Below are 57,671 nucleotides of genomic sequence, written 5' to 3'. Positions count from 1 at the left end.
CTGGTGACGATTTCATCCATGGTCTTGCCTGCTTCGTCAACGAGTTTGCTACCCTGGTCTACCTTGTCTACAGAATCACTGATGAGCGCTTTGATTTCTTTGGCAGCACTGGCACTACGCTGTGCCAGGTTGCGCACTTCTGCTGCCACGACGGCAAAACCACGCCCCTGCTCACCAGCCCTGGCCGCCTCTACCGCCGCATTCAAGGCCAGGATATTGGTCTGGAAGGCAATGCTATCAATGACGCCTATAATGTCGACTATCTTGCGTGAACTTTCTTTGATCGAACCCATGGTACTGACGACCTGGCCGACCACTGCCCCGCCCTTGACCGCCACACCAGAAGCAGAAACCACCAGTTGATTGGCTTGCCTGGCATTATCAGCATTTTGCCTGACTGTACTGGTCAACTCTTCCATAGAAGAGGCAGTTTCTTCCAGTGAGCTGGCTTGCGATTCTGTACGGCTAGACAAGTCTGCATTACCGCTGGCGATTTCTTGCGAGGCGACTGTGATGGTTTCTGTGCCTGTCTTGATCTGGGAAATCGTGTTCAAGAGATTTTCCTGCATCATCTTCAGTGAATGCAGCAAGTCACCAATTTCATCTGTGCCACTCGCTTCAACTGGTTTGCTCAAATCGCCATTGGCAATCTGGTCTGCAATGATGGCCGAGCGCTTGATGGGCCCGGCGATGGTCCTGGCGATGAGCCAGGCGGCGAGCGAGCCTATGACTATCGTCAACACGCCTATAAGTAACATGCCCAATCTGGCACTTTTATAATTGGTCAGCGATTCATCGTAGGCAGCTTTCATGGCTTTATGCTGTTGCTGTGCCAGTTCCCCCAGGGACAACATCCATTTCTCATTGGGTGCATTAAATTCTGTCTGCAATACCGAGGCTGCATCAAAATAATTACCTTCAGCGACCAGGCCCTTGATCTTGTTGGCAATTGCCAGGACCTGGCGTTTTTGGTCTACCGAATTTTGCAGGGTATCTTTTCCCTCTTTATCATCAATCAGTTTTTTGGCAGATGCCTCTGAAGCATCATAACCTTCAAGAATTTTTGTCAGCTTTTTGGTTTCGCGCTCCGCCTCAGCCATATCGCTGGGCGCAGTCATTTTGCGCAATACCAGAGCCAGTGCACGGCCCTGTTCACGCATATCGGTAGCAGCATCAAGGCTGGCGACCTTGGTATTGAAAATATAGTCAGTCGATGCCTGTAGCTGGCTTAACCTGAACAAACCCAGGACGAGCAAACCGCAAGAAAACAGAATCACCAAACCAAAGCCCACCGCCAGGCGACTGCTAATCTTCAAACGTGATAATTGATTCATAGATTTTCCTGGGTATCCGAAAAAGACAAAAGTTGAAATCAGCGCAAGGAAGACAGATGAAGAAGCCAGGGGCCTATTGTCAAGTCTCCACGCATACTGATTTTTATGTTTTTAATATGAAAAACCTCAGAAAGACCCTGCTGCAAAATGCCATGAATAATGACATTCTGGTTTTGCTTACCAGGAATTATGATGAAATTCCCAGCGCAATAAGAGGTGATGCTTGTCCAAAGTATAGCCTGAAACAGGGGTAGCGCAAATGAAGCCTTGATGACGAAAAGCAACAGCAGCTTGACATCAAGACCAGATTAACCGAGACACTCCTTCGAGCTTAAAACTTGGCACAGTGCGGTGTATCAGCAAATCAACATTTACTCAGCCATGTTCCTGGCAAGCTGAAACGAATCCGTAGACTGCACATGACCATCGTCGAATTGCAAACTACGCTCAGGCCAGCGCAAGGCTGCCAGCTTGTGGTGTGTTGAGACTGAGAGCGGATTCTTTTTTCTCGCCGACCATCGTCCACCCACAGAGAAATCCACGCAAAATACATTGCCATGCTTGCCATGCCATGAACTGGGCTTGGTATCCTCAAACAAATCGGCATCCCCTTTGCCAACCTGGGCACGATCAAATGATGAAAATCGGCGCCAGTAATGTCCTACAATGACCGGCACTTGCGACTCATATTCATTCCACCATGGCACACGGCCGACAAAACGCCATTTACCACCAGAATAAAAAGTGGAATGCCATTCGCGCTCTACACCTGAAGTCAGCACCCGTAGAGAGTTACGCATCTGTATCATCACATCATGCTGCGCGTGGGCAGGCATGAAGGGTGGCTCCTGATGCGGATCTTCCAGGCCCGGCGGATAACTCGCCAGCTCATCCTGCATTGCTGCATTCAATTCTCCAGCCAGCAAATCTGTTTCAGCATTCCAGCGCTCATCATGCTCAATCACGCTACCTATAGATAAATCACGTATCGCCTCTATATGCTCATGCTGCCAGGCTGCATGGACGACGCGCACATCTGCTCGCTCCAGAGCAATGGGCAAAGACAATAAAAATGCAATAGTATCGGCCTTTTTCTCCTCCGCCAGGCGCTGGAATGGCGCATACTTGGGTTCATCCTTGGCTTGTCGCTCATCAAAAAACCAGCCAGAACCATCCTTGGCGCTGCCACGCAAGAGATTCATTTCATGGTTGCCCAATACCGCCATCGCCTTGCCAGCCTTGACCAGACGTTCAACCAGGGCCAGCACAGCCGGGCTATCAGGCCCTCTGTCACAAAAATCCCCGACAAAGACCAGCTTGCGCCCGTCCCTGTGGCTGCCATCATCCTCATAGCCCAGATGCTTAAAGAGATGGATAAGGGCTTCATATTCACCATGCACATCACCAATAATGTCGAGTGGCCCCGACGGCAGTTGTTGTATCAGACTCATGACTATCCTTTGCTTTCATCCAGATGCACAACAATTTGCGCATCAAACACAATCGAATCAATTTGATCTCAAATAAATGATAGCATCAAAATGATTCGATGATAAAATGTTTTTTATCAAAGTATTTTCCCAAGACCATGCAAACCAGCCCGCTCACTGAATTACCTGCCGCCCAGCGTGAACGCCTGGCCTTCATCGAATTTCGCCTGTGGTTTTTAGGTAAAGTGACGCGCAAAGATGTCATGGAGCGATTTGGCATCGCCTCCGCTGCAGGCACCCGCGACCTGGTGCTCTATAAAGAGCTGGCACCAGACAATGCCACCTATGAAGGCAAGATGTATCACTATCGCGACAGTTTCCAGCCCTTGTTCCAGCACCAGGCAGAAAGAGTCTTGTCAGCACTATGCTCAGGATTTGGTGATGGTGAGGGCAGCATAGGCCAGGATTTACTGGCGCACGATCTGCCAGCCCGGTTAAACCAGCCCAAGCTGGCAGACCTGGCAACAGTGACCCGTGCCATCCATGGACAATATCCGCTAAGCCTGAGCTACCACTCCATGAAGACCGGCCTGTCACCAAGGGAAATCGTCCCCCTGGCCCTGGTCGATTCCGGCCTGCGCTGGCATGTGCGCGCCTATGACAGAAACAAGCAAGAATTCCGCGACCTGGTGCTGACACGCATGGAAAATATCAGGCCCATCAAAAATCAGGATGCACGTCACGCCGTACAAGAACATGAACAACTGATAGCCGACGAACAATGGCAGCTCATGGTAAACATAGAACTACGTCCCCACCCTACCCACCCTCACCCCAGCTCCATCATGCGTGACTACGGCATGAAAAACGGTAAACTGGAAGTTAAACTGCGAGCGGCAGTGGCTGGCTATGTGCTGCGTCAATGGCAAGTCGATTGCTCGCCAGAAGGGTATTTGGATACAGCCAGCTACAGATTAAAACTGGCAAACATCAGCGCACTCGACCAGGTAAAAAATGCTGTACTGGCCCCGGCTTATCGACCAACTAAAGATGCATGACACTAAGCATCACCTCTACAGCATGGCCTATTTTCTTGGACAAACACCATTCACCACGACGTTCTGGCCTATAGTGGGCTGCTAAATTTTCACCCCAAATTACCAATTTTGTAGAGAACTACCTTTATCAATCAAAAGCAGCCCTCGCATCAATTTCAAAGGCAATGCCATATTTGTTGCCGTTTGTAATGACACTGTCACGACCCAAATCTTGCGCACTATCTATAAGCAATAAATTTTTCTTGAAATCAGCAATATTTTTTTCATCAAAAAGTATATTTACAAAAAATTCTGCCTGATTGAAAAAAAACCGGGAATCATTCAAGAAAAATGTAAACACCCGATGACGATCAAAACTCACGTCATCCATCAACCAATAACGCACGCCCACAATGATGCTGCATGCATCCCGTATATAGTCAACAAAAACGCCACCAAGCTCCACATTTTTGGTAAGAGCCCAGATATCTTGATCGATTAGATAAGGACCAGTAGATAGAGATTGAAAGTCCTGAGCATTCTTGTCAGGTATTAACAAATGAATCTTTGAGACAGACATTTAAATCTCTCGCAGCTTTTTTATTTATTGAACACTCAAAACTTCACGGGTTACCGATTCATAAATTAATTTACCTTGATCATGAAGGGGAGACAAATATTTTAATACCTCATTATTTATGTTTGCCGTCGATACGCTAACGGCAAGCAAATTTTTTGAAGACCATTCTAATTCGGCACCTATTCTTTTTAAAGAATCCACAATTTCCTCGATATTAGTTTCAAAAGAATCGCCAAACCAAATACGATGCGTTTTATATCCAGATCTTTTTACAACTCTGATAAAAATATGATCTTCATTAGTCTCAACTTCATCACCCAAATCCATTTCATACGAAAAAAAAGGAATGCAGCAAATCTGGAATTTTTTATCTCCGATTTGCTTGCACCATAATTGCTCCCATCTTTTTACATTTACATTTTCATCAATTTTTACAAATATTAAAAAATTTGCATACTCATGCCAAGCTGGTGCTTGGTGCGTCGCATAAAAGTTATTCTCATCTTGTTGCATGTTCTAGCCTCCTGGCATAGAGATCACGATGGCACCGGACAATTATAATAATTTTCAGGATGTTTCTTCTGGTCACAAGGTGACATTATTTCTTGAAAATCTATGTCCCTAGCCAATCAAGAGTATCAAAGACTTTTCAGCCTGGGACACGAATATTTTTCTGCCACGTCCTAGACCAAGCCAGGATGTAATTTGGAGGCAGGCAAATTGAGGATTGCCAATTGCTGAATTGTCCCAACAAGGCATCAGCAACGTAGACCGTTTTTAGTACGGCCAAGAGCTGTAACGCTTTGGGGCGGCTTTGTGTTAGTCCTATTTAATATTTTGGGATGTTCAAATCAGGGAATCCACATTCCTTAATTTTTGCAGGATATGTTAATTTGCACCAATCCATCCATTCGTCTCGATTTTTTTCCCTATCTTGTCTGGTCGAAACGCCATACCCTACTATGACATGCCGCTTAGTTAATTGTGCCAGCACGAGAGAAAGGCCATCATGTACAACTACAGGGCCGTAATGCGCAGTACGCTCAAATGCTCCTGGTGCTTTATTTACCAAGTGCACCTCTGGAACGGCTAAAGGACGCATATCATCAAGATGACCCACAAGATAGGGAATCGCCTCTTCACTCAATTCTTGTAAACCTAAAAAAGCACGCTCTTGCCTGGATGGACTGGTCGTCATCTCATCAATCAATGCAGTGACCTTGGTCTCAACATCTCGATGAATAAATACTTGCTTCCCCATAAAAATCGCGGAAGAAACAACAATTAGCAATCCGATAGTCGAGAAACAAATAATTGGCAGTACAAATTTTTTCATCTAAATTTTTATTAAAAAATCTTCACAGAATTACGGCTCGCAGTAAGGTGATCCTGGAGTTTCTCTTGCATGTTTCTCATCTAATATTTTTTGATATTGCGCCAATCAACTATCAGAGCAGATTTTTAAACTGATACTGCCCCTTTCCTTCCACAGCAGGAGTCTTGGGTTCGCGCTCTCCCCCCAATCATCCAATTACCAGCTTGATTGATGATTTTTTTACGAGTCCCGCAACATCGTCGTCCATATTAATACGCCCATTTGGCATGTTGGTCGACTACTTGACTACCGGAGGGCTAACGGGTGATGGTCGCACTTGTCAACACACCTCCATAGAATGTGTGCTCAAGGAATTCTCAGAGCGACCAGCACGAATGCCGCCCCTCCTTCCGCCTTCACTATGTCAAAGGATGCTTGAAGGTCACTCCACTCCCCGTTTAACGGCAACCACCAATCCAGCCTGCCAATACAACCTGGATAGCGCTCATAAGTTGGTGCAAGGTTCAAGTAGTTGTCCCACAATTCTCCGCTCGCGGTGGAAATCCCGGTAACGGTGTACGAGGGCTCGCCTTCGATGGGGGTTTGGCTACCACGATTGGATATACAGGCCTTCAATTCATTTGGATTACTAACCCATGAACGTCCTGGATACGTTGCAACGAAGTGCAGCATTTCAAATGCAGCTTCATAGTCTTCGCTTACCAGGCTATTGGTCCATGTATGCGCAAACTCGTTGACTTCAGCTTCTGTCGGTGGAAAGGAAATTAAAATCATATTAATTCATAGTAAATTCATCAATGGTTGCTCCTGGTTCTGCTCAATAAAAACGACATTCTAAAACTTCTTTCCATTTAGTTCGAAGTGTTTTTTCTGAGAAAACTTCAATCACTTTTTTTGATTTCAATGAAACTCTAAATCCAAAAAATTGCCCCATATTTTTACAAGATGAATGTGGGGGCACCTCTGCTGCTACTAGAATATCCCCTCGCAACCAAGTAAGCACTCCCCAATTTGCCTCCTCTTCCGGGCTACAACGAAGATATTTTTTTGACGCCTGATCTAAGATAGCTCGTAGATCGACTTCTACAGGAACATCACCTGGGCCAATAGTAAACAGTTTAGGCTCCCACGTTCCGACAAGGCCACCGTCACTCAAATTGATCGCAAAACCTTGTGAATTGTTATTCCAAACAACTTCCATCAGCGCCGGATTCACCAAGACATTCAATGGAAAATCTTGCTCACCATTTTTTTGCATGCTAATGGTTTTCGTAGTTGCCTTTATTGAAAATTGGCCATTTGGAGACCAAATATCCTTAGGGGTTAACTCCCCCTCACTAAATGACTTTTCTGCTTTCGCAGAAAAAATACCTTCACAATGATTTTGCATCGCGTCAGATGCAAATGCTTTTCCAAAATGTATAAAGAATAGAAATGCCAAGGCAGCACTTGCTAGCGATTTTGATTGATGCATTCTTGTTGTCATTTAGGGGGAAGATGGGGTCACGTTTTACATTACGACAATTTTACTCTTAGAAAATGCATAAATGTAAGAGCTCCCGGGCTGGGCGAGATGATCTTGCCAGCGCAGCCCAGGGATATCTGCATACCCCTGGGTCTGAAAACTTATTTGGGTACAATAGGACTCATCAAAGAGGCCATAAAGCTGTCTACCGTCGGGATGATGCTCGTATCATAGCAATTGCAGGTCACCGCAATCGCCACATTCTTGCTCGGAATGAGGTAGGTAGCGGAGTAATAGGTCAGCTCGGTGCCATTGTGGGAGCTGACGTTGCCGAGTTGCGGCACGTTGACTACGCCCCAGCCCAGGCCGTATTCATCAATCGGCGTGTGCAGTGCGGTGAAGCTGGCTTTGCTCAGGTAGCTGCTTTGTCCTTGCAGGCCGCGCAGGTTTTCACGCAAGAAAATACCATAATCAGCCAGGGTCAGGGTCATGCCGCCTGCGGCATTGATGAAATAGGCATAACGTGGGTCATATACCGGCGCGGTAACTTTCCAGCTGCCTGACACCAGGGTGTGGCCAGCATTATTAGGGCTCTTATCTTCAGGAAAGCCCAGATAAGCCTTGATGGCGAGCGGCCCGAACAATTCTTTTTGCATCAGATTTTCATAGCTGTCGCCGCCCACTGTTTCTGCCATCAGGCCAGCCAGGGTATAGCCGATATTGGAATACTGCATCTTGCTATTAGGCGTAAATTCGGGTGCATCCTGTAACATCAGGCCCACCAGTGCGCGCCGGTCGGCCACTGAATTACCGGTCAATAAAGGTATCGCCTTGGCAGCGGTCGCGTCATTGATCTCACGCGGCAAGCCTGAACGGTGGTGCAGTATCTGTTCCAGGGTGACATTTAAAAATTCAGGCCGCATCTGTGCACGCCATTCGGGGAAAATTTCTGCTACGGTACTATCCCAGCGTATCTTTTTTTGCTCGACCAGACGGGCAATCATGGTCGATGTGGCAGCCTTGGTCAGCGAGCCCATCTGGAAATAATCAGTGGCCAGCAAAGTCTTGCTGGTATTGATTTCACGCACACCACTGACGACAGTTTCTATTTTGTCTTGGTTGACTATCGTCACCGACACGCCAGGATAACCACTGTCTTTACGAAATCTATCGACTTCTGCCTGCAAGGCCGCTCCGGTCAATATCGCCGGTGTCTGCACAACTACCGCAGGCGTGGTCGTGGTAGCGCTACTGGAATTATTACTACTGCCGCCACCGCAAGCAGCCAGCAACATCGCAGCGCTGGCCAGGGTGATCAGGGTCTTAAAATGCATAGTCATTTTTTTCATCCATGTTTGCATATATTGAATGCCACGCTCGGCAACTCTGCGCAGCAAGCCGGTTGTTGTGTGCCACCACCGCTCAATTAATAAGCAGACCGCAGCGCACGCAGTATCGCTATTTCTTTTCAAATAAACCATGGATGGATGAGAGGTACAGCTTTGTTGAACTTGCGGTATTGTCGGGGGAGACCTGAGTGAGTCTGCGACTATCTTTGTACATTGCAAACGATAGCGGGCTTAGTGTCGGCGGTCAAAAACGCTTGCCAATGTTCACGGCGATACCCATCCAACCGTCACTCCCGCATTTTTATCGAGAATCCAGCGCAAGCCCTTAAAGCAAAAAAGAAGGGGTTGAAACCGAATCCGGCAGCCATAGATCTGCCCATCGCTTGGACGCAACGCAGTACTGAGATGCTTCTGGAGTAGCGGTGCTAATGGGCGAAATCCAGCTTTATGTTTCGCTAGATACACACGGGTGAAGCTGCGATTCATGCGACCACACGTTGAAGCAAAAGGCACGACGGCATTTTGAAACAAACGTGTGGTGGCGTAATCAATCTGATCGCGGCGTGTTGCGAATATGTTGTTCGACTGCTTGACTACGAGGGCTAATGAGTGACCCCATTTTTGCATTAACCTAGCGGCTATTGGGTGTCTTCGATACTTTGCCATAAAAATTATATTGATTGTTTCTTCGGCGCGATTTTCGGCGGGGCCGATTACTACGCTTACATTACGACAATTCTATTCTTAGAAAATGTATGAATGTAAGACCTACTCCCTTCTTTGTAAGCCGCCGAAAATCACGGTGGATCAACTCGCTTCAGCCCTTGCGGAGTTGATTTCCACGATTAATCGATATGAGAAATGAGGGGAAGCGTCAGAACCTGCCCCCCCTTTCTTTTTCTTCGTTGAAGACGTTACTTCTTTTAACCTGGGTTTAGTCAAAAGAGGCAGATACTTCATTTCTCCTCTTGACAAGCTAAATTCAGATAGAGACTAAACTACCCCGCTACCTTGGGAACTCTCAGTGCATCACTAACTTCATCATCAATAGCTCCAAGTCCACTTAATCCGAAGATGCCAACAGGTTCGATTGAATGAGGTAATTCATTTGCATATTCATCGTAAAATCTCCCATTTAATGGGCGGTAAAAACAATGTGAAACTAATCTATCCTTTGAAAAAATTTCGCGATTTTCAATAAACTCAAAATACCCCATAGTCCAGGGTTTTTTATTTGTCCCAATTGGCGGAACCAACAAATCGGATGTCAATAATTCTGGAATTACTGTTTTCTCTGATGAGGGTGTTTTGTACAGATAAATCAATATGACGTCAGGACAGTTTCCCAGTTCTGCATCTGTCGCAATTACTCTCCCAAAGTAAAATTTATCTGGCACTGGCCCAAGTTGATATGCAAAGATATCACCAATTTTCGGCTGTCTTCTTGTTCTTTTGAGTACAAGCATATTTGTAGACATTGCACACATATTTTACTTATCACTTTTCAGTTCGTTTGTTATTTAAAAAGAAAAGATCAGTTCTTACATTACGACAATTCTATTCTTGGAATTGTCGTAATGTAAGAACTGATAATCATCTAGCCGCCTCCCTCCACTGGCGTAATCCAAAGGAGTAAAGTTAAGTTGCGAACGAAACTTTAACGAGGAGGACAGTATGTTATTTTGCGGCATAGACCTACATTCGAACAATAGCGTTGTGGTTATTTCAGACGAATCCGACAAGGTGTTGTACTCGAGGCGGTTGGCTAATGACCTGGAGGCGATTTATGCTGCGTTTGCCCCCTATCAATTTCAGCTTACTGGTGTCGTTGTGGAGTCGACTTTTAATTGGTACTGGCTGGTGGATGGACTGCAAGAGCATGGTTATCAGGTTCATTTGGCCAATACCACAGCAATCAAACAATATGATGGATTTAAAACATCGTGGTGATTAATCAGACGCCAGGCATCTGGCGCATGTCTTGCGTCTTGGCTTGCTGCCTACAGGTTATATCATGCCAAAAGAATTAAGAGGTGTCCGTGACCTGGCGCGCAAGCGCATGCAATTGGTACAGCAACGTTCGGTGCAAATTCTCTCGATAGAAACACAAATGGACCAGCAGCATGGTGCGCATTTGGCAGCTAATCTGTTCAAGAAACTCACTTGTGATGAGATAGACACAATGGGCTTGGGTGAGATGGAGGCCATGGCGCTTAAGGCAAATCTATCGGTGATGCCTGCACTCAACGCGCAAGTCGTTCAGATCGAAAAAACACTGGCAAAGGTGTGCACTACCTATCCCGGGTTTTCACTACTCAAAAGTGTCGCTGGTATCGGTGACGCCTTGGCGACAGTGATCTTGCTGGAAACCGGCTCTATCGAACGGTTTAAAGATGTGGGTAACTATGTTTCCTATTGCCGCTGCGTAGGTAGTGTGCATACCTCGAATGGTAAAAAGAAGGGAGAAGGCAATACTAAAAATGGCAATCGCTTTCTGGCTTGGGCCTATGTGGAAGCTGCCAATTTCGCGATTCGCTATTCAGAGGTGGCAAAGAAATTCTATCAACGCAAGAAAGCCAAGCGTAATGGCATTATTGCCATCAAGGCGGTAGCACATAAGCTGGCAAGAGCTTGTTTTCATATGTTGAAGACTGGGGAAAGTTTTTCGGTGGAACGCTGTTTCACCTGAGAGTTGGCAGCACTGCGTGAGCCAGCAAGTGGGGTTGGATCACAAGCCATCAGACCTGATTGGACACGCAGTTTCTGCCATCGCAATCGTTGTTTCACAATGAGTCGTCTGCAATGAGAGCCACAAGGGGGTGGAACCGAATCCGGTAGCCACAGATCTGCCCATCACTTGGACGCAACGCTGTACTGAGATGCTTCTGGAGTAGCTGTGCTACTTGGACGAATCCCGTTTTATGTTTCGCTAGTTACACATGGGTGAAGCTGCGATTCACGCAACCACACGTTGAAGCAAAAGGCACGACGGCGTTTTGAAACAATCATGTGGTGGCGTAATCAATTTGATCGAGGTGTGTTGCGAGTCTCTTATTCGACTACTTGACTACCGGGGGCTAATGGGTGACCCCTTCTTTGTCTTTGAGCAGTATCTTTGTCAGTATGCCCAACTCCCTCCCATCAATGGCTGATGTCGGAATAGAAGAGACATCCTTCATTGTAGAGCGTTAAAAATGCCAAGAATCAAATCAAATTCATTTACTCTCCACGAATTGCCGTCGCAATCTCACGTAAGCGTCTCAGGAAGAAATACCAAATGGCGGGGATAATACCGAGTACCAATAGAATCAAAGCTATAGCATATGACTCGTAAATGTTTTTTCTGTTTCTATCTGCATAATTTGCTTTGTTCGCTTGCAATAGTTCGTCTTGCGTCGGAGTTGTCTTTGATTTATTTACAGAACGCGCATTGCTAGATAGATTTTCCACGTTGCACCATGAATCTGCCACCAAAAAAGGGCGGACTACAGATATTGTTGTGCTCCGGCTAGAGCCTGCTGCTCCTTCCAGCAAAAAAGTGCGCCCATTCACGTCAAATATTTCATAGGTCGCCTTTAATTCCCCTTGTCTGCGAAGCAAACTAAATGCAATAGCCTTTTCCTCAGCACTGATTGTCGTACTCATAGGGGCGAATTTCCAATTAGCATTAGGCAATTGAATATATGCTGGGGAGCCTTCATTAAGAAGAAGGCTATTGCGGATTGCTGACCAAATCTCATCAAGATGCATGTCTATTGGAAAAGCAAATTTCCCTACTCCTGGTGCGACGATAGTCTGAGTAATTTTTCCTGATTTACTAACAAGCTCAAGTGAGGCGATATTTTGTGCACTCTCTTGATGGCAAGCAATGACAGCAGCAGAAAATTTATCTTTTAGATTGCGAGATTCTATATACCCCCTTGCCGCAGTTATAAAGGCCAGTCCACAGAACAACAGAAAGACTCGGTTGGAGAATGGCATAGGTGACTTGATTTTATTTACTGATACAAGTTCTGTCGCTGGCAAATTGATTTGCTTCTCTGGTGCAAATTCTATTTTTTCAGGGTTGTGCTCTTGAATCAAGCCATAGCAAAAGAAGATTCCGAGGCCACTTGTGCAAATCAATGGCCCCCACACCCAAATTATTTGACTTTTGCCTAACTGTTTGACGATTATTGACAATTTAATAAAAACCATCAAGTAAGCGATTATGGCTATTAGCAGAATCCAATGAAAAATTGACAAACTTGTCCCTGTTGTCAAACTTGTCCCTGATATCTTCCGACTAACAATGGACTGGAATTGCATGGTTAGAACAAGTAAAATAAAAAAAATCGCAACAGACCAGCACATAACCTGAAACCATCTCTTCATTTTTCTAAAATGGTTTTTCAATGCTTGCTCGTCTGCCACTCCCTGAGCTTCATTCTTTCTTTTGAGTTCCGCCTCTCTGATATTTCTCAATTTACCTTTCTCAGTAAATGAGCCATCCAATAAATTTCCGACCACATACAGAACGACTAAAGAAAAGACGAAGGAAGCTAGTCCTATAATCAGCCCTACGGTATCTGGCAAGTCATCCCCGATGATGAGATTGGCTATTTTTAAAAGAAGCCACATACTGCAAAACAATGAAAGCAGGTGCGAAGCTATCAAGATGAGAAACTTTATGGCACTCATATTTTCACCTCTCAATCATTTACAAACAAATACTCAAGGTAGAAATTGAGTTTCAAAAGACAAAGTGGACAAATCAGCCTCAATTTAATTATACGACTAAAGAAAGTTGGCTTTACTGAACTAGCAGCAATTACCATTCGGAACACGGAACCTAGAAATATGATTTCTCAAATCGGGTTACATGGCGTCAAAAACGAAAAAGCCCGGAATATTCATCCGGGCTAAGTCTTGGTATCTGTTGGCCTGTCCAGCACGAATCGAACGTGCGACCCCGAGCTTAGAAGGCTCGTGCTCTATCCAACTGAGCTATGGACAGTCTTGTTTATGGCTGGCAAAACTGATGTTTGGCAGCCCAAAAACTGAAGGCTGAATAGTACATGGTATCGCCGCCAGATTCAAGAATGAAACGCATCTGGCAGCGAATTTACTTAGATTGCCGCCGGAATACAATCTGCCAGGCGGCGTGCGCTGGTGGAGGCGAGTTCTGCATCTTCTGCTTCGACCATGACGCGCACCAATGGTTCGGTGCCGGAAGCGCGTATCAGCACCCTGCCCTTGTCGATGAGTTCTGCTTCTACCTTTTGTTTTTCAGCGACCAGTTTTTCATTTTTTTGCCAGTCAAAACCTGCAGGCACTTTGACGTTGAGCAAAGTTTGCGGGAACAAATGCAATTGGTCGAAGCAGGCATCCAGGCTCTTGCCGTTGCGTCTCAGGGCAGACAAGACTTGCAGGGCCGAGACTATGCCATCGCCGGTTGTGTGCTTGTCCAGGCACAGCAAATGGCCTGAGCCTTCACCACCGAGCAGCCAGCCGCGCTCATACATTTGTTCCAGCACGTAACGATCACCGACTTTGGCACGGGCAAAGCCTACACCGAGTTTTTTGAATGCCAGCTCGACTGCCATATTGGTCATGAGTGTGCCTACCACACCGTCGACCTTGCCTATGGCCATGCGGTCAAGCACCATCAGGTACAGTAATTGATCGCCGTTATAGACCTTGCCATGTTTGTCTACCATGAGCAGACGGTCTGCATCGCCATCCAGGGCTATGCCCAGGTCAGCATGATTGGCACGCACCGCCAGGGCCAGTGCGTCTGGTGCTGTGGCACCGACTTTGTCATTGATATTCAAACCATTGGGCTGATTGCCTATGGAGATGACATCTGCCCCAAGTTCATGGAAAACATGGGGGGCGATATCGTAAGCGGCACCATGGGCGCAGTCGACGACGATTTTGAGGCCACGCAAATCCAGCTCTGCCGGGAAAGTGCTTTTGCAAAATTCTATATAGCGGCCATTGGCATCACTGAGGCGTCGCGCCTTGCCCAGGCGTTCTGAGCTCACGCATTGCATGGGGCGTTCAAGTTCTGCCTCGATTGCCAGCTCTACTTCATCTGGCAGTTTATTGCCATTCGCCGAGAAAAATTTGATGCCATTGTCATCATAGGGATTATGCGAGGCGGAGATCACGACGCCAGCGGACAGGCGCAAAGCGCGTGTCAGGTAAGCCACGGCTGGTGTTGGTGCCGGACCGGACAGCATGACATCAACACCGGCGGCGGCAAAGCCCGCCTCCAGTGAAGCTTCCAGCATATAGCCGGAAATGCGGGTGTCTTTACCGATCAACACGGTAGGTCGTGCATCGCCAACGACATTGGCTTGTGCCAGCACCTTGCCTGCGGCAAAGCCCAGGCGCATGACAAAATCAGGCGTGATCGGTGCGACACCAACTTTGCCACGTATACCATCTGTACCAAAATATTTTCTGCTCATATTCTTCCTGCGTATCAACGGGACAATGTATCCCAGACTTTGTATGCATCGACAGTTTCTGCAACGTCGTGCACACGAATTATGTTTGCGCCCATTTGCTTGGCCAGCAGGGCTGCAGCGATGCTGCCTGCCATGCGTTGTGGCGCGGCTTTGCCAGTGATAGCACCTATCATGGATTTGCGTGAGACGCCTACCAGCACAGGCAAGCCCAGCTCTTGCTGCAACTCTGGCAAATGCCTGAACATGGCGATATTATGCGCCTGAGTTTTACCAAAACCAAAACCTGGGTCCAGGCAAATACGTTCAGCTTCTATACCTGCCTGTGCAAAGGCGGCAAGACGTTCACGCAAAAATGCTGTTACCTCTTGATTAACATCGGCATATTCAGGGCTGACTTGCATGTCCACTGGTGTATTTTGCATGTGCATAGCGCATAGGGCAGCGTCGGAGTTTTGTACTGCAGCGACAGCCTCTGGTGAGCGAAAGCCCTGGATATCATTAATCATGTCGACGCCTGCCAACAAAGCTTCACGCATGACTTGCGGCTTGTAGGTATCGATGGATAAAGGTATGCCGCAATCACGCAGGGCGTAGATGACGGGCATGACGCGACCCAACTCTTCATCCAGCGACAAAGGCGCAGAGCCAGGGCGACTGGATTCACCACCGATATCGATGATGTCGACACCATCTTCTATCATCTGTTCAGCGCGGGCGATGGCGCTTTCCAGATGCAGGTATTTACCACCGTCAGAAAAAGAATCAGGTGTGATGTTCAGAACACCCATCACCAGGGTTCTGGATTGCGCTCCGCTTAAAGGAAAGCGATAGCGGCCACATTGGAAATATTTCATTTTTTAAAAAGACGAAGGGTGAGGAATAACCCCCACCCTTGTACAAGAAATTCAAGAATTAATTGTGTGTTTTTTGTACAGCGAATCAGGCTGGTGCAGTTGCACTAGGTGAGACACCGCCAGAAGAATTATCAGACGAAGGACGAATTGTTGCCTGACTTTGCTTTGGTGGACGTGGATCTACACCATTCATGATGTCATTGACCTGGTCTGCATCAATTGTCTCCCAATCCAGCAAGGCCTTGGTCATGGCTTCTACCTTGTCACGGTTTTCTTCGAGCAGCTTGCGTGCCAGAGCATATTGGCTATCCAGGATACTGCGGATTTCGGCATCCACTTTTTGCTGAGTTGCCTCAGAGATGGTTTTAGATGGTCCGCCAAAATAACCTTCACTCTGACTGTCTTCATAGACCATAACACCCATGCTATCGGACATACCATAGCGCGTTACCATAGCGCGCGCCAGCTTGGTTGCACGCGAAAAGTCATTTGATGCCCCGGTAGACATTTGCCCGACGAAAATTTCCTCTGCAATACGGCCACCAAATAAGATTGAGATCTCTTCCAGCATCTTATCTTTATAGCCACTTAGATTATCATGCTCAGGCAATTGCCAGGTCAACCCCAGTGCAAAACCACGTGGCATGATCGTAACCTTATGAACAGGGTCAGCCTTGGGCATAAGTTTGGCGATCACAGCATGACCAGACTCATGGTAAGCAGTGTTCCTGCGCTCATCTTCACGCATAACCATGGAACGACGCTCAGGACCCATGTAGATTTTGTCTTTGGCATCTTCAAAGTCCATCATCTCTACCAGACGCTTATTGCGTCTTGCGGCAAACAAAGCAGCTTCATTAACCAGATTAGCGAGATCAGCACCAGAGAATCCTGGTGTACCACGGGCCAGGATATCCGCCTTGACGTCCGCAGAAATTGGTACTTTGCGCATGTGGACGTTAAGGATTTGTTCACGGCCGCGAATGTCTGGCAAACCAACAGAAACCTGACGATCGAAACGACCTGGACGCAGCAAGGCTTTATCGAGTACGTCTGCACGGTTAGTCGCTGCGATGACGATGACGCCAGAATTGGCTTCAAAACCATCCATCTCCACCAGCATCTGGTTCAGCGTTTGCTCACGCTCATCATTACCACCACCCATACCAGCACCGCGATGACGGCCAACAGCATCAATCTCATCAATAAAGATGATACAGGGAGAGTGTTTTTTTGCATTCTCAAACATGTCGCGGACACGGGAAGCACCCACGCCTACGAACATTTCAACGAAATCAGAACCCGAAATCGTGAAGAAAGGTACTTTTGCTTCGCCAGCAATAGCGCGAGCCAACAAAGTCTTACCAGTACCTGGAGGGCCAACCATCAAGACGCCGCGAGGGATACGGCCACCAAGTTTTTGGAACTTGGTAGGGTCGCGTAGAAAATCAACGATTTCGCTGACTTCTTCTTTGGCTTCATCGCAACCAGCGACATCAGCAAAGGTGACATTGTTATTGGTGTCGTCCAGCATTCTGGCTTTGGATTTACCAAAGGAGAATGCCCCACCCTTGCCACCGCCCTGCATCTGGCGCATGAAGAATACCCAGACACCTATCAGCAATAGCATAGGGAACCAGGAAATGAAAACTTGCGACAGGAAGGATTGTTCTTCAGGTTGTTTGACATCAAACTTGACGCCACTGTCCACCAGATCGCGAATCAGGCCCTTGTCGAGCACGGTAATCTGGGATTTGACTTTAACCCCCTCAGAATTGGTCGCCAGGATGGTGCGATTGGCCTCATCGATGGTCGCATCCTTGATGTGCTTGGATTTAACCTCATCCAAGAATTCAGAATAAGGGATGGACTTGACACCAGCGCCTATGCTTTTTCCATCAAACTGCTTAAAAAGTGTAAAAAGCACCAGGGCAACCACCACCCATATAGCAGCTTTTGAAAACATATTATTCACGAGAACTCCTTGAAGGCAGGATGCGCCATTTGATACTGTAAACGTTCATTCTACCCCCATTGGGTAGAGCTTGCTAGCCAGCATATGTTGGCGATATTGATGATTATCAAGAGGTAAATGCAATTATTCGAGGTTTTTCAAGCCTCTGCCAAGCAAAAATATCTCGGAAGACTTGTCTTTACTGGCTTTTGGCTTCTTGTTGAGCACCGTTTTAAACTCATCTTTAAATAATGTAAAGATGTTGTTATAGCTGGGGCCATGGAAGCATTTCACCAATAAAGCACCTCCTGGCTTGAGATGGGCCTTGGAAAAAGTGACTGCCAATTCGATAATATATTCGACACGGGCAGAGTCTACGGTCGAGTTACCTGACAGATTTGGGGCCATATCAGATAAAACCAAGTCAACTTTGCGCCCTAACAATTTAGATTCCAGCTGATCGAGCACTTCATCTTCGCGGAAGTCGCCTTGTATGAATTGCACATCGGCGATAGGGTCCATAGGTAAAAGATCAAGAGCAAAAATCTCGCCCATGATGCCGCCACCCTCTTTACCTGCCAGCTTATTCCTTACATACTGCGACCAGCTGCCTGGCGTTGCACCCAAATCAACAATAATTTGCCCTGGGCGTATCAATTTTTCTGATTCATCTATTTCTTTTAGCTTGTAAACGGCGCGCGCACGATAGCCTTCCTTTTGTGCAAGTTTCACATAAGGATCATTAATATGGTCGTGAACCCAATTTTGATTGAATTTATTCTTTGCCATTCGCGTAAAATACTGCTTTTAAAGGAATTACTATGTTAAAACTTACGCCCGCTGAAAGAAGCGAACTCCGCTCCGAAGCACATGCACTGAAACCTATCGTATTAATCGGTGAAGCTGGCTTGACTCCAGCCGTTATCAAAGAAATTGATGCTGGCCTGAATGCCCATGGCTTGATCAAGGTACGCGTATTTGGCGATGATAGAGAAGCACGTATAGGCATGTACGATACCATCTGCGCCGAGCTGAATGCAGCTCCAGTACAACATATTGGAAAACTTTTGGTGGTCTACCGCCCAAAACTGGAAGGTACGAAAGAAACCAAACTGGTTAAAAAAGGTAAAGGCATGCGCGAAGTCACTATCGTCAAGCCTAGCCCTAGTGGCACGAAAAAACCGACTGTATCCAAAGTCATGGTCAAAGGTAATGAACGCGTTACCCAAGGTGGCAACATCAAACGCGCCAAACCACGTCAAAGCAGTGCAAAAAAATCATCACTTGCCAACAGCTAAGCCTGAATACCTCTGATATCTGATCAGTACTCAACCCGGCCAAACCAGGCCGGGTAATTATTTCCAGCTGAGAAAACATCTTCTCAGTCACTCCACTCTACATCGACTTACTTCTCATCAGTGATCTATTTATATCCATAGACTGGATATGACTGATTAAACGTACAATACATCCAGCACTTCATACTCACGCACACCTGCTGGTGCCTGCACGCCCACCACATCGCCAGCATACTTGCCGATCAAGGCACGTGCGATAGGAGAAGTGATGGAGACTTTACTTAATTTCAAGTCCGCCTCATCTTCGCCAACGATCTGGTAGCTGACTTTTTGCGAGGTTTCCAGGTCTTCCAGATGCACGGTAGAACCAAACACAACACGGCCCTCTGCATCCAGCTCACTAGGGTCAATGATTTGCGCAGAACCCAGCTTGCCTTCCAGATCAGCAATACGACCTTCGATAAATGCCTGACGCTCTTTGGCAGCGTCATACTCGGCATTTTCAGACAAATCGCCTTGCGCACGCGCTTCTGCGATTGCATTGATGACGTCCGGGCGTTCTTTGGTCTTTAAAAGATGCAATTCTTTTTTAAGCAATTCTGCGCCAAATTTGGTGACAGGTACTGTACTCATATCATTCACACTCATAAAAGTAAAAATACAGAGGCCACAACAGACACCAGCATTACCGATGCCATTTGTGAACTCTGTATCGAAGTTCAAGCACCCCTGACTTTGCAGCCAAAGGCACTGTTATTTCTCTCAGTTTAAGGTCTTATGCAGCCCTTGTAAATCATAAACATGCAATTCATTCAAATGATGCATACCTTCAACCGCTGCTTCCGCACCAGCGATGGTAGTGAACGTTGTTGCACGAGCAATCAAAGCCGAGGTACGAATAGCGCGCGAATCGGTGATGGCATTGCGCTTTTCTTCAACGGTATTGATGACCATGGCAATTTCATTGTTTTTGATCATATCAACAACGTGTGGTCTGCCTTCAACCACTTTATTGACGACAGAAACCGGGATGCCTTCAGCAGCAATTGCCGCTGCCGTGCCGCGTGTCGCCACTACCGAGAAGCCCAAAGCCACCAGGTCTTTCGCCACTTTGACACCACGTGGTTTATCGCTGTTCTTGATGCTCAGGAATACCTTGCCGGACGTTGGCAATTTCACGCCAGCACCCAGTTGAGATTTCACGAAAGCTTCGCCAAAGGTTTTACCTACACCCATGACTTCACCGGTCGATTTCATCTCTGGGCCGAGGATGGTATCAACACCAGGGAACTTCACGAATGGGAATACGGCTTCCTTGACGCTGAAGTAAGGTGGTACAACTTCTGCACCTATGCCTTGTGAATCGAGAGACTGACCAACCATGCAGCGAGCAGCAATTTTCGCCAGTTGCAAGCCCGTGGCTTTGGACACATAAGGCACGGTACGTGAGGCACGTGGATTCACTTCCAGCACGAACACGACATCTTTGCCCTCTTGCTGTTGAATCGCAAACTGCACGTTCATCAGGCCGACGACATTCAAACCCTTGGCCATCAAGGCAGTCTGGCGCTTGAGTTCAGCAATGGTTTCTTGCGACAAGGAATATGGTGGCAAAGAACATGCAGAGTCACCAGAGTGCACGCCAGCCTGCTCAATATGTTCCATCACGCCACCGATAAAGGTGCGCTCGCCATCAGACAGGCAATCGACGTCGACTTCAATCGCATCATTGAGGAAGCGGTCCAGCAAGACTGGGGAATCATGCGACACCTTGACGGCTTCACGCATGTAACGTTCAAGATCACGTTGCTCATGCACGATTTCCATCGCACGGCCACCGAGCACATAAGATGGACGCACCACCAGTGGGTAACCGATTTCTTGCGCCAACGCCAAAGCATCGGCCTCAGTACGTGCAGTGCGGTTAGGTGGCTGACGCAAGCCCAGGTCTTGCAACATTTTCTGGAAGCGTTCGCGATCTTCTGCGGCATCAATCATGTCTGGTGAAGTACCAACGATAGGCACGCCATTGGCTTCGAGATCCAGTGCCAGCTTCAAAGGCGTCTGGCCACCGTATTGTACGATCACGCCAACTGGCTTTTCTTTGTCGACGATTTCCAGTACATCTTCCAGCGTCAGCGGCTCAAAATACAGACGGTCAGATGTATCGTAGTCGGTAGAAACAGTTTCAGGATTGCAGTTGACCATGATGGTTTCATAACCATCTTCGCGCATTGCGAATGCCGCGTGCACGCAGCAATAATCAAACTCAATACCCTGGCCGATACGGTTAGGGCCACCGCCCAATACCATTATTTTCTTCTTGTCGGTCGGGTTCGATTCGCACTCTTCTTCATAGGTCGAATACATGTAAGCTGTATTCGTGGCGAATTCACCGGCGCAAGTATCCACGCGCTTGTAGACTGGGCGCACGTTCAAAGCTTTACGCTTTTCACGGATAGCTGTGTCGGTAGTCTTCAACAATTTTGCCAGGCGACGGTCAGAGAAGCCTTTTTGCTTCAGTTGCAGCATCAGGGCTTTATCGACGCTGTCGAGCGACTGTTCATCCAGCCACAATTCGATATCCACGATGTCCTTGATCTGGACCAGAAACCATGGGTCGATATGCGTCAGTTGATGCACTTCTTCCAGCGTAAAACCTTGAGCAAAAGCATCGCCCACATACCAGATGCGGTCAGGGCCAGGCTCACCGAGTTCTTTTTCCAGGGTCTCACGGTCCTGGGTTTTTTCATTCATGCCATCGACACCAACTTCAAGACCACGCAGGGCTTTCTGGAAAGACTCCTGGAAGGTACGGCCTATCGCCATCACTTCACCAACAGATTTCATCTGCGTCGTCAGGCGGTTATCTGCCTGCGGGAATTTTTCAAATGCAAAACGCGGTATCTTGGTAACGACGTAATCTATCGAAGGCTCGAAAGAAGCTGGCGTAGCACCGCCAGTAATTTCATTACGCAATTCATCGAGCGTGAAACCAACTGCCAGCTTGGCAGCGATTTTGGCGATAGGGAAACCCGTCGCTTTTGATGCCAAAGCAGATGAACGCGATACACGCGGATTCATCTCGATAACGATCATGCGGCCATCAGCAGGGTTAATGGAAAACTGTACGTTGGAGCCACCGGTATCCACACCAATTTCACGCAGTACTGCCAAAGAGGCATTACGCATGATCTGGTATTCTTTATCGGTCAGTGTCTGCGCTGGTGCAACTGTGATCGAGTCACCGGTATGCACGCCCATAGGGTCCAGGTTTTCGATGGAGCAGACGATGATGCAGTTGTCGGCCTTATCGCGCACGACTTCCATCTCATATTCTTTCCAGCCTATCAGCGATTCTTCGATCAGCAATTCATTGGTAGGCGATGCTTCCAGACCGCGCTTGCAAATCGTCTCGAATTCTTCCGGGTTGTAGGCAATACCACCACCTGTACCACCCATGGTGAACGATGGACGGATGATGACGGGGAAGCCAACATCCTTTTGCACTACCCATGCTTCGTCCATGGAATGAGCAACGCCGGAACGTGCAGAACCCAGACCAATCTTGGTCATGGCGTTCTTGAATTTCAAACGATCTTCAGCCTTGTCGATGGCTTCTGGTGAAGCACCGATGAGTTCGCAATTGTATTTGGTCAGTACGCCATGACGATGCAGATCCAGTGCGCAATTCAATGCAGTCTGGCCACCCATGGTTGGCAGAATTGCATCCGGCTTCTCTTTATCGATGATGCGTTCAACAACTTGCCAGGTGATAGGTTCGATGTAAGTCACATCGGCCATTTCTGGATCAGTCATGATGGTCGCCGGATTGCTGTTAACCAGAATCACGCGATAACCTTCTTCACGCAAGGCCTTGCAAGCCTGTGCGCCGGAATAATCGAATTCGCAAGCCTGACCAATAATGATGGGGCCAGCGCCGATAATCAAAATACTTTTTATGTCGTTACGTTTTGGCATTCTCTTATTCTCCTGTCTTTGCCTTGGCCATCATCGCAGTGAAGCGGTCAAACAGGTAGGCGATATCATGCGGACCTGGTGAGGCTTCAGGGTGACCCTGGAAGCAGAAAGCTGGTTTATCAGTACGGGCAAACCCTTGCAACGAGCCATCAAACAAAGACACGTGGGTAACACGGCAGTTGGCTGGCAAAGTTGCAGCATCCACTGCGAAACCGTGGTTTTGGGATGTAATCAATACCTGCTTGGTATCCAGATCCTGCACAGGATGGTTGGCACCGTGGTGACCAAATTTCATCTTTAATGTTTTTGCACCGGATGCCAGCGCCATGATTTGATGACCCAGGCAAATACCAAAAGTAGGAATGCCCTTCTTTATCAATTCTTTAGCAGCCGCAATCGCGTAGTCGCAAGGCTCTGGGTCGCCAGGACCATTCGATAAAAACACGCCATCAGGATTCAGCGCCAGCACATCGGCAGCACTGGATTGCGCAGGCAATACCGTGACCTTGCAACCGCGCTCTGCCAGCATGCGCAGGATATTGCGCTTGACGCCAAAGTCGAAAGCGACGACATGGAATTTTGGGTTTTGCAACTGACCATAACCCTGGCCCAATACCCACTCAGCCTCAGTCCAGTTGTAAGCCTGTTTGACAGAAACAACCTTTGCCAGATCCATGCCAGACAGGCCAGGGAAAGACTTGGCCAGTGCGATGGCTTTTTCAGCATCAGCGCCCACCAGGATAGCACCGCCCTGCGCACCTTTTTCACGCAAAATACGTGTCAGCTTGCGGGTATCAATACCAGCAATAGCAACAATGTTTTGGGATTTAAGGTAATCAGAGAGGGTTTGTTCAGAGCGGAAATTCGATACCAGCAAAGGCAGGTCTTTAATAATCAAACCAGCTGCATGGATTTTGTCAGACTCTACGTCTTCAGCATTGACGCCAGTATTACCAATATGCGGATATGTCAGGGTAACGATTTGGGAACTATAACTGGGGTCAGTCAAAATTTCCTGATAACCGGTCATTGAGGTATTGAAGACAACTTCACCTATGGTTTGACCGGCAGCGCCAATCGAATAGCCAGTGAAAATGCTTCCATCGGCGAGAGCAAGTATAGCGGTGTCCTGGCCGGAACGAAGAAGGGACTGCGGAATGGGCAGCAAGGGCAACTCCTGTATTGTTACCGCCGCTGCGACGCCCCAAGCTGTCGTTTCCCTGGCCGCGCAAGAATTGCCGCGTGGCCTGGAAAGATGATGGAGCGATGTGAATTTGGGTAGGCGCTACGGCGAGATTTCGGATTAGTTAAACCCTCGAATTATAGCGCGAAACGGCCTATCAGGCAAATACGAAATGCCTGATAGGCCGTCTATTCCAGCAAATTAACAAGTAGCACGAGCGTTCGCCTGCCATGTTTTCAATTTCGTCTTCAAAAACACGCCTACAAATACGCCACTGACAACAATTACAAGCCCAGTGCCGCTATACCTGCTTTTGCGATTTGTGCATCTTCAGACGATTTAACACCTGAAACGCCAACAGCACCAACGCACTGTCCATCAACAATAATAGGTACACCACCTTCAAGCATACCCTCAATGAAAGGTGCACTCAGGAAGGAATAACGACCGTTATTGATAATATCTTCATAGATCTTGGATTCGCGCTTGCCCAGAGCCGCAGTAGTTGCTTTGGCTGGTGCGATATGTGCAGAAATAGGCGCAACACCGTCCAGGCGCTGCAACCACAGCAAATGACCGCCATCATCAACAACAGCAATCACGACAGGCCAGTTATTGGCTTTGGCTTCTGCCTCGGCAGCGGCAGCGATTTTTTTGACATCATCCAATGTCAACACAGGTTTTGTTTGCATAAATGCCTCTCCTTAAAAGTCAGCGGATTGTACGCCAAGCAATTGCGCTTAGGTATACAAACAGTTTTAACCAATTTAAGTATTTAAGCAGCAGGCTTGGCAGCAGCTAGAAATTATAATTTATACAAAATTGCACTTGCGATACTGCCAACTCTCTCACGCTCTCGCTGAAACTTATTGTTACTTAGAAATATTCCCTAATGGTTTACATTTTTTCAGAGTTCGCTTACAGTGGACCGGTTTTTCCAACCAGGTGCAAAGATGCTAATAACCGTTTCCAGACTCTCAAGGAAAGCCAAGTTAGTGCTTATCTCGACTATGCTGCTCGCAGCAGCGGCCAATCCAGCCTGGAGCGCAGACAACCCCTTCCCCGAATCATCGACGGCTTATACCAAACTCCAGGAAATCAAACAGCGCGCGTCTGACCTCACCGTCAAAGCCATGGATTTAATGGGTATACGATATAAACGCGGTGGCAATTCTCCGGAAAATGGTCTCGATTGCAGTGGTTTTGTGCGATATGTATTCAAGGATGTGGTCGGCGCCAATTTGCCACGCACTTCAGCAGAAATCAGTAAAGTCGGCGAACACGTAGAACAAAAAGACTTACAACCCGGTGATCTGGTGTTTTATAACACCCTCAAACGCGGTTTTTCTCATGTCGGCATTTATCTGGGCGACAACAAATTCATACACTCCCCTTCTGCAGGCGGCCAGGTTCGCGTAGAAAGCATGGATATTTCTTACTGGAAAAAACGCTTCAATGGCGCTCGCCGCATCAATGATGACGAAGTAAAATAAAAAATTCCAGGCATCCACAAAAAAATCTAAAAAAGGCTAAATTATTTAGCCTTGACATCAAAACAAGTTCCAGTGAACCACAAAAAATAAAGGCAGAGCACTTCGCTCTGCCTTTAGATCATATTCAGCTCAATCAGAGATCAACGCTCTTGCATGGCCTTAATCTTTTGTTTGATTTCTGGCATCATCGCCATCGCTGCTTTTTCACCTGCCAAAATAGCCAGATTTCTACCCGCGAAATCATTGCCCTTCATGCCAGGCAATTCTGGGCGGATGACAATTTCAGCTTGCTTCAATTCAAACTGATTAATGCTTTGCCCCATGATAGCTACGGTTTGCAGCAAAATATCCAGAGTCGCATTTGAAACCAGTGGCTCTGGTGGCGAAGAAATATTGACAGCAATCACCACGTCCGCCCCCATTTCGCGGGCAAAACGTACCGGCACTGGTGACACCAGGCCACCATCGACATACAGGCGCTCATTGATTTTTACAGGCTGGAATACGCCAGGCACAGCAGATGATGCACGCACTGCAGCACCCGTATTACCACGCTGGAACAGTACAGCATGACCTGTTGCCAGATCAGTTGCAACAGCGCCAAAAGGCTTGCGCAGTTTTTCTATCGGCGCCTGTGCTACCAGGCGGTTTACATAGGCTTGCAGGGCATCCCCCTTCAATACCCCACTGGATTTGGAAAACAAGGGCACTGACCAGTCTGAAATCGTCACTTCATCCATGTCCAGAGCCATTTTTTGCAGGGCGAAACCATTGTTACCCGCAGCATACATGGCACCGACCACACTGCCAGCACTGGTGCCGACCACGATATCTGGTGAAATCCCCTGCGACTCGAGTGCCTTGATGACACCAATATGGGCAAAGCCACGCGCTGCGCCACCACCCAGTGCCAGGCCAATACGAATTGGTTTCAAAGTTTTAGCCACTGGTATGGCCGGAGTGGCCGTGGTAGTCACTTGCTGGGGAGCTGTGTTACACCCCCCGATTACAGCCAGCAAGCAAGCTGATGCCAATAATTGAAATGCGTTGCGCCTGGGCTTATTGACGGCACTAAAAACAGGGAAATGGAGTTGCGGCATGTATTTGATGAGTAAGTTAAGTAGTGTTGCAAGGCAATGTCAGCTAGGAAAACAGCATTGCGAATCAGGTGCGAGATTATATTTCCAAAAGCTGCACAGCGCCGAAAACATAACAGGAAATTAATTGCTGACAAATTTCCGAGGTGGCTTTTCTTGATCAAGCAGCATCAACAAAACAAATAAGCAATATCATCAATTAATGATACCCAACATTCCATTACTTATATGTCATGCCAAGGAAATAATTCATACTGATAATCGCGCACTTGTCGATCTTTGACCGACAGGATTTTGCCTGAATGCGCAAAGCTAACACTCAGCAAATCAACGATTTGACATTGATGATTCCTTAGAGAGAGTTTATGAAAAAGATTTTTTGGCTGCCATCCCTTGCAGCAATTGCACTAGCTGGTTGCGGCACTAGCGATCCGGTGGTCAGCACACCTGTCACTGTCACGCCAGCAGTTGACGTCAATGCAGTTCCAGAGGGCACGACTTTGAAAATCGCCCTGCTTGAAACCACAGACATACATCAAAACATACTCAGCTATGACTACTACGGCTTGAAAGCGGATACCAGCCTGGGTCTGGAAAGAACCGCCACCCTGATCAAAGACGCCCGCACTGAAAACCCCAACAATATCCTGCTGGATGATGGCGACGTCATTCAGGGCACATTGCTTGGTGATTACCAGGCACTGGCCGCCCCTGTCACTTGCAGCGGCACCCTGGCCGTCTATAAAGTCATGAACGCCTTGAAATACGATGCGGCTGGCCTGGGCAACCATGAATTCAATTATGGCCTGGGTTTCCTCAGTCAAATCACCAATACCGATTTTGGCTTACCTGATGTCAGCAAATCTGGCAGTTGTGGTGCCCCGAACTTCCCGTTGGTCTTGTCGAATGTCGTCGGTGCCAGCAGCCAAAAACCGATCTTCAATCCTACTTCCCTCATCAGCAAACAATTCACGGCCACCAAACCAGATGGCTCGAGCATGAGTGTCAAACTGAATGTAGGCGTCATGGGTTTTGTACCACCACAAATCATGGACTGGGATCAAAAATCCCTGGCAGGTAAAGTGGTCGTCAATGGCGTACAAGAGTCAGCGAATAAATATGTACCTGAACTGCGCTCCAAAGGTGCTGACCTGGTAGTCGCCTTATCCCATGGTGGCCTGGATGCATCGCCCTACAGCCCGAAAATGGAAAACGGCAGCTTGCACCTGAGCACGACTGGTATAGACGCACTGATGCTGGGCCATGCTCATTTGATTTTCCCTGCACCTAAAGAAACTGGCGCACCTCCCATTGACGCATCCCTGGCCGCCCTGCCCGCAGCAATTGTCGATACCAAAAAAGGTCTGGTGAATGGCGTGCCTGCCGTCATGGCGCAAAGCTGGGGCCGTCGCCTGGGCATCATACAGATGACCTTGAAATACCAAAGTGGCAAATGGGTAGTCCAAAAAGACCTGACCAATGTAGAAGCTCGCGGCTTCAAATACAAAGATGGCACCACCATCGTTGATGCAGACGCCTCCATTGCACCTCTGGTGGATACTGAACACAAAGCCACTATTAATTATGCGACCCAGGCTTTGGGTACCACAACCGACTTTGAAATGTCAGCTTACTTCGCTTTAGTAGGTGATGTCTCAGCCATACAAATCGTCAATCAGGCGCAAATCGATTATGTAAAAAGCTTTATCGCCAATTCCAACGATACGACGATAGCCAGCTACAAATCCATCCCTGTGATTTCTTGCAGCGCACCCTTCAAGGCTGGCCGCAATGGCCCTACTGACTTCACCGATGTTGCCCCTGGTGCCAGCCCAAGCGCTCCATTTGGTTTGCAGGTACGCAACCCTGGCGATCTTTACTTGTATGGCAATAACAATTTGCAAGCAGTCAAAATCAAGGGTTCTGATTTGAAAAATTGGCTGGAAACTGCTGCAAAACAATTTGGCCAGATAGATCCGACACTGACGACTGAGCAAGACCTGGTGCCATCCTACTCAACCATTTATAACTACGATGTGTTCTATGCAGATAACAATGCGCTGCAATACCAGATCGATGTCACCCAGGCAGCAGGCAAGCGCATCAGTAACCTGACATATGCAGGCAAGGCAGTAGGCGACAATGATGACTTTATCGTTGCCACCAATGACTATCGTGCGGGTGGTGGCGGTAACTTCCCTGGCATAGATGGCAGCAAAACCATCATCAAATCACCAGATGCAAACCAGGCTGTCGTCAGCAATTTCGTCAAAAAACAGGGCAAAATCACCAGCACCGCCAATGGCACAGGCCAAAGCTGGAGCTTTGTCAAAGTCGCGACCAAAGGACCGGTCATTTTGCGCTCTGCCCCTGGCAAAATAGCCGTCGCACAAGCCTTGGGATTGAGCCGCGTTAAAGCCGAAGGCGCACTCGATGCCAGTGGCTTCGCCAAATATGCGATAGATTTGAGTAAATAACATCGCTGGCAATAAGTAATAATGATAGTCCGTGCGTTGCAGACAGCAGCGCACGGCATCTTTCTTGATGATGACATGTTGAACAAATTCAAAATCTTTGCAGGTATTTTTTTCGCATGCAGTATCAGCGCCTGCGCCCCTGCACCAACAACAGCAGAGATAGAATCTGCCGGCATACAAGCTTTGCATGCTCAATTGCCATCTGCCATCGCCACATTGCAAAAATGGGCAGATGCAGGTAACGCCACAGCCCAGCGCGAATTGGGTTTGGCCTATGCCATCAAACCTGAACAGGCCAGCCTGGCCCTGCACTGGCTGGAAAAAGCCGCCAGCAATCAAGGCGATGATGCAGAAGCCCAGTTTCAACTGGCGGAAGCCCATTACAAGGCGCGTCTGGGATTAGCAAAGAATGAACAACTCGCCTGGAAATGGTATGAAGCCGCTGCCAATAATAACCATGCCAAAGCCAGCTTCATGCTGGCGCGCATGGCCAAATACGGCCAGGGTACGCCACAAAACCTGAACACCTCCATCAAATGGCTGGAAAAATCCAGCCAGCAAGGCAATCCGCAAGCGATGTTTCTGCTATCGAATGCCTATGCAGCAGGCGAAGGCGTACAACAAGATCAGGCGCTGGCCAGAAAGTGGCTGGAAGAGTCTGCCGAACTGGAATACCCGGTTGCCATACAGGCACTAGCCATGGAGCTGGAAAGCGGCAGCAAACATGTAGAAAAAGATCCACAAAAGGCCAGGCATTTGATCAAGGAAGCGTCAGATGAACGTTTGATGCGCTGGAACCGGTATCAATAGCCGGACTTCATAAGGATGTCAGCAGGCTAATTGGGTACAGCGACCTGAGGCGACCATTCACCTGTCACGTTCACATCAATTAATTGGCAAATCATTGCGCCAAGATCGAGCGACAGTATCTCCTTGGCCGCTTTTGCACCGCCATCCTGCTTGTTTGCTGCATGGATGAAACGTAGAAATTCTTGCAGCTGATGTGCCAGATTTTCCACCAGAATATGCGCTAGTTCATACGATAATTTCGTACCTTCATCATTGCGATGAAAGGATGTGCCACTCCAAAATTCCTGTATCTGCCATTCATCCCAAAAATTGCGCAAATCATCGAGCAATTCTTCAGCATTGAGTTTGCGGGTCAGATATCTACTATGCAAGCGCCGCTCCAGTGTGACCGCCAAACCTTCGTTGAGCCACAAGGGAATATCCAGCCATGCCAGGGCGCTATGGGTTAATTCGTGGGTGATGATGGGCTCCACCAGCAGCAAGTCATCCTGCTTGGTGATGAAGTGCGGGCAGCAATCCTGGGCGATGAACATGCCACTACTTTGCACCCGCCCCTCGTTGGTATGGGAAAAAATGCTGGAATAGCGTTGATAGCCTGCCTCGTCGTCAAAGACTAACAAAATGCTTTTAAATTTATCAGGAAAGCAGGCCACGTCAGGCAAGATACGGGCAATATTTTTGCGTGTTTTGACAATAAATTGCGCGCTGGCGACAATCACATTCGGCTCCAGCGTGGCAAGCACAAATGCTTGCTCGCTTTCATACAAATAACAATGCGGGCCGATTGTTTGCTTGAGTGCAAACAACCAGGCGCGTTGCGCAAACAAAATAGCCTCTTGCCTGACGTGCAAATCATCAACGCCATTCAGCCAAAGCTGGAAGTGCTGCCAATCCAGAATTGGCAAGCCATTGCGATATTTAAAATTATCCCTGATCGAATATGGCTTGCTGCCTGCGAACACAATTTCAGAGTAGGCATCCACTGGCAGGTTTTTTTCGCTAATGAAGCCTGATGGTAATTTTTCAGGCGTTTGCCATAAGGGTGTGCGCGGGCGCCTTGGCAGCTCGGCTAAAGCAAAAGATGCACCAAGTAAGGGAATCACCCAGATACCGATGCAAGTGAGAGTGCGCCCAAAACCAATTGGTAGTTTTCTAATAACAAAATAGTGTACCCAGCAATTCAAGCCTAGTTGCAACACCAGATAAATAAGAAATGGCACCATAATTACAATCTGCTATTTGTAGACGGGAAGAAATGCCGCGATCTTAGCATTGCCTATACTTAATTACTAACAAGTTTTTGTTGGCTTGCCAGCAACTCAACAGACACTAAATAGTGTGCGAGGATGCCTCACATAATGTGGCGCAAGGTGATTCAAGTGCAGGATTAAGACAATGCAGCGATCGAATACCAAACTGAGTCTTATCATCAAGCCGGACACTCTTTCTCATCTCAACTTTGAAGGTGTCCCGCCTGCGATAGTGCACGCCCCGCGCCATACCGTTGAAAAATATAAAACCTATCAATCAACACTAAGCCTAACCTTCTGAATCCTTTCTAGCCGTGTTTGTCCGCCTTCGCCTCCTCTCCGGAAACGGACACCGGGTAAAGTTCTTGCCGTCGAGGTGAAGTATTTCACCACCTTAAAGATTGCGTTGGGGTGCTTCGACCTCATCGTGACAAACATGAACTTTGCCCGCTGCATGTTGATATGAGGTTTCAGTGACCCGTAGCAACAGGTGATGCGCCGCCATTAAGTTGTCGCTGCATCAGATCTTTGGCCGCAGCAAGTGCATCGTCCACCTTTGCCGCAACATCCGGGATGACGCCCACACCCTCCCAGTTTGTATGGGTGATTGGGCTGATTGAGCGTCTGCTTGGTATAAAGGCAGCAAAATACTCGCTGAGACGATATGGGCGCGAAGCGTTAGCGCCGCCCCAAGTGCGTTCGCCGATCACCGTGGCACGTTTCAATGCCTGCATTTGGTACGCGAATGATTCGGCGGCGGACTTCGTGTTGGGGCCCGCCAGGATGAGGACCGGCTTCTTGCCACCATAGCGTTTGCCGTCAAGCTTATCCTGCGTCCAATACTGCGCGGTGATGCCGGTCGCACGTTCCCAGGTGTCGTTGAGGCGGGTGCGCTCGTCAACCAGATAGCTGATCAGTAGCGCCACTGAGTCTCCGCCGCCACCGCCGTTGTTGCGCAGATCAATGATGAGGCCATCGGTGTCAGCGAGTTCATTCATCATTGCGGCGAACTTGTCGGATACGAGGAAAACTGGCCCGAAAGAAGAAATTTGCAGGTAGCCAATATTGGAGCTAAGGTGATCAGCCTTTTCCACGCCAAGGTTTGATGCGAGAATCTTTTCAAGAGCGGCAGGCGGCACCTGTTTTTCCCACTCCGACCGCGTCTGGGGTGGCGGCGGCATTGCATCATCGGGCGGCACCGGGCGGGTGCTGACATATACCGCCATATGCTTGTCGTGGACAACGCCCTCAATATCATCCGACAGCTGTTTGGCCAGCTGTTTACCGTCCGTGATCCCATCGTACTTACCTTCGCGCTGGTGCTGACGCAAGACGACCTCAGCTTGTTGGGCTTTGTCTGGAAAAACGTAGTGGGCATTCAGCTTGGCAATCAGCGTATCGATGACCTCCAACCGGGTCGCACTATCAACCTCCCCTGTCGACGGCGACGCGGGCGTGCGAGCGATTGCCCCTGTCACGGTCAGCAATAACAAAGACAGTGTGACCATCCATTTCTTTTTCATTATCTTCCTTTCAGATCAATATGTGGAAACGATTAATTGGGAACTGAACCAAAAAACGCGTCGTCGGCGCGAGAGCGGCCGTTCAGCAGACGGTGTTCAACAGCTGTGCTACATCTGGCGGAATTGCTTGGCAAACCCCTCACTAACGGTCAAACGCTCGGTCCGGCCTTTCAGGATGACCTCCAGCCCGCCGCCGCCGCGCGCCCCGTATTCACTGCGTTCGATCCGGTCAATGGCCTGAAGATTGACGATGGCGCTGCGATGGATTTGCGCGAACAGCTGCGGGTCCAGTTGCTCGAGCAGGGACTTGAGAGGCAAGCGAATCAGCGCATCGCCATCCACCGTCACCACCCGCGTGTACTTTTCGTTCGACTGGAAGTACAGCACTTCGCTCACCATCACCAGCCGCACCGAATTGCCGCTCGAAGCCTTAATCCACTTGAGGTACACCGGTGCGCGCTCTTGTTCAAAAAGCTGTTCCCACACGGTCGGTGGCGGGCTTGCTGTCGTGCGCGACTTCAGCCGGCGGATCGTCTGCAGCAGGCGTGCGGTCGTCAAAGGCTTGACCAGATAGTCGGACGCGCCGGCATCGAAAGCGGCCAAGGCATACTCCGAATGCGCCGTAACGAACACGACCTGGCACGACTCGGGAATATGGCGTGCTACCTCCATGCCGTTGAGGCCGGGCATCTGTATGTCCAGGAATACGATGTCCGGTTTCAGTGCATCGATGCTTGCCACCGCTTCGATACCGTTTTCGACTTGGCCGGCGATTTGTAGTTCGGGCCACAAGACATGCAGCTGGTCCATCAGCTCTGCCCGCAGCAGAGGCTCGTCTTCGACGATCAGGGCGCGTGGCATCATGCGTGCCTCCCAACAATAGGCACGGTTAACAATGCGTGTACTCCTTGTCCGTCGCCCGGCTCAACGAAAAGGCTGGCCTTGCGCCCGTAGAGCAGCAGCAAGCGTTCTGCGATATTCGCCAGCCCCGTGCCTTGCCCGGCTTGTTCGGTCAAGCCGACGCCGTCGTCGACCACAGACACGCTCAGCAGCTCGTCCTTCCCGTCGCTCTCATGCCTTGCGCTGATGGTGATCAGGCCCGGTCGGCTGGCCCGCTCCAAACCGTGTTTGACGGCGTTTTCCACAAGCGAGATCAGCATCGCCGGCGGGAACGGCAGGCTGCGCAATTCCTCGGCCGCTTCGACTGCGAAGCGTAGGCGCGCGCCCATGCGGATGCGCATCACCGCCAGGTAGTCGTTAACCAGATCCATTTCTCGCCCCAGGGTCGAGGACACTGAGCGCATATCCGGCATCGCGTTCTGCAGGTAGCCGACCAGGTGGTCGAGCATGTCCTGCGCGGCCTGCTGGTCGGTGCGGATCAGGTACTTTAGATTTGCCAGGGTATTGAACAGGAAGTGCGGCTCGACTTGTGCCTGCAAGGCTGAGAGGCGCGCCTGCAGCGAGGTACGTTCCAGCTCGCGCTCACGCCGAGCCGCGTCCAGTGCGTTTGCATGGCGCGTGAGATGCTGGCGCAGTTGAGCAGACACTATCTCGGCGGTCTTCAGCGACTCACCCTGCTGAATCGCGAACCAGGCCAGGCCCGGGCGGCAGCGCAGCTCGATGCGGCAGCTGGGGCCCAAATCGGACGACACCCTCACCTCGACATGGCGCCCCAGCGCCATCGGGCGCCAGCGGCCCAGCGCGATCCGGCCCTTGAAAGGGTCGTGGACGAACGCCGGCGGGCCGGAGTAGCCGAGTGCAGTGCCGAGCGCCAGCCCCGACAAGGACTCGGTGCACAGGTCGAAGGTAGTATAGGTATTGAACGGCGCATCGATGCGACGCGTCACCGAAGAAGCAATCGCCTCCGTACACAGCGCCTTGCCCTCCTCGCCCAGCCGGACAAGAAAGTTGCGGGCGATCCCGCTCGAAATCAGCGCGAGCCAGGCCATCACCGCCAGCGCAACGCCACCGACAATGTACAGAGTCAGCTTGTGGTGCCCTACTTCGCCCGGCGCATCCGGACCGAAGTTCAGCCAGAGCGGCAGCAACGCGATCGCCAGCGACAGGAACAACAGCGAACCGGCGTTGAAGCGCAACGCCGACTGCAGCAGGTAGCTGCGCACCAAGCTGCGGTCGTGCTCGACTTCTGGTACGGGAGGCTCGTTGAATGGCAGAAATGGGGGAGAACTCATTAAATTCCTCATGTAGAACTTGCCCGCTATTCTAACGGCTTGGGTGCACGTGTTTTCGCCCATGCGACGAATGCCTGCAAATTGGGGAGGAAACCGGCACCGACGAGATGAATGCCGCCTACACAATCGCTGCCCGGGCCTGGCGATCCAGACGGATATCAGCGTGTGCCAAATTTGGCAGGATAGGCTCGACAGGCACACGCATGGGGCAAGCGCACTCAATACATGTGACTCGCCAGGATGGCGCTATTGACCAGGCCATGTCAGCCTGGCAATGGAAGTCGCATACCTTCGAAGGCATATTTGTAGAGCCTGAACCAGAATAATGAGGCCAGCTTAGGTGGTTGAAGTGGTACCTGAAGATCTGAAAATGGCCGATCTCGGCCTAAGGCAACAGGATACCAGCTTGCCGAAATGAAAATATCACACATTTCCACAATTTGACGTGGAGGGTCGCCCTCTGCATCTTGCTACGTGAGGGTGTCCGGATAGAAGAATCTCTGTCCGGCTTGCGATGCAATCTATTGGCAGATTCGACAGGCTATTTGCTGTCTGATTGAATAAGAATATTCACTTATGACAGGGTATGGCTTTGAATCAATAGGTTTCATATTGAATGTGGGCGATCCAGACCATGTAAAAATCATAACGGCACCGGATACATCGCCAACTATTTGGGGATCTGGTTTTTAATCTACCTGCAAGCATTCGCTCAAGATCAAAGTCTATTCGCGGCAAGTTTAGTTGATCCAGACAAATCGATTGTCTGGATATGTCAGACTAAAATGTCAACAGCATGGCGATCACCGCGAGTCCCATCATCGCAGTGGCAAGCCAGCCCAGCACTTTCAGCCTTGCAGTGACCACAAATTTACCCATGATATCTGCACGACTGGCCATCAGCATCATAACGACCATAATGGGCACAGAAATAACACCATTAATGACCGCACTCCAATACAGTGCCTTGATGGGATCGATAGAGGTAAATCCCAGGCCTATCCCTATGAGCGTCGACAGTGCGATGATGGCGTAGAACTGCTTGGCTTGCATGGGCGTATTTTCCAGGCTATTTTTCCATTTGAAAGCCCCTGCCATTGCATATGCCGACGAACCGGCCAGCACAGGAATCGCCAGCAAACCCGTACCTATGATACCCGCACTAAACAACATGAAAGCAAAGTCACCTGCAATCGGGCGCAAAGCCATCGCTGCCTGCGCTGAGGTCTGTATCTCAGTCACACCATGCAAATTCAAGGTGACGGCTGTCGTCAACATGATGAAAAAAGCGACCAGATTGGAAAACCCCATACCTATATAAGTATCAAGCTTTATGCGCTTCAAGTTCGCTGGCGCCTGTTCAGGTGCCTGGCCTAACGGGCGCGCCCGCGGATCGCCACGCATCTCCTCAACCTCTTGAGAAGCTTGCCAGAAAAACAGATAGGGACTAATGGTGGTACCAAACAATGCCACCACGGTCGTCACATATTCTTTTTTCCAGGACAATTGCGGCATGACTGCGCTCATCAAGACTTTGGACCAGGGTGTGTGCACGACAAAAATGGTGGCAACATAGGCCAGCAAAGCCAGCGTCAACCACTTTAAAAATCGCACATAACGCTGATAAGGAATGAACACCTGCAACAGCAAAGACAAGACGCCAAAGCCTATGGCATACAGATGCGCCTTGCCACCTATCAGCAACTTCAATGCCTCACCCATGGCTGAAATATCAGCAGCAATATTGATGGTATTGGCGACTAACAAAAGGCCGACCACGGCATACAAGAGCCAGGCGGGATAATGGCGACGGATGTTGGTGGCGAGCCCATGACCACTGACCCGGCCTATACGGGCACTGACAATTTGTATGCCTACCATCAAGGGGTAGGTAAACAATACCGTCCACAACATGTTAAAACCGAATTGCGCACCCGCTTGCGAATAAGTGGCAATGCCACTGGGGTCATCGTCAGCAGCCCCGGTGATCAGGCCCGGCCCCAGTTTTTGTAAAAGACTGGGTTCTTTGGATAGGTTTTGTTCGTCTGAAGTCGGTTTATTCATAGCTCAATATTGGTAATTTTAAGTATAGATAATGACTTTTGATTTCATGCTCGTCTATGGGTTACGTCCATGCCCACCCCGCGGTATCCGGCAAACCTGCTGGCAGAATCAAAGAAAGGCTCACCACTGACTTGCAGATATTGTATCGTGCCATCTTGCTTGACGCGCCGGTAAATAAAGTCCAAAAATGGCCGGCGATTGGCAATATTGTCGTCTAGCTGTTCGCGTTCATCGACATCCCAACCGTCCATGCCGCCCTTGGGTACATTACCCAGCATATCTTCTGCCTGTATGCCCAGCATTTCAAATACCGGCCCGGATATACTAGTGAAATTACCAAACTGATCTTGCTCCCAATACCAGTCAGATGAGAGCTGGGTAAAACTTTTAAAGCGTGCCTCGCTGACAAGCAACTCTGCCGTACGCTCCTGCACGGTCTGCTCCAGGCGTTTATTGTAAGTATCCAGTTGCTGATATAACAAACGCACTTCAAGCATATTGTGGATGCGCGTTTGCACTTCCTGCAAATCAAACGGCTTACTGACAAAATCCTTGGCACCCGCTTGCAATGCACGCAGCTTGTGCCCTGGCTGAGCAGTAATCACCAATACCGGCAAATAGGCATCTGCAGCGATGTTTTTCAACTCTTCCATCACTTCAAAACCATCCATGCCTGGCATTTGCAGATCCAGCAATATCAGGTCATAGTTATGCTCTATGTGCAAGGCAGCAACTGTACGCGCGTCCATGGTTGTGGTGATGGAGGTATAGCCAATATTACGCAGCATTTGCTCCAACAGCATTACATTCGCTTTTTGATCGTCAACGATCAGGATACTGGCCTTGAGAATTTCGACTGCTTCAAGCATTTTTTTCTTTCAAAATCGATTCAACCTCAACACAACACTTTAGTTAAGCTCAACTTCGTTTTTTTGGCGATTACGATCGATGTCACCCTTCCTGGCACCCAAGCCATGTTCTTTGGCATGATGCAAAGCCAGGTCCAGTGCATCCATGAATTCATTGACCTTGATAGGCTTGGTCAGATAACGGAAAAAGCCCGCATCCAGACCTTTTGCTATATCACGCGGCATGGCATTTGCAGATAGCGCCATAACCGGTATATGCGACGTCAGCGGATCATTTGCCAATATCTTGAGCGCACCAAAACCACTGAGGCCAGGCAAATTAATATCCATCAAAATCACATCTGGCTTGCACATCTGCGCTGTTGCAATACCCAGATGCGCATCAACGGCGGTCAAGAGCTTGAGGTCACTGCGGCGGGCAATCAATTGCTCAACCAACGCCAGGTTAGCCGGGTTATCTTCAACATATAATAAACTGCGTTGCGATGATCCATGAACTGCTGCCATCCCATCAGATGATTCAAGCACAAACTCATCGCCTGCCTCACCATGCAAAGCTGGCGCCGAGGACAAGGCAAGCTCTATCCAAAATACGCTGCCAATACCCACATGACTTTCAACACCAATCACACCGCCCATGAGTTCGACCAATTGCTTGGTGACGACCAGGCCTATTCCAGTGCCCTCCTCATTACCTGCATCCTGTCCAAGACGATTGAAGGGTTGAAACAATTGCCCTACCTGTTCCGGCGACAAGCCCTTACCCGCGTCCTTGACACTGATACGTATGCGACCCTCGCTACGCACAAGATATTCAACAGTTACTGAGCCTTCGTCCTGATTGTATTTAATCGCATTTGACAACAAATTCACCATGACTTGTTTAAGTCTGGTACGGTCGGCTAACACATACAAGGGTACATCTATGACTGGGAAAATCATATCGATGCCACGGGTCTGTGCTTGTGGCTCTATCATGGATTGACAATCCAGCAAAACATCGGCCAGCAAAATGGATTCTTTGGATATACTGACTTTACCCGACTCTATCATCGCCAAATCGAGGATTTCGTTGATCAAACGCAGCAAATACCAACCGGCCTGCAAGATCTGGTCTATCGACAATTTCTGGTTATCAGAGGGCGGCGGATGGTCGGATGCCATTAATTGGGCAAAACCCAGCACCGCATTCAATGGCGTACGCAACTCATGACTCATACTGGATAAAAATTCTGACTTGGCCAGATTCGCTTTTTCGGCAACAGCTTTTGCCAACTCCAGTTCTATATTGCTATTCTGGAGTTTTTGTTCAAAGAGTTTATATTCAGTGACATCACGGGCGGACGCAAATACACCTTGCAATCTGCGCTCACGGTCATAGATGGTGCTGGCATTGTAGGAAATTTCAGTTTCCTTACCGTCTTTTGCTATCGCTGTCAGTTCGCAATTGCTGACCTTGCCCGTTTGCAGTGCGCGCTTCATTGCCAACTCCGCCACCGCAGGTTCGGTAAAATAATTTTTGAATGGCGCACCGATCAATTCATCACGCGTACACCCGGTGATCGCTTCCATCTGATGGTTGACGTCGCTAATGACGCCATTCAAGTCAGTGGTAATCAGGGCATCAATATTAGCTTCAATTAAAGAGCGCGTATAAAATTGCTGGTCACGCAAACGCTGATCCAGCAAGGCCTGTTCGGCCTCAACCTGCTTGCGTGCAGTATTATCGGTGCCTATCAAAAGACTACCGATGACTACACCCTGATCGTCTCGCAATGCAGTAACTGAAACAATGGCCTGCAAGCGACTGCCATCACGACGAATATAGGTGAGTTCGTGTATATCTTCCAGACTGCGCATGGCCTTGAAAGTCAAGGCATCAAAACCCAATGCCACAGGCGTATTGAATTCTGTACTCAACGCAGCTGCCCTGGCAGCAAGCTCGTCAGCATCAGAAATATCGGCAGGGCTGATGAGGTTGACGACATCAACAGCATCATAGCCCAGCATGTGCTCCGCCCCTACATTGAAAATCTGTATCAAACCCTGTGCATCGGTGGCAATAATGGAAAAATTCGGGCTATTAAAAATAGCATCCTGCAAGGCCCCCATCTTGAGCAAAACTTCACGCACTTTGAGCGATGTTTGCTCACCCGCCATACGACCTAGCGTGGCACGGCGTATCTGCAAAGCCCACAGCAATAGAAATACCAGCAAAAAACCCACGCTGCCGACCACCAGTTTGATGCGAAATGCCGCTTTTAATTTACGCTCATCGAGCAAGACTTGCTCATCAACGATGGCTTCAGTCAGAATATTTTGTACCTTGGTCGAAGCCTGCAAGCCTGTATTGAACAAGGCCCGGGCAGCACTAAAACCCAAAGCATCAAATTGTTTTTGGCTCGCATGCATGATGGTCACTCTCTCATCAATGGCCATTTGCAATTGCTGCATACGTGCTTGTTGCGGCACATTATCCAACGTCAAATCATGCAAGTGCTGAATAACAAGAGTCACGTCATCGAAGCGAGTATTGCGCTGCCTGATGAAACTTTCTTCCTTCGTCAGGAAATAGGCTTTTTGCGCGTTCTCCGCCTCTGACAATTTGACACTCAGTTCGTTGAGGTCATCTATTATTTTACGCGTATGTTCTATCGATTTAACTGCATCAAAAGGTACCGCAATATTCCAGGCAATTCCACCTATCATCAATAATGCAAGCAAAGTGATGCCAAAACCAATTAAGGTCAAACGCTCTACCGATACTGCCTTCATATATTGTCATTCACAGCAAACCCTCAAAAAAATATCCAAATCGTAAGGCAGGTTCATATACTTATATGGCCTGGCACAAACCCTGTTTTACGAACAATGGTGGCAGGCAGCTCGGGATTGACTTTACCCTGACGTTGCAAGACATCAGACAGCAAGCGGGCAAATTCTTTTTTGACCACGTCATAACACTCACAGACACGCTCTTCAAGTCCAGCCCTGTTAATCACGGTGATATGACCACGTCGATAACTGATAAAGCCATAATTTTGCAATTTACCTGCAGCCTCCGTTACACCCTCACGCCGCACCCCCAACATATTGGCTATCAATTCTTGCGTGATGGTCAAATCGTTGCCTGCCATTCGGTCCATGGTTAACAAGAGCCACCGACACAGTTGCTGCTCCACAGAGTGATGTCTATTACAAACTGCTGTTTGTGACATTTGAGTAATCAGGGCCTGGGTATAACGCAGCAATAAGCGCAACACTGGACCTGCGCGATTAAATTCTTCCAGCAAAATATGCGCCTTCAGTCGATAACCATAGCCGCCAGTTTGTACTATCGCCCTGCTTGGCGTAGTATCCCCGCCCATGAACAGGGAAATGCCCACCAGCCCTTCATTGCCGACGCCGGCAATTTCTGAAGAACCACCATTTTCCAGCAAATAGTGCAGCGAAACTATCGCCGTCACTGGGAAATACACATATTGCAGCTTGCCACCAGACTCATATAAAACATCACCTAGCAGCATGGGCACCGGCTCCAGATACGGGGCCAGGCGATCAAATTCGGTATCCAGCAAGGCAGCAAGCAGATGATTTTGATTCGGGTCTATCAAACTATCCATATCGAATTCCTGCGTAATTTAGAGTGAAAGACAAGGCAGGAAATGTACAAAAGTAAAGTTCGGCACGCCCCGCGCCTCAACTCTATTGCACTAATGAATATAGTGTCTGTTCGATATCACACATAGGGAGAAAATAATGCAAAGAAAGCTCAGCAACTTCTAGACTGCCAAGTTTAAGCAACAGTAACTGCAATTTCATTTTTTTGAATCGCAGTTGAAACACCACTATGACAGCTCTGCAATGATACGTACGTACGCTAGCGTACATACGATCAAGAATCTGACTTTAGTTTGACGATAACGCTATAAATACTTGTTCAAGAGGCAGTTGCACAATTGACTTAGCGCGCGAGCGCGCCTTAATCTTGGCGCGTATAACGGACTGTGCCATTGAATTTAAGCGTCTTTCAAACCTGCACCAATTTGTGCAGGCATAGCGCGTAGCGTAAAGGCGCGGCGATCTGATTGCCCCAATACCTGCAGAGGATCTCCCTGAGGGATGTCTGCTAACAAACGATCGAATTCCAGTTTAACCACGGCATAGCATTCACACACGACCTTCTCCAGGCCAGGACGATCTATCACGTCGATGCGCCCACGGCTGTAGCGTATCAAACCCAGTCTTTGTATATTACCGGCAGCTGCAGTCACCCCTTCGCGCCTGACACCCAGCATATTGGCGATTAGCTCCTGAGTCATGGAGACGGAATCAGAAGGCAGGCGATCAAGACTTAACAATAACCAGCGGCAGAGTTGCTGCTCTATGGAATGATGGCGATTGCATACTGCAGTTTGTGTCATTTGCGTAATCAGCGCCTGGGTATAGCGCAGTAACAAACGCAAAAAGGGACCGGCGCGATTAAATTCTTCTTTTAGAAATTGTGCCTGGAGGCGATAGCCGTAGCCAGCACACTGCACTACCGCGCGGCTGGGTGTCGTTTCACCACCCATGAATAAAGAAATACCCAGTATGCCTTCATTACCAACGATGGCTATTTCAGCAGAGGCGCCGTTTTCCAGTACATACAGCAAGGAAACGATGGAGGTAGTCGGGAAATAAACATAATTCAAGGTACCACCAGCCTCATACAATGCCAGTCCCAATGGCAGCTCAACTAATTCAAGATGCAGGGCCAGGCGAGCAAACTCTGCTTGCGGTAGAGCTGCCAGCAAATGATTTTGCAAGGGGTTATGCGAAATGGTCATGAAGAGAACTCTGAACAGCCAACTCCGTCTGGAGCGGCATGGATTGTATAGACCGGATTATCTATCCACAGAGTAGCAGGTATGAGGCTGGCGTATGTGCGCTATCGCTCATATAAAGCTGATTTAATTCAACTGATTGATCATGCGCAGCTTCTTGCAAAACACGCGAAAATCGGATCTCCCCAGATTGCAGCATGAGCCGACTTCAACAAGCCTTACTGGAAGGGAACGGAGGAAAGCAGCCTGGTAAATTCTTTTTGTATGACGAAATAACACTCGCAGACTACTTTTTCCAGGCCAGGCCGGTCCAGCACGATAATCGCACCGCGGCTATAGCAAATCAAACCCGCACGCTGCAAATTACCTGCCGCCTCAGTGACTCGCTCACGACGCACCCCCAGTGCGTTGGCTATGCGCTGCTGAGTGATATTCACGGCATCAGAAGACAATCTATCCAGGCTCAACAGCAGCCAGCGACACAACTGTTGCTCCACCGTATGATGTAGATTACAAATCGCAGTTTGCGTCATTTGCGTGATCAGTGCCTGGGTATAACGCAGCAACACACGCAATAACGGGCCAGCGCGGTCAAACTCTATTTTCAGTAATTGCCCTTTAAGGCGATAGGCCAAACCAGCGCTTTGCACAACTGCACGGTTGGGCGTGGTATCCCCGCCCATAAAAAGAGAAATACCGACTACACCTTCATGTCCAACAGCCGCAATTTCAGCAGAAACACCATCCTCCAGCACATACAGTAAAGAAACGATAGCCGAGGTAGGAAAATACACATACTGCTGACGCACACCCGCCTCATACAGCACGTCACCAACTGTCATCGTGATGAGCTCTAGCCCGTTGGAGAGGGATGCAAATTCCGCGGCTGGCAAGACAGCAAGCAGATAATTTTGCATGGGACTAGGGGAGGTATGCATTAACGTTTTTGGCCTTAAAATTTCACCTCAAACTTTGCATTACATAAACAAAATTGGGAAGCTGAGCATAGCCTATCACGCCAACTAAAAATTCTATGCGCTCTTGCGCACACAAGGGCGGTCACATAGGTGTTTTCAAGAAATAAATTTTGGCTCTGCATCACCTATTGCGCCGATCACAGAATAGCGCGCCAATATAGGACGTATGAGCAAATCAAACATGATCTCGTGGACAGCCGCCATTCTTCAGAATAGCGGGCGGACTCATATCGTAGCGATGCTAAGTCGCAGGTAAAAACCGAAACTGCAAGAAAACAAAAAGCCCGCTAGAAGCGGGCTTTTTGTTTGAATTTCTGGGGTGACCGATGGGGTTCGAACCCACGACAACAGGAATCACAATCCTGGACTCTACCAACTGAGCTACGGCCACCACTGCTTTTCTCTTGCGAATATTGCAGTGCAAGAGAGCTACGCATTATACGAGGAATTTGGCTTGCTGGCAATAGGCTTCTGCAATGACGAGGTATTTGCGGCCTTACTACTGTTAATTAACAAGAAGAACATCATCTTAATTACAGCATCTCACCCGTCAGAATTTGTTTTCGCCATTCCCACCACCACCCCGCTGCCGTCCCATGCCAGCCTTGCGCTGCGGTGCATCGGTACTATCCTGGCGCCTGGCCTTACCCACCTCTGCCGTGGCGCGCAAGTAACTTGCCATCAACATTTGCATGGATTGGCGCTGCTTGTCATCCAGCGCATCGTTGAGAATGAGCACAAGCTCCCGCATTTGCTTGTTTTCTTGCACCGTGCTTTGATCTTCCTGCTCGATTTGAGGACTCAGGTCACGCAACTCAATATTGTTTTGCTCCAGCCGCAACTCCAACTCAGCCTGTAGACGCTCCCTGCGCTTTTCACGTTGATGCTGGATGGCGTTTAATTTATTTTCAGTCTGTTGCCATAGTAATTGCTGATTGGCATTTAGATTCAAATCTTTTTTCAACTCTCCTGCTTTTGCCAGCATGGTATCAAGGCGTAACTCCATGATGGGAGTAGCATGCGCTAAAGACGAGAATATGAGGAAACAGCTGGAAAAAATGACTTTACGCAAGGTGGAAGTATACATAATAACTCCTGCCGATTGAGCGGACATAAAAAAGCCTACGCTTTAAAGGCGTAGGCGAAATCTCACTGAGGTAGTGAGTTGAAGGAGCGTGCAATGAAACATAAGCAATATATTCCTGCACAGATGCAACTCCACCATGTATTACAAATTCTTACGAATACTCGGACTTCATTTACAAATTTCCTCATGTATCAGTCTCAAGTATCAGTCTCAAATATCAGACTTTAATTTCGCCTGCATGAGCTAACCCATGATGACTAGGCCGCAGCATCCACCTGAGCTTCCTGACTTCTATCGAATGCCATCACGCTCTGCATGGCTTGCGCCGCTTCCAGCAATAACTCTGGATTGCCAGAGGCAAGTTTTTTACTGTCTGACAATATCTGCCGAAAAACCCGTGCACCAACCAGGCCCATCATGAGACCCAACATATGACGCACAACGGTATTGAGGCGCAATCCCTTGCCACCATTACCATACAAAGCCAACTGATGATGAATATAGGGGATCATGTGCTGCAGAATCTCTTCCCTGCTCTTGACCGGGGTAGCATCGCCATAATAGCGCTCGTCAAAGCTGGCCATGAAATAGGGGTTGTGATAAGCCTCGCGCCCTATCATGACGCCATCGACATGTTGCAGGTGCAAATCCATGTCTTCGAGGGTTTTGATGCCACCGTTGAGGATGATTTCCAGATCAGGGAATTCTTTTTTCAGGCGATAGGCATAGTCATATTTAAGCGGCGGGATTTCACGGTTTTCTCTTGGCGACAAGCCCTTGAGAATCGCGTTGCGCGCATGAACGATAAAAGTCTGGCAACCAGCATCAGCAACCGTACCAACAAAGTCGCGCATGAATTCATAAGAATCCACATCATTGATGCCTATGCGATGCTTGACTGTGACGTCAATAGACACCACATCTTTCATCGCCTTGACACTGTCAGCAACCAGTTTCGGCTCTGCCATAAGACAGGCACCAAACGCACCTTTTTGCACGCGTTCAGACGGGCAGCCACAATTCAGGTTGATTTCATCATAGCCCCATTGCTCACCCAGCTTGGCTGCGTGCGCCAGATCCGCCAGTTCGCTACCGCCCAGTTGCAGAGCAACGGGATGTTCACCAGGATTAAACTCAAGATGGCGCTGCACATCACCATGCAAGAGTGAACCAGTTGTCACCATCTCGGTGTACAACCAGGTATTGCGGGTGATATGGCGGTGGAACTGGCGGCAGTGTCTGTCAGTCCAATCCAGCATGGGGGCTACACTAACGGTTCTAGGAGGTTTTACGGGGGCTTTCCCTATGGAGTGCGTCATTTCTTACTGCTTCAATCTTATTTAAACTTAATCAATATCGACTATTTTACAGGCCATTACGGAAAACTAACGGATTATGCAAGGCCTATATGTCAATACGATTAGGGAATGGGCATATGTTGCGAATATTAACCACAAAACCCGTAAGTCTATCAGCAAATCATCAAGGGCAATATTTTGATACACTGAGCAAAACAGCGAGCTGAGATCATTCTCATTCAAAACAAAAGCCCACAAATCGTGGCTTTTTAGTTAACAGGGTTAATTTTGATATGAATGAATTACAAATCAAGATAAGCGAAATACAAGCAAAAGACTATTTCCCAATCAAATCCAGCAACTTGCGCTGGCTCGACAATCCAGCCCCGCACACTAAAGCCAAAACTATTTCTTTGTAGCCGTGGGGGCATTTAGTTTGTCAATATAATATTGAGCATTAGGGTTTCCCTGTACCGCAGACTTACGATATAAAGCAATTGCCTCAGTTTTGTTCTGTGGCACACCTTCGCCATTTTCATACATCAAACCCAACCCGAGCTGTGCTACTGGGTGCCCCTGATCGGCCGCCTTCCCATACCAAGTCAATGCATCAGCAAAATTTTGAGGCACTCCATATCCATGGTAGTACATGTATCCCATATTGTATTGCGAACTCGCATTCCCCTGCTCCGCTGCCTTGCGAAACCACTTCACTGCCACCTCATAGTCTTGCTGCACGCCACGACCAAGGGCATACATGGTTCCTAGAGTTTTCTGTGCAGCGGGATTACCCTGATCAGCTGCCATAAGGTACCACTTCAACGCTTCTGTATAGCTTTGTGACACACCACGGCCCTGCGCAAACATATATCCCAAATTATTCTGCGCGATGGAATTATCTTGTTCCGCGGCCTTAAGGTACCAGCTAACCGCCTCGGTGTAGTTCTGCGGCACCCCATACCCTTCCTCGTACATGTATCCCAGATTGTTCTGCGCGCCTGAGTGCTCCTGATCCGCTGCCTTGCGATACCAAGCCACTGCTTCCGCATAGTTTTGCAGCACTCCACGTCCGTGCGCAAGCATGTAACCCAGATTATTTTGCGCAATGGAATTATCTTGTTTCGCAGCCTTGCGGTACCAGGTCACCGCCTCAACATCATTTTTCGGCACCCCACGCCCATGTTCATACATGCCTCCCAAATTGTCCTGCGCATAGGAGTTCCCTTGACTTGCCGCCCTTCGGTACCAAGTCGCTGCCTCGACATAGTTTTGCGGCACTCCACGGCCATGTTCGTAAATCTGACCCAAGTTGTTCTGTGCTTTGGAGTTCCCTCGAATTGCAGCCTTGCGATACCAGATCATTGCCTCGCTGTAGTTTTGTGGCACTCCATTACCATGCTCGTACTTAGCCCCAAGTTCGTATTGCGCCTCAATATTTCCCTGATCTGCAGCCTTGCGGTACCAAACCATCGCCTCGTCGTGGTTGGGCGACACGCCCAACCCAATGTCATACTTAAATCCAAGATGGTATTGCGCAGTGGAGCTCCCTAGATCTGCAGCCTTCTTATACCAGGCCAAAGCCTCGACATGATTTTGCGGCACACCAAGTCCGCGATCGCACATGTATCCCAAGCTCGATTGCGCAAAGGAGTTTCCCTTCCTCGCCTTTTCTCTCAAGGTAAAAATAGCTTGTACGTCACCAGTTTTGGCCTTTTCGTACAAAGCTTTGACATGATCTGCACTCACTTGAGCAGCAGCAAACGGGCTTACCATGAACAAAAGGACAGAGATAAACAGGCAGAGGACTCTTGATTCCAACAGCGTGCCCAAGGATATCAGTCTGGGAAGTAGTGTTTTTATCTTCAAAATAAAACGGAATAACAATTTACAATGCCGTATTTTAAACTGCCCCAGAAAAATCACGTATAAATGAAGCGATCGCAGGCAATAAGATCAAAAACGAAGAAATCAATCTTCACACAGGCTTATGCTGCGTCCCTTCGCCACGCGTCACAAATAACATACGACTTTCTGCAAACACTTTAGCCGTATGCCAGCGTCCCTTGGGCACCAATACCGCCTCACCTGCTTTCATATGTATATGTTCAACGGTATCGTCTAGCTCGATGAGAAAATCCGCACGACCGGATAACAAATACACGAATTCATCTGCCTGCGGATGCATTTCCCAGCTGGGCCAGTCTGATTCGCAAGCAAATTCACTGATCAGCCAGTGTTTGCCGTAGGCCTCGATTTCTGCTTCGGGCAAACTCCAGAATGGAGGGCCTTGTTCTAGCACAGTGGCCATGCCATCAATCGCCAGCGCCACATAGGTGTTTTGAGCTTAAATTTTCATGCCTGGTCTCCCTGGAAATACGGATCATCTGCAAAAAACTACCTATATGGATGAAAATCCCATATTACCAATTGGACAATGTTAATTCAATAAGTTCAATGACCAGCAGATAAACATGACAAGTGCCATGCAATTGAAGATAACGGTGACAGCGAATGCCAGCCGGAAAGAAGTCTTGATGGTTTTATGACGGAACCATTGTTGTGCCAGCATGGCGCCTGGCCAACCGCAGGCCAGACCACACAATAATAAAGTCCGTTCAGAAATTCTTGCATCACGTCTTTTTGATGCAGCCTTATCCAGGGCATACATGATGAGTGTGACGACGCTCATGCAGACATAGATAAGGGTGATGCCCAGCATTTGCAGCTTCTGTTCGTTGCGCACCAGGGAAAGTATCTCTGCAACTTGATCAAAAAAATCCATGCCTGAGCGGTGGGAGTGAAAAAACTGGATTATTGCAGACCAAACATAGCGAGTCCATTCTTATAGGCAATGCGCTCTGCCACATCTATTGGCAATTCACTCAACATGCGGCGATAAAAAGCCATCAACTGCGGCACTTCATCCCAACGAGAAGTGACCCAGGTATCTGTGCCAAGCACGAATCTGTCCGGGTAGCGCAGGAACAGGCGCCTCCATTGTGGATTCAGGCCGCCGTTTTGTTCAAGATCAGAGCGGAAAGATAGTTCTCCAACTAGGCTGGGGTATAGGGCGAACATGGCCTCGACTTTATCGAGAGAAGTGCTCATGCCAGTGTGCGCCCAGATCAGTTTTACGCCGGGCGCGTGGTACAAAATACGCTCTATTGCATCTTCATCAGAATGGGCATGCAGCCACAAATCACGCGCCTTGGCCAGCCTGGCAATTTTCGCCATATAGGGAGCATCCGCATCCTTGCCAAAGATATGGAATTCACCTATGCCACGGTAGATGCCACGTTGCAATTCTTTTTCAACGAAACGCTCTATCTCGGGATTGGCAAACCAGTCATGTCTGTCAGGTCGCCCCCTATAGGGACGCAGGAAAGGCACTATCTTGATGTCCGGTGCATTTTGCGCAAGCAAATCCAGCGTACCATCATTCGGACGACTGGTCGCCAACACGGCACGTATGCCAAGCTGACGCCACAGGGCCATGACGCGTTGTGGCGACCAGGTGCTGCGCGCTTCGATATTGTAATGCATGTGGGCATCGAATATAGGCAAAGGCTCTGCCGCTGCCGCACTAAGCGACATCACGAGCAAAGAGCAGGTCAATAAGAAACTCTGTAGTTGTCTTTTCATCGCCACACCCCTTTGCCAAATCTAATACCCCTATCGAATCAAGAATACACGCTATGAAGGAAGCGTCAACTCCTTGATTACAACATCCTGGCTATCAAGGCTTTTTCATGTCTGGCATCCAGCGGAATACGCACCTTATGCCCCGCCCCGCCTATGATGTTCAGGGCTTGATTATCGGCACTACGCATCTCAGCCAGCCTGATCATTTCATTGCCATTCGGTGAAATGATTTCTATCTCATCGCCAACAGCAAAGCGGTTTTTGACTTCGATTTCTGCCCAGCCGTCTGTCACTTGCAAGACTTGCCCGACATACTGGCTGCGGTGCGCCTTTGATACACCCTCCATATAATTTTGGTGTTCTTGCGTATGGTGGCGCTGATAAAAACCATCGGTATAGCCGCGATTGGCGAGACCATTCAACTGCCCCAGCAAGTCAGTATTAAACGGACGACCAGCGACTGCATCATCAATTGCGCGCCTGTAGGTTTGGGCAGTGCGGGCGACATAGTACAAGGACTTGGTACGGCCTTCGACCTTCAGTGAATCAATACCAATTTTTGCTAGACGCTCTACATGTTCAACAGCGCGCAAATCCTTGGAATTCATGATGTAGGTGCCGTGCTCATCTTCGAGTATGGGCATGAACTGGCCGGGCTTGCCGCCCTCTTCTATTAGATATGGGCGATCAGCCAGGGGATGGCGTGGCATATCACCCATGGCAGAAAAAGATTGATTGGCGCTCTCCAACGCCTGCTGGTAATTGAGCTGGATACGCTCGACCGGGATGCGTGCGAGGTCACCGGTTTCATTTTCTGCCGCATTTTCGACTTTGTAATCCCAGCGACAGGAATTGGTGCATGTGCCCTGATTGGGGTCGCGATGATTGAAATAGCCGGACAGCAGACAGCGACCGGAGTAGGCGATGCACAAGGCGCCATGCACGAAAACTTCCAGCTCCATATCCGGGCATTGCTGGCGTATCTCTTCTATTTCATCGAGTGACAATTCGCGCGAGAGGATGACGCGGGTCAGGTCCATTTTTTTCCAGAATTTGACATCAGCCCAATTCACTGCATTGGCTTGCACCGACAGATGCACGGGCACTTCTGGCCATTTTTCACGCACCATCATGATGAGGCCGGGGTCAGCCATGATGAGTGCATCCGGCTTCATATTGATGACCGGCTCCATGTCGCGCAGATAGGTTTTTAGCTTGCTATTGTGCGGGAAGATATTGCTAGCGACGAAGAACAATTTGCCGCGCGCATGCGCACCATCTATGCCCTGCTGCAATACATCGAGGGTAGAGAATTCATTATTGCGGGCGCGCAGACTATAGCGTGGCTGGCCTGCATACACCGCATCGGCACCGAAGTCGAAAGCGGTATGCATTTTTTCCAGCGAACCGGCGGGCAAGAGAAGTTCTGGTGCTTTTATTGCAGTTTTTTCTGAGGCTGTAGTCATGGCAAGGCAATCCGAAAAGAAAAATGTTCGCGATCATAATTCCCTGCCCTGCAAATTCAAAATTTACCTTTACAGAATTTGATGCAGATCAATCACTGCGCATATCTGTCAATTCATTGTAGACCAATGCGGTCAGTACGATCGCTCCACCTACTATACTGGACTGCGCAGGCACTTCGCCAGCACCCAGCCATGCCCAGATTGGAGCCAATAAAACTTCCAGCAAAGATAGCAAAGCGATCTCTGGTGCAGACAAACTATTGGATGCCTTGACCATCATCATGCATGGCAAGCCCAACTGGAAAAAACCCAAAATCGCCAAGATGGCAATATCATGCAATGAAGTGTGAAATGGCCAGGCAAATGGCAACATGATCAGTGCAGACAAACTACCACCAACAAACACAGCAGGCACAAGATCAACAGCATGACCACCTTTCTTCAAGATGATGACATTCACTGACGATGCCAATGGAATACCCAGCGCTATCAGCATGCCTGCCAGGCCACGACTATCCACTTCAGTCAAACTACCAGCAAACATCCAGCACATACCCACGCCAGCCGCAGCAATTGCCCACCAGGTACGTGCAGGAATATGCTGACGCAATACCATCCAGGCTAAAAAAGCCGTGAACAAAGGCGTCAGACTTTCCATAATGGAGGTATTGGCGACTGTCGTCATGGTCAAGGCGATCATGAAGCAGCTATACATGGTGGCCCACATGCAGCCGGACATGAAACCAATCTTGCCCAACAATTTCAAGCGTGGAATAAAAGCCCATTTATATTGCCTGAGCATGACACCTGCAATAAATACCGCAGCAAAAAAACTGCGCCAGAAAGTGACTTCAAAATTACGCGCCACTTCAAGATGACGGGTAAATACGCCAGCGATACTCCACAAGATCGCCGCACAGATCATCAGCATTACCGCCTTGCGGCGAGTCATTTTATGTTGCATATTCATCCAAATAAAAAACCCGTTTGACCCTCACTTAGTGCGAGAGCAAAACGGGTTGATCTTCATGCGGCATGACTGGCAGCCGCATTAGACAGAAGCAATCAGCTTATTCGCGTGATGCCTTTTTACGCTCGTGTTCTTTCAAGAAACGCTTGCGCAAACGGATACTCTTAGGAGTAACTTCAACCAGTTCATCATCATCAATAAACTCAACCGCGTATTCCAGGTTCAACTGGATAGGTGGTACCAGGCGTACCGCTTCATCTGTACCGGAAGAGCGAACGTTGGTCAATTGCTTGCCCTTGATCGGGTTCACAACCAGGTCATTGTCACGGGAATGGATACCGATGATCATGCCTTCATACACTGGGTCATTGTGGCTGACGAACATACGGCCACGGTCTTGCAGTTTCCAGATAGCGTAGGCAACTGCTGCGCCATCATCTTGCGAGATCAGCACGCCATTGCGACGGCCACCGAGTTCGCCTTTGGAATTATCAACTGGTGCGTATTCATCAAACACGTGGCTCATCAAGCCTGTACCGCGTGTCAATGTCATGAATTCGCCCTGGAAGCCGATCAGGCCACGTGCAGGAATACGGTATTCCAGACGTACACGACCTTTGCCGTCCGGTTCCATGTTTTGCAGATCACCACGACGACGACCCAGCTCTTCCATGACACCACCCTGGTTGACTTCTTCTACGTCTACAGTCAGGTTTTCATATGGTTCGTGACGCACGTCGCCTACCATTTTGAAAACAACACGTGGACGGGATACTGCCAGCTCAAAACCTTCACGACGCATGTTTTCGATCAGGATAGTCAGATGCAACTCACCACGGCCAGAAACTTCATACGTGGAATCATCACCCTCAGCCTGCACAACGCGCAAAGCCATGTTGGATTTCAATTCACGTTCCAGACGGTCACGGATTTGACGTGTTGTGACGAACTTACCTTCGCGGCCAGCCAGTGGAGAGCTGTTAACCATGAAGTTCATGGTCAAAGTTGGTTCATCAATCTTCAACATCGGCAAGCCTTCAGGCGTGTCCGGTGCGCAGATGGTGGAGCCGATACCGATTTCTTCGATACCGTTGATCAGGACGATGTCACCGGCCAATGCTTCATCAACCAGAACGCGGTCCAGGCCTTTGAAAGTCAATACTTGATTAATACGTGCCTTGGTTGGCTTGTCTTCAGGACCATTCATCCAGACGACGTCTTGCAATGCCTTGACGCGACCACGCAGGATACGGCCAACGCCGATTTTACCAACGTAGGAAGAGTATTCCAGGGAAGTGATTTGCAATTGCAGAGGACCATCTGGGTCATCTTCACGCGCAGGAACGTGTTCCAGAATAGCGTCAAACAAGGGCTCCATATTGCCATCACGCACGGAGTCTTCCAGACCTGCATAGCCTTTGAAACCGGATGCATACACGATAGGGAAATCGAGTTGCTCGTCAGTTGCGCCGAGTTTGTCGAACAATTCAAAAGTCGCATTGACGGCTTTTTGAGGATCGGCATTTTCACGGTCGATCTTGTTGACGACAACGATAGGTTTCAAACCCAGCGCCAGTGCTTTACGCGTTACAAAACGCGTTTGTGGCATTGGGCCTTCTTGTGCATCTACCAGCAACAAAACGCTGTCCACCATGGACAAAACACGCTCTACTTCACCACCAAAGTCGGCATGGCCTGGGGTATCAACGATGTTGATGTGTGTGCCTTTGTATTCAACAGCACAGTTCTTGGACAAAATAGTGATACCGCGCTCTTTTTCGATATCATTCGAATCCATAACACGGGCATCAACCTGCTGGTTGTCGCGGAAAGTACCGGACTGACGCAATAACTGGTCAACCAGAGTGGTTTTGCCGTGATCGACGTGAGCGATAATGGCGATGTTACGAATAGCGCGTTTTGAAGTAGACATGATAGCGTTCTTATTGGGTAAATCTATGAGGTAAATCGGATAACCAGCGATTATAACATGTTGCAGCGCAAAAGTAGAAAAACTCCTATTATTTCAAGGAGTTGCTACGGCGCGATGACACAATTAATGTTCAGTGGCAATCAGGCGCTCGGGCGCGAGTATGCCGTATTCCTGTAACTGAGCTGAACCGAGTAACTGCCCGTCCGATTCACGATAGACGCGAACGCGGCCAGTTTCAATGGGTAAAAAGACTTCTTCTTTATTTAATGGCAGACGCTGGCCATGCAGGAAGCGGCGTGACAGCTCGTCTGTGAGGTAAACCGGGTTAAAGCTGGACAATAAGGCATCAACTGGATCCAGCAATGCCAGACGTTCTGGCTCTGGCAAGCTTTCGAGATACTCCAGGGTAATGGATTTCTCCAGCACCAGATGACCGACGCCTATGCGTCGCAATTCTTTCAAATGAGCACCACAACCCAGCATTGCACCTATATCCCCACCCAGCACACGTACATAAGTACCTTTACTGCATTTGACTTTCAGGCTTAAAAAAGGTGCTTCATAAGCAAGTAATTCCAGCTCATGAATAATGACGCTACGCGCTTCGCGTTCCAGCGTGATACCTGCCCGCGCATATTCATACAAAGGCTTGCCATCACGCTTGAGTGCCGAATACATGGGAGGTACTTGCTGTATGGGCCCAGTAAATTGCTGTAAAGCATGCTGAATTTGCTCAATACTGACCGCTACCGGCTTTTCTTCCAGCACTTCACCTTCGGTATCTCCGGTTGTCGTGGTAACGCCAAGGTGCACCACCGTGATATAGGTTTTATCAGCTTCCAGCAAATCCTGGGAAAACTTGGTGGCTTCTCCAAAGCACAGTGGCAGCAAGCCAGTAGCAAATGGGTCTAGCGTGCCAGTATGTCCAGCTTTGGCGGCATTCAAAAAACGCTTGGCCTTGATCAGGGCATCATTACTGGAAAAACCTACTGGCTTGTCCAATAGCAATACACCGTGCACAGGCACGCGCTTTCTTTTTATCTGCGGAGTCGTCATGTTGTCAGCAGCCTGTTGCCAGGCTGCGCAATGTATCGTTCAGGATTTACTCTTCGCCGTCGTCTTTGGCGCGGGTGGCATTGGCTTCATCTATCAGTTTCGACATGGCAATACCACGGATGGTAGATGTGTCATGCACGAAATGCAATTGCGGCAGAGTATGGATATGCAGACGCAAACCCAGTTGATTGCGCAGGAAGCCAGACGCTTTAACTAAAGCTTCTATGGTGTTTTTGACGCCGACCGGGTCATCCACCAAAGTAGTGAAATACACTTTTGCATGGGCATAATCAGGGGTCAACTGTACTTCAGTCAAAGTGATCATACCTACGCGCGGGTCTTTTAATTCAGACCAGATGATTTCTGCCAGGTCTTTTTGAATCTGGTCTGCTACACGCAGGCCACGACCGGGGATATTTTTGCTATGTTTTGCCATAATTTTCTTACATCTCCATAAACCACAACCCCGGAACTAGTCCGGGGTTATCTTGAGTTACAGAGTACGTGCTATCTCTTGTACTTCAAATATTTCAAGCTGATCGCCAACCTGAATCTCGTTGTAGCCTTTCAGTGAAAGACCGCATTCCAAACCGGCTTTGACTTCTTTGGCATCGTCTTTGTAACGCTTGAGCGAATCTAGCTCGCCTGTCCAGGTCACCACATTGTTGCGCAACAAACGGACAGAAGAAGTACGCTTGACCACACCGTCGGTAACCAGACAGCCGGCAATTGCGCCAACTTTGCTGACCACGAAGACTTGACGAATCTCGACCATACCAATGATCTGTTCGCGCTTCTCTGGTGCCAACATACCGGACAAAGCTGCTTTGACTTCATCTACTGCATCGTAAATGATGTTGTAGTAGCGGATATCAACGCCGTTAGACTCTGCCAATTTACGGGCAGACGCATCAGCACGGGTGTTAAAGCCGATGATGACCGCTTTGGAAGCGACCGCCAGATTGACGTCGGATTCGGAAATACCACCCACTGCCGCATGCACAACTTGCACACGCACTTCGCTGGTCGACAATTTGACCAGAGATTGCACCAGCGCTTCTTGCGAACCTTGTACGTCGGTCTTGACGATGATAGGCAAGTTTTTGACTTCGCCTTCCCCCATGTTTTCGAACATGTTTTCCAGCTTGGCTGCCTGCTGCTTCGCCAGTTTGACGTCACGGAATTTACCTTGACGGAACAGGGCGATTTCACGTGCTTTGCGTTCGTCAGCCATGACCATGACTTCTTCACCAGCGGACGGCACTTCTGTCAGACCTTGAATCTCTACCGGGATGGACGGGCCAGCCTCGGAGATATTCACGCCATTCTCATCCAGCATCGCACGGACACGACCATAGGCTGAGCCAGCCAGGACCACGTCACCACGTTTCAAGGTACCAGACTGCACCAGGATAGTGGCAACAGTACCGCGACCTTTATCCAGACGCGCTTCAACAACCAGACCTTTGGCTGGCGCATCTTTCGGTGCCTTCAGTTCCAGCACTTCGGCTTGCAACAAGACGTTTTCCAGCAGGGAATCTATACCCAGGCCAGTTTTTGCAGATACCTGTACGAATGGTGAATCACCACCGTATTCTTCAGGCACAACGCTTTCAGCGATCAACTCTTGTGTCACGCGGTCTGCATTGGCACCTGGTTTATCAATTTTATTGATAGCAACGACCAGAGGCACGCCAGCAGCTTTTGCATGGGCAATCGCTTCTTTCGTTTGCGGCATGACGCCATCATCTGCAGCTACGACCAGAATAACAATATCCGTCGCCTTGGCACCACGGGCACGCATCGCAGTAAACGCTTCATGGCCTGGTGTATCAAGGAAGGTGATCATGCCACGTGGTGTTTCTACGTGATAAGCACCGATATGCTGCGTAATGCCACCGGCTTCACCAGACGCGACTTTGGCGCGACGGATGTAATCCAGCAAGGATGTTTTACCATGATCAACGTGACCCATGACAGTCACTACAGGTGCACGTGGGAAGGATTCATACTCACCATGCTCCGTGGTATCCGTCAGCATGGCTTCAGGATCATCCAGTTTTGCAGCAAAGGCTTTATGACCCATCTCTTCAACCAGGATCATTGCTGTTTCCTGATCAAGTACCTGATTGATCGTGCACATCTGACCCAGTTTCATCAAATGCTTGATGACTTCGGATGCCTTGACGGACATTTTGTGCGCCAACTCAGCAACGGTCAGGGTTTCAGGTACAAACACATCTTTAACGATGGCTTCAACCGGCGCCTGGAAATTGCTTTCACGGTCATCATGATGACTATTGCGACGACCTTTAGGACCGCCCTTCCAGCCATCACGGCCACCAGAAGTATCACCACGGGTTTTCAGACCGCCGCCACGTTTCT

Annotated in this window: 47 protein-coding genes, 2 tRNA genes and 2 pseudogenes (2 of these 51 running past the window's edge); 7 read left to right on the top strand and 44 right to left on the bottom strand. The window is 48.8% G+C overall.

The window, feature by feature from the left end; translation table 11 throughout:
- Together ACO0LF_RS02845 and ACO0LF_RS02840 are read right to left on the bottom strand one after the other, a co-directional pair.
- Positions 1-1,334 carry the 5' portion of a methyl-accepting chemotaxis protein gene (locus ACO0LF_RS02845; protein WP_423011691.1) on the bottom strand. It extends 289 nt beyond the left edge of the window, so only the first 1,334 of its 1,623 coding nucleotides appear in the window; it begins with the start codon at positions 1,332-1,334; its stop codon lies beyond the left edge, outside the window.
- A gap of 371 nt (positions 1,335-1,705) precedes the next feature.
- A complete protein-coding gene (locus ACO0LF_RS02840; RefSeq protein WP_423011689.1) occupies positions 1,706-2,785 on the bottom strand; it encodes a metallophosphoesterase in 1,080 nt (359 codons plus the stop codon).
- A 98-nt stretch (positions 2,786-2,883) separates the two neighbouring features.
- On the opposite strand from ACO0LF_RS02840, the gene ACO0LF_RS02835 reads away from it, so the two are divergent.
- Complete coding sequence (locus ACO0LF_RS02835) at positions 2,884-3,822, top strand: helix-turn-helix transcriptional regulator (protein ID WP_423011687.1); 939 nt, start codon at positions 2,884-2,886, stop codon at positions 3,820-3,822.
- 127 nt (positions 3,823-3,949) lie between these two features.
- Here ACO0LF_RS02835 and ACO0LF_RS02830 read toward each other — a convergent pair whose 3' ends face one another.
- The 7 genes from ACO0LF_RS02830 to ACO0LF_RS02800 all read right to left on the bottom strand — a co-directional run bounded on the left by ACO0LF_RS02830 (position 3,950) and on the right by ACO0LF_RS02800 (position 10,009).
- The gene (locus ACO0LF_RS02830; protein ID WP_423011685.1) at positions 3,950-4,381 is read right to left on the bottom strand and encodes a hypothetical protein; all 432 of its coding nucleotides are present in this window, start codon (positions 4,379-4,381) and stop codon (positions 3,950-3,952) included.
- Positions 4,382-4,405: 24 nt separating this feature from the next.
- Positions 4,406-4,894, bottom strand: a complete 489-nt coding sequence (locus ACO0LF_RS02825; RefSeq protein ID WP_423011683.1) for a DUF4265 domain-containing protein — start codon at positions 4,892-4,894, stop codon at positions 4,406-4,408.
- 316 nt (positions 4,895-5,210) lie between these two features.
- On the bottom strand, positions 5,211-5,717 hold the full coding sequence (locus tag ACO0LF_RS02820) for a hypothetical protein (protein ID WP_423011681.1): 507 nt from the start codon (positions 5,715-5,717) through the stop codon (positions 5,211-5,213).
- A gap of 345 nt (positions 5,718-6,062) precedes the next feature.
- Positions 6,063-6,491, bottom strand: a complete 429-nt coding sequence (locus ACO0LF_RS02815; protein ID WP_423011679.1) for a hypothetical protein — start codon at positions 6,489-6,491, stop codon at positions 6,063-6,065.
- Between the two features lie 43 nt (positions 6,492-6,534).
- The gene (locus ACO0LF_RS02810; protein ID WP_423011677.1) at positions 6,535-7,191 is read right to left on the bottom strand and encodes a hypothetical protein; all 657 of its coding nucleotides are present in this window, start codon (positions 7,189-7,191) and stop codon (positions 6,535-6,537) included.
- Between the two features lie 152 nt (positions 7,192-7,343).
- A complete protein-coding gene (locus ACO0LF_RS02805) occupies positions 7,344-8,522 on the bottom strand; it encodes a serine hydrolase domain-containing protein (RefSeq protein ID WP_423011675.1) in 1,179 nt (392 codons plus the stop codon).
- Positions 8,523-9,529: 1,007 nt separating this feature from the next.
- Positions 9,530-10,009: an Imm26 family immunity protein gene (locus tag ACO0LF_RS02800; RefSeq protein ID WP_423011673.1), complete on the bottom strand. Its 480-nt coding sequence runs from the start codon at positions 10,007-10,009 to the stop codon at positions 9,530-9,532.
- Positions 10,010-10,205: 196 nt separating this feature from the next.
- Between ACO0LF_RS02800 and ACO0LF_RS02795 the strand changes: the two are divergent.
- A pseudogene (locus tag ACO0LF_RS02795) lies at positions 10,206-11,220 on the top strand (IS110 family transposase).
- Positions 11,221-11,750: 530 nt separating this feature from the next.
- Here the strand turns inward: ACO0LF_RS02795 and ACO0LF_RS02790 are convergent.
- From ACO0LF_RS02790 to ACO0LF_RS02765, 6 genes are all read right to left on the bottom strand, one after another.
- On the bottom strand, positions 11,751-13,211 hold the full coding sequence (locus tag ACO0LF_RS02790; protein ID WP_423011671.1) for a hypothetical protein: 1,461 nt from the start codon (positions 13,209-13,211) through the stop codon (positions 11,751-11,753).
- A 239-nt stretch (positions 13,212-13,450) separates the two neighbouring features.
- Positions 13,451-13,527: transfer RNA gene (locus ACO0LF_RS02785), tRNA-Arg, on the bottom strand.
- 112 nt (positions 13,528-13,639) lie between these two features.
- A complete protein-coding gene (gene glmM / locus ACO0LF_RS02780; RefSeq protein ID WP_423011669.1) occupies positions 13,640-14,986 on the bottom strand; it encodes a phosphoglucosamine mutase in 1,347 nt (448 codons plus the stop codon).
- A gap of 14 nt (positions 14,987-15,000) precedes the next feature.
- The gene (folP, locus tag ACO0LF_RS02775) at positions 15,001-15,840 is read right to left on the bottom strand and encodes a dihydropteroate synthase (RefSeq protein WP_423011667.1); all 840 of its coding nucleotides are present in this window, start codon (positions 15,838-15,840) and stop codon (positions 15,001-15,003) included.
- Between the two features lie 85 nt (positions 15,841-15,925).
- On the bottom strand, positions 15,926-17,815 hold the full coding sequence (gene ftsH / locus ACO0LF_RS02770; RefSeq protein WP_423011665.1) for an ATP-dependent zinc metalloprotease FtsH: 1,890 nt from the start codon (positions 17,813-17,815) through the stop codon (positions 15,926-15,928).
- Between the two features lie 123 nt (positions 17,816-17,938).
- On the bottom strand, positions 17,939-18,583 hold the full coding sequence (locus tag ACO0LF_RS02765) for an RlmE family RNA methyltransferase (protein WP_423011663.1): 645 nt from the start codon (positions 18,581-18,583) through the stop codon (positions 17,939-17,941).
- Positions 18,584-18,615: 32 nt separating this feature from the next.
- Between ACO0LF_RS02765 and ACO0LF_RS02760 the strand changes: the two genes are divergently transcribed.
- Entirely contained in the window at positions 18,616-19,092 is a 477-nt protein-coding gene (locus ACO0LF_RS02760; protein ID WP_110253841.1) for a YhbY family RNA-binding protein, read from the top strand.
- A gap of 156 nt (positions 19,093-19,248) precedes the next feature.
- Here ACO0LF_RS02760 and greA read toward each other — a convergent pair whose 3' ends face one another.
- The 4 genes from greA to ACO0LF_RS02740 all read right to left on the bottom strand — a co-directional run bounded on the left by greA (position 19,249) and on the right by ACO0LF_RS02740 (position 24,948).
- Positions 19,249-19,725: a transcription elongation factor GreA gene (greA, locus tag ACO0LF_RS02755; protein WP_423001713.1), complete on the bottom strand. Its 477-nt coding sequence runs from the start codon at positions 19,723-19,725 to the stop codon at positions 19,249-19,251.
- Between the two features lie 129 nt (positions 19,726-19,854).
- Positions 19,855-23,073, bottom strand: a complete 3,219-nt coding sequence (carB, locus tag ACO0LF_RS02750) for a carbamoyl-phosphate synthase large subunit (protein ID WP_423011661.1) — start codon at positions 23,071-23,073, stop codon at positions 19,855-19,857.
- Positions 23,074-23,077: 4 nt separating this feature from the next.
- Positions 23,078-24,232 carry a glutamine-hydrolyzing carbamoyl-phosphate synthase small subunit gene (gene carA, locus ACO0LF_RS02745; RefSeq protein ID WP_423012443.1) on the bottom strand — a complete coding sequence of 385 codons (1,155 nt, stop codon included), beginning with the start codon at positions 24,230-24,232 and terminating at the stop codon, positions 23,078-23,080.
- A gap of 308 nt (positions 24,233-24,540) precedes the next feature.
- Positions 24,541-24,948: a GlcG/HbpS family heme-binding protein gene (locus ACO0LF_RS02740; protein ID WP_423011659.1), complete on the bottom strand. Its 408-nt coding sequence runs from the start codon at positions 24,946-24,948 to the stop codon at positions 24,541-24,543.
- 318 nt (positions 24,949-25,266) lie between these two features.
- Between ACO0LF_RS02740 and ACO0LF_RS02735 the strand changes: the two genes are divergently transcribed.
- On the top strand, positions 25,267-25,749 hold the full coding sequence (locus ACO0LF_RS02735) for a C40 family peptidase (RefSeq protein WP_423012441.1): 483 nt from the start codon (positions 25,267-25,269) through the stop codon (positions 25,747-25,749).
- A gap of 140 nt (positions 25,750-25,889) precedes the next feature.
- Here ACO0LF_RS02735 and ACO0LF_RS02730 read toward each other — a convergent pair whose 3' ends face one another.
- Positions 25,890-26,849, bottom strand: coding sequence for a patatin-like phospholipase family protein (locus ACO0LF_RS02730; protein ID WP_423011657.1), 960 nt, complete (start codon positions 26,847-26,849; stop codon positions 25,890-25,892).
- A 362-nt stretch (positions 26,850-27,211) separates the two neighbouring features.
- Here ACO0LF_RS02730 and ACO0LF_RS02725 point away from each other — a divergent pair, with 362 nt between their 5' ends.
- Positions 27,212-29,323, top strand: a complete 2,112-nt coding sequence (locus ACO0LF_RS02725) for a bifunctional 2',3'-cyclic-nucleotide 2'-phosphodiesterase/3'-nucleotidase (protein WP_423011655.1) — start codon at positions 27,212-27,214, stop codon at positions 29,321-29,323.
- Positions 29,324-29,344: 21 nt separating this feature from the next.
- Positions 29,345-30,133, top strand: coding sequence for a tetratricopeptide repeat protein (locus tag ACO0LF_RS02720; RefSeq protein WP_423011653.1), 789 nt, complete (start codon positions 29,345-29,347; stop codon positions 30,131-30,133).
- A 26-nt stretch (positions 30,134-30,159) separates the two neighbouring features.
- Here ACO0LF_RS02720 and ACO0LF_RS02715 read toward each other — a convergent pair whose 3' ends face one another.
- The 4 genes from ACO0LF_RS02715 to ACO0LF_RS02700 form a co-directional block, all read right to left on the bottom strand.
- The gene (locus ACO0LF_RS02715) at positions 30,160-31,356 is read right to left on the bottom strand and encodes a hypothetical protein (protein WP_423011651.1); all 1,197 of its coding nucleotides are present in this window, start codon (positions 31,354-31,356) and stop codon (positions 30,160-30,162) included.
- A 497-nt stretch (positions 31,357-31,853) separates the two neighbouring features.
- A complete protein-coding gene (locus ACO0LF_RS02710; RefSeq protein ID WP_423011649.1) occupies positions 31,854-32,906 on the bottom strand; it encodes a S41 family peptidase in 1,053 nt (350 codons plus the stop codon).
- Positions 32,907-33,014: 108 nt separating this feature from the next.
- Entirely contained in the window at positions 33,015-33,770 is a 756-nt protein-coding gene (locus ACO0LF_RS02705; protein ID WP_423011647.1) for a LytR/AlgR family response regulator transcription factor, read from the bottom strand.
- Positions 33,767-35,098 (bottom strand): sensor histidine kinase, encoded by a 1,332-nt coding sequence (locus ACO0LF_RS02700; protein ID WP_423011645.1) that lies wholly within the window; start codon positions 35,096-35,098, stop codon positions 33,767-33,769. Before ACO0LF_RS02700 ends, ACO0LF_RS02705 begins: the two co-directional genes overlap by 4 nt.
- 107 nt (positions 35,099-35,205) lie before the next feature.
- Here ACO0LF_RS02700 and ACO0LF_RS02695 point away from each other — a divergent pair, with 107 nt between their 5' ends.
- A complete protein-coding gene (locus ACO0LF_RS02695) occupies positions 35,206-35,424 on the top strand; it encodes a hypothetical protein (protein WP_423011643.1) in 219 nt (72 codons plus the stop codon).
- Between the two features lie 454 nt (positions 35,425-35,878).
- On the opposite strand, the gene ACO0LF_RS02690 is transcribed toward ACO0LF_RS02695, so the two are convergent.
- The 20 genes and pseudogenes from ACO0LF_RS02690 to infB form a co-directional block, all read right to left on the bottom strand.
- Complete coding sequence (locus ACO0LF_RS02690; RefSeq protein WP_423011641.1) at positions 35,879-37,162, bottom strand: NRAMP family divalent metal transporter; 1,284 nt, start codon at positions 37,160-37,162, stop codon at positions 35,879-35,881.
- Positions 37,163-37,206: 44 nt separating this feature from the next.
- Entirely contained in the window at positions 37,207-38,031 is an 825-nt protein-coding gene (locus ACO0LF_RS02685) for a response regulator (RefSeq protein ID WP_423011639.1), read from the bottom strand.
- Between the two features lie 39 nt (positions 38,032-38,070).
- Complete coding sequence (locus ACO0LF_RS02680; protein WP_423012439.1) at positions 38,071-40,191, bottom strand: PAS domain-containing hybrid sensor histidine kinase/response regulator; 2,121 nt, start codon at positions 40,189-40,191, stop codon at positions 38,071-38,073.
- Between the two features lie 117 nt (positions 40,192-40,308).
- Positions 40,309-40,740 (bottom strand): annotated as a pseudogene (locus ACO0LF_RS02675) (CHASE3 domain-containing protein); the annotation flags it as partial.
- A 119-nt stretch (positions 40,741-40,859) separates the two neighbouring features.
- Complete coding sequence (locus ACO0LF_RS02670; protein ID WP_423011637.1) at positions 40,860-41,654, bottom strand: Crp/Fnr family transcriptional regulator; 795 nt, start codon at positions 41,652-41,654, stop codon at positions 40,860-40,862.
- Between the two features lie 396 nt (positions 41,655-42,050).
- Entirely contained in the window at positions 42,051-42,860 is an 810-nt protein-coding gene (locus ACO0LF_RS02665; RefSeq protein WP_423011635.1) for a Crp/Fnr family transcriptional regulator, read from the bottom strand.
- A gap of 215 nt (positions 42,861-43,075) precedes the next feature.
- The gene (locus ACO0LF_RS02660; protein WP_423011633.1) at positions 43,076-43,795 is read right to left on the bottom strand and encodes a Crp/Fnr family transcriptional regulator; all 720 of its coding nucleotides are present in this window, start codon (positions 43,793-43,795) and stop codon (positions 43,076-43,078) included.
- A gap of 354 nt (positions 43,796-44,149) precedes the next feature.
- Positions 44,150-44,225: transfer RNA gene (locus ACO0LF_RS02655), tRNA-His, on the bottom strand.
- A gap of 159 nt (positions 44,226-44,384) precedes the next feature.
- Positions 44,385-44,921 (bottom strand): hypothetical protein, encoded by a 537-nt coding sequence (locus ACO0LF_RS02650; RefSeq protein WP_423011631.1) that lies wholly within the window; start codon positions 44,919-44,921, stop codon positions 44,385-44,387.
- 257 nt (positions 44,922-45,178) lie between these two features.
- Positions 45,179-46,240: a tRNA dihydrouridine(20/20a) synthase DusA gene (gene dusA, locus ACO0LF_RS02645; protein WP_423011629.1), complete on the bottom strand. Its 1,062-nt coding sequence runs from the start codon at positions 46,238-46,240 to the stop codon at positions 45,179-45,181.
- Between the two features lie 384 nt (positions 46,241-46,624).
- Positions 46,625-48,049 carry a tetratricopeptide repeat protein gene (locus tag ACO0LF_RS02640; protein ID WP_423011627.1) on the bottom strand — a complete coding sequence of 475 codons (1,425 nt, stop codon included), beginning with the start codon at positions 48,047-48,049 and terminating at the stop codon, positions 46,625-46,627.
- Between the two features lie 145 nt (positions 48,050-48,194).
- Positions 48,195-48,527: a cupin domain-containing protein gene (locus ACO0LF_RS02635; protein ID WP_423011625.1), complete on the bottom strand. Its 333-nt coding sequence runs from the start codon at positions 48,525-48,527 to the stop codon at positions 48,195-48,197.
- Positions 48,528-48,656: 129 nt separating this feature from the next.
- The gene (locus ACO0LF_RS02630; protein ID WP_423011623.1) at positions 48,657-49,001 is read right to left on the bottom strand and encodes a DUF1294 domain-containing protein; all 345 of its coding nucleotides are present in this window, start codon (positions 48,999-49,001) and stop codon (positions 48,657-48,659) included.
- 29 nt (positions 49,002-49,030) lie between these two features.
- The gene (locus ACO0LF_RS02625) at positions 49,031-49,861 is read right to left on the bottom strand and encodes an amidohydrolase family protein (protein ID WP_423011621.1); all 831 of its coding nucleotides are present in this window, start codon (positions 49,859-49,861) and stop codon (positions 49,031-49,033) included.
- A 77-nt stretch (positions 49,862-49,938) separates the two neighbouring features.
- A complete protein-coding gene (gene yegQ, locus ACO0LF_RS02620) occupies positions 49,939-51,327 on the bottom strand; it encodes a tRNA 5-hydroxyuridine modification protein YegQ (RefSeq protein ID WP_423011619.1) in 1,389 nt (462 codons plus the stop codon).
- Between the two features lie 88 nt (positions 51,328-51,415).
- Positions 51,416-52,291, bottom strand: a complete 876-nt coding sequence (locus ACO0LF_RS02615; protein WP_423011617.1) for a DMT family transporter — start codon at positions 52,289-52,291, stop codon at positions 51,416-51,418.
- Between the two features lie 106 nt (positions 52,292-52,397).
- On the bottom strand, positions 52,398-54,230 hold the full coding sequence (gene typA / locus ACO0LF_RS02610) for a translational GTPase TypA (RefSeq protein ID WP_423011615.1): 1,833 nt from the start codon (positions 54,228-54,230) through the stop codon (positions 52,398-52,400).
- Between the two features lie 123 nt (positions 54,231-54,353).
- Positions 54,354-55,286 carry a tRNA pseudouridine(55) synthase TruB gene (gene truB / locus ACO0LF_RS02605; protein ID WP_423011613.1) on the bottom strand — a complete coding sequence of 311 codons (933 nt, stop codon included), beginning with the start codon at positions 55,284-55,286 and terminating at the stop codon, positions 54,354-54,356.
- A gap of 46 nt (positions 55,287-55,332) precedes the next feature.
- A complete protein-coding gene (gene rbfA, locus ACO0LF_RS02600; protein WP_423001760.1) occupies positions 55,333-55,722 on the bottom strand; it encodes a 30S ribosome-binding factor RbfA in 390 nt (129 codons plus the stop codon).
- A gap of 57 nt (positions 55,723-55,779) precedes the next feature.
- A protein-coding gene (infB, locus tag ACO0LF_RS02595; RefSeq protein WP_423011611.1) for a translation initiation factor IF-2 crosses the window boundary here: on the bottom strand, positions 55,780-57,671 show its 3' portion. The gene runs 997 nt beyond the window's last position; only the last 1,892 of its 2,889 coding nucleotides appear in the window; the start codon falls outside the window, past its right edge; it ends in the stop codon at positions 55,780-55,782.

This window comes from Undibacterium sp. Di27W, from assembly GCF_049340345.1.
Lineage (GTDB): Bacteria > Pseudomonadota > Gammaproteobacteria > Burkholderiales > Burkholderiaceae_D > Undibacterium.
Note: the sequence above shows the minus strand (reverse complement) of the source record. Positions and strands in the feature narration are given on the sequence as shown.

Bases quoted from the DNA above. Each gene is read 5' to 3' on its own strand.
- ACO0LF_RS02840 (WP_423011689.1), bottom strand. From the start codon at position 2,785: ATGAGTCTGATACAACAACTGCCGTCGGGGCCACTCGACATTATTGGT.
- ACO0LF_RS02835 (WP_423011687.1), top strand. From the start codon at position 2,884: ATGATAAAATGTTTTTTATCAAAGTATTTTCCCAAGACCATGCAAACC.
- ACO0LF_RS02830 (WP_423011685.1), bottom strand. From the start codon at position 4,381: ATGTCTGTCTCAAAGATTCATTTGTTAATACCTGACAAGAATGCTCAG.
- ACO0LF_RS02825 (WP_423011683.1), bottom strand. From the start codon at position 4,894: ATGCAACAAGATGAGAATAACTTTTATGCGACGCACCAAGCACCAGCT.
- ACO0LF_RS02820 (WP_423011681.1), bottom strand. From the start codon at position 5,717: ATGAAAAAATTTGTACTGCCAATTATTTGTTTCTCGACTATCGGATTG.
- ACO0LF_RS02815 (WP_423011679.1), bottom strand. From the start codon at position 6,491: ATGATTTTAATTTCCTTTCCACCGACAGAAGCTGAAGTCAACGAGTTT.
- ACO0LF_RS02810 (WP_423011677.1), bottom strand. From the start codon at position 7,191: ATGCATCAATCAAAATCGCTAGCAAGTGCTGCCTTGGCATTTCTATTC.
- ACO0LF_RS02805 (WP_423011675.1), bottom strand. From the start codon at position 8,522: ATGACTATGCATTTTAAGACCCTGATCACCCTGGCCAGCGCTGCGATG.
- ACO0LF_RS02800 (WP_423011673.1), bottom strand. From the start codon at position 10,009: ATGTCTACAAATATGCTTGTACTCAAAAGAACAAGAAGACAGCCGAAA.
- ACO0LF_RS02790 (WP_423011671.1), bottom strand. From the start codon at position 13,211: ATGAGTGCCATAAAGTTTCTCATCTTGATAGCTTCGCACCTGCTTTCA.
- glmM (WP_423011669.1), bottom strand. From the start codon at position 14,986: ATGAGCAGAAAATATTTTGGTACAGATGGTATACGTGGCAAAGTTGGT.
- folP (WP_423011667.1), bottom strand. From the start codon at position 15,840: ATGAAATATTTCCAATGTGGCCGCTATCGCTTTCCTTTAAGCGGAGCG.
- ACO0LF_RS02765 (WP_423011663.1), bottom strand. From the start codon at position 18,583: ATGGCAAAGAATAAATTCAATCAAAATTGGGTTCACGACCATATTAAT.
- ACO0LF_RS02760 (WP_110253841.1), top strand. From the start codon at position 18,616: ATGTTAAAACTTACGCCCGCTGAAAGAAGCGAACTCCGCTCCGAAGCA.
- greA (WP_423001713.1), bottom strand. From the start codon at position 19,725: ATGAGTACAGTACCTGTCACCAAATTTGGCGCAGAATTGCTTAAAAAA.
- carB (WP_423011661.1), bottom strand. From the start codon at position 23,073: ATGCCAAAACGTAACGACATAAAAAGTATTTTGATTATCGGCGCTGGC.
- ACO0LF_RS02740 (WP_423011659.1), bottom strand. From the start codon at position 24,948: ATGCAAACAAAACCTGTGTTGACATTGGATGATGTCAAAAAAATCGCT.
- ACO0LF_RS02735 (WP_423012441.1), top strand. From the start codon at position 25,267: ATGCTGCTCGCAGCAGCGGCCAATCCAGCCTGGAGCGCAGACAACCCC.
- ACO0LF_RS02730 (WP_423011657.1), bottom strand. From the start codon at position 26,849: ATGCCGCAACTCCATTTCCCTGTTTTTAGTGCCGTCAATAAGCCCAGG.
- ACO0LF_RS02725 (WP_423011655.1), top strand. From the start codon at position 27,212: ATGAAAAAGATTTTTTGGCTGCCATCCCTTGCAGCAATTGCACTAGCT.
- ACO0LF_RS02720 (WP_423011653.1), top strand. From the start codon at position 29,345: ATGATAGTCCGTGCGTTGCAGACAGCAGCGCACGGCATCTTTCTTGAT.
- ACO0LF_RS02715 (WP_423011651.1), bottom strand. From the start codon at position 31,356: ATGGTGCCATTTCTTATTTATCTGGTGTTGCAACTAGGCTTGAATTGC.
- ACO0LF_RS02710 (WP_423011649.1), bottom strand. From the start codon at position 32,906: ATGAAAAAGAAATGGATGGTCACACTGTCTTTGTTATTGCTGACCGTG.
- ACO0LF_RS02705 (WP_423011647.1), bottom strand. From the start codon at position 33,770: ATGATGCCACGCGCCCTGATCGTCGAAGACGAGCCTCTGCTGCGGGCA.
- ACO0LF_RS02700 (WP_423011645.1), bottom strand. From the start codon at position 35,098: ATGAGTTCTCCCCCATTTCTGCCATTCAACGAGCCTCCCGTACCAGAA.
- ACO0LF_RS02695 (WP_423011643.1), top strand. From the start codon at position 35,206: ATGAATGCCGCCTACACAATCGCTGCCCGGGCCTGGCGATCCAGACGG.
- ACO0LF_RS02690 (WP_423011641.1), bottom strand. From the start codon at position 37,162: ATGAATAAACCGACTTCAGACGAACAAAACCTATCCAAAGAACCCAGT.
- ACO0LF_RS02685 (WP_423011639.1), bottom strand. From the start codon at position 38,031: ATGCTTGAAGCAGTCGAAATTCTCAAGGCCAGTATCCTGATCGTTGAC.
- ACO0LF_RS02680 (WP_423012439.1), bottom strand. From the start codon at position 40,191: ATGGCGGGTGAGCAAACATCGCTCAAAGTGCGTGAAGTTTTGCTCAAG.
- ACO0LF_RS02670 (WP_423011637.1), bottom strand. From the start codon at position 41,654: ATGGATAGTTTGATAGACCCGAATCAAAATCATCTGCTTGCTGCCTTG.
- ACO0LF_RS02665 (WP_423011635.1), bottom strand. From the start codon at position 42,860: ATGACCATTTCGCATAACCCCTTGCAAAATCATTTGCTGGCAGCTCTA.
- ACO0LF_RS02660 (WP_423011633.1), bottom strand. From the start codon at position 43,795: ATGCATACCTCCCCTAGTCCCATGCAAAATTATCTGCTTGCTGTCTTG.
- ACO0LF_RS02650 (WP_423011631.1), bottom strand. From the start codon at position 44,921: ATGTATACTTCCACCTTGCGTAAAGTCATTTTTTCCAGCTGTTTCCTC.
- dusA (WP_423011629.1), bottom strand. From the start codon at position 46,240: ATGACGCACTCCATAGGGAAAGCCCCCGTAAAACCTCCTAGAACCGTT.
- ACO0LF_RS02635 (WP_423011625.1), bottom strand. From the start codon at position 48,527: ATGGCCACTGTGCTAGAACAAGGCCCTCCATTCTGGAGTTTGCCCGAA.
- ACO0LF_RS02630 (WP_423011623.1), bottom strand. From the start codon at position 49,001: ATGGATTTTTTTGATCAAGTTGCAGAGATACTTTCCCTGGTGCGCAAC.
- ACO0LF_RS02625 (WP_423011621.1), bottom strand. From the start codon at position 49,861: ATGAAAAGACAACTACAGAGTTTCTTATTGACCTGCTCTTTGCTCGTG.
- yegQ (WP_423011619.1), bottom strand. From the start codon at position 51,327: ATGACTACAGCCTCAGAAAAAACTGCAATAAAAGCACCAGAACTTCTC.
- ACO0LF_RS02615 (WP_423011617.1), bottom strand. From the start codon at position 52,291: ATGCAACATAAAATGACTCGCCGCAAGGCGGTAATGCTGATGATCTGT.
- typA (WP_423011615.1), bottom strand. From the start codon at position 54,230: ATGTCTACTTCAAAACGCGCTATTCGTAACATCGCCATTATCGCTCAC.
- truB (WP_423011613.1), bottom strand. From the start codon at position 55,286: ATGACGACTCCGCAGATAAAAAGAAAGCGCGTGCCTGTGCACGGTGTA.
- rbfA (WP_423001760.1), bottom strand. From the start codon at position 55,722: ATGGCAAAACATAGCAAAAATATCCCCGGTCGTGGCCTGCGTGTAGCA.